Annotated in this window: 51 protein-coding genes and 1 tRNA gene (1 of these 52 cut by a window edge); 27 read left to right on the top strand and 25 right to left on the bottom strand. The window is 59.9% G+C overall.

The window, feature by feature from the left end; translation table 11 throughout:
• From AB5Y67_RS18865 to argS, 5 genes are all read right to left on the bottom strand, one after another.
• Positions 1-133, bottom strand: the 5' portion of a protein-coding gene (locus AB5Y67_RS18865; protein ID WP_058059575.1) for a hypothetical protein. Its footprint begins 212 nt before the window's first position; 133 of the gene's 345 nt are visible here — the first part of the coding sequence; the start codon lies at positions 131-133; the stop codon falls past the left edge of the window.
• Between the two features lie 142 nt (positions 134-275).
• Complete coding sequence (gene hslU, locus AB5Y67_RS18860; RefSeq protein ID WP_100644792.1) at positions 276-1,604, bottom strand: HslU--HslV peptidase ATPase subunit; 1,329 nt, start codon at positions 1,602-1,604, stop codon at positions 276-278.
• A gap of 66 nt (positions 1,605-1,670) precedes the next feature.
• A complete protein-coding gene (gene hslV / locus AB5Y67_RS18855; RefSeq protein WP_005342555.1) occupies positions 1,671-2,204 on the bottom strand; it encodes an ATP-dependent protease subunit HslV in 534 nt (177 codons plus the stop codon).
• Positions 2,205-2,406: 202 nt separating this feature from the next.
• Positions 2,407-3,252, bottom strand: coding sequence for an SPOR domain-containing protein (locus tag AB5Y67_RS18850; protein ID WP_005340771.1), 846 nt, complete (start codon positions 3,250-3,252; stop codon positions 2,407-2,409).
• 3 nt (positions 3,253-3,255) lie between these two features.
• Positions 3,256-5,001, bottom strand: coding sequence for an arginine--tRNA ligase (argS, locus tag AB5Y67_RS18845; protein ID WP_005355547.1), 1,746 nt, complete (start codon positions 4,999-5,001; stop codon positions 3,256-3,258).
• A gap of 310 nt (positions 5,002-5,311) precedes the next feature.
• Between argS and AB5Y67_RS18840 the strand changes: the two genes are divergently transcribed.
• The 3 genes from AB5Y67_RS18840 (at position 5,312) to AB5Y67_RS18830 (ending at position 7,276) form a co-directional block, all read left to right on the top strand.
• Positions 5,312-5,878: an LON peptidase substrate-binding domain-containing protein gene (locus AB5Y67_RS18840; RefSeq protein WP_005356978.1), complete on the top strand. Its 567-nt coding sequence runs from the start codon at positions 5,312-5,314 to the stop codon at positions 5,876-5,878.
• A gap of 140 nt (positions 5,879-6,018) precedes the next feature.
• The gene (locus tag AB5Y67_RS18835; RefSeq protein ID WP_005355542.1) at positions 6,019-6,588 is read left to right on the top strand and encodes a sigma-70 family RNA polymerase sigma factor; all 570 of its coding nucleotides are present in this window, start codon (positions 6,019-6,021) and stop codon (positions 6,586-6,588) included.
• The gene (locus AB5Y67_RS18830; RefSeq protein ID WP_100652271.1) at positions 6,581-7,276 is read left to right on the top strand and encodes a ChrR family anti-sigma-E factor; all 696 of its coding nucleotides are present in this window, start codon (positions 6,581-6,583) and stop codon (positions 7,274-7,276) included. Before AB5Y67_RS18835 ends, AB5Y67_RS18830 begins: the two co-directional genes overlap by 8 nt.
• A 62-nt stretch (positions 7,277-7,338) precedes the next feature.
• Here AB5Y67_RS18830 and bacA read toward each other — a convergent pair whose 3' ends face one another.
• The 5 genes from bacA to galE all read right to left on the bottom strand — a co-directional run bounded on the left by bacA (position 7,339) and on the right by galE (position 12,533).
• On the bottom strand, positions 7,339-8,154 hold the full coding sequence (gene bacA, locus AB5Y67_RS18825; RefSeq protein WP_021230740.1) for an undecaprenyl-diphosphate phosphatase: 816 nt from the start codon (positions 8,152-8,154) through the stop codon (positions 7,339-7,341).
• Between the two features lie 115 nt (positions 8,155-8,269).
• Entirely contained in the window at positions 8,270-9,259 is a 990-nt protein-coding gene (galM, locus tag AB5Y67_RS18820) for a galactose-1-epimerase (protein WP_199427786.1), read from the bottom strand.
• Entirely contained in the window at positions 9,256-10,404 is a 1,149-nt protein-coding gene (galK, locus tag AB5Y67_RS18815) for a galactokinase (RefSeq protein ID WP_199427785.1), read from the bottom strand. The genes galM and galK overlap by 4 nt, the downstream gene beginning before the upstream one ends.
• Positions 10,401-11,459, bottom strand: a complete 1,059-nt coding sequence (locus AB5Y67_RS18810; RefSeq protein ID WP_150390576.1) for a UDP-glucose--hexose-1-phosphate uridylyltransferase — start codon at positions 11,457-11,459, stop codon at positions 10,401-10,403. The genes galK and AB5Y67_RS18810 overlap by 4 nt, the downstream gene beginning before the upstream one ends.
• Positions 11,460-11,519: 60 nt before the next feature.
• Complete coding sequence (gene galE / locus AB5Y67_RS18805; RefSeq protein WP_150389969.1) at positions 11,520-12,533, bottom strand: UDP-glucose 4-epimerase GalE; 1,014 nt, start codon at positions 12,531-12,533, stop codon at positions 11,520-11,522.
• A 201-nt stretch (positions 12,534-12,734) separates the two neighbouring features.
• Here galE and AB5Y67_RS18800 point away from each other — a divergent pair, with 201 nt between their 5' ends.
• From AB5Y67_RS18800 to AB5Y67_RS18775, 6 genes are all read left to right on the top strand, one after another.
• Positions 12,735-13,742, top strand: a complete 1,008-nt coding sequence (locus AB5Y67_RS18800) for a substrate-binding domain-containing protein (RefSeq protein ID WP_041915397.1) — start codon at positions 12,735-12,737, stop codon at positions 13,740-13,742.
• Between the two features lie 189 nt (positions 13,743-13,931).
• Complete coding sequence (locus tag AB5Y67_RS18795; RefSeq protein WP_199427784.1) at positions 13,932-16,991, top strand: beta-galactosidase; 3,060 nt, start codon at positions 13,932-13,934, stop codon at positions 16,989-16,991.
• A 276-nt stretch (positions 16,992-17,267) separates the two neighbouring features.
• Positions 17,268-18,254, top strand: coding sequence for a galactose/glucose ABC transporter substrate-binding protein MglB (gene mglB, locus AB5Y67_RS18790; protein ID WP_005340747.1), 987 nt, complete (start codon positions 17,268-17,270; stop codon positions 18,252-18,254).
• Positions 18,255-18,307: 53 nt separating this feature from the next.
• Entirely contained in the window at positions 18,308-19,828 is a 1,521-nt protein-coding gene (mglA, locus tag AB5Y67_RS18785) for a galactose/methyl galactoside ABC transporter ATP-binding protein MglA (RefSeq protein WP_033136359.1), read from the top strand.
• Between the two features lie 16 nt (positions 19,829-19,844).
• Entirely contained in the window at positions 19,845-20,855 is a 1,011-nt protein-coding gene (gene mglC, locus AB5Y67_RS18780) for a galactose/methyl galactoside ABC transporter permease MglC (RefSeq protein ID WP_005342585.1), read from the top strand.
• Between the two features lie 51 nt (positions 20,856-20,906).
• On the top strand, positions 20,907-22,640 hold the full coding sequence (locus tag AB5Y67_RS18775; RefSeq protein WP_325794110.1) for a methyl-accepting chemotaxis protein: 1,734 nt from the start codon (positions 20,907-20,909) through the stop codon (positions 22,638-22,640).
• A gap of 74 nt (positions 22,641-22,714) precedes the next feature.
• Here AB5Y67_RS18775 and trmA read toward each other — a convergent pair whose 3' ends face one another.
• Positions 22,715-23,848, bottom strand: coding sequence for a tRNA (uridine(54)-C5)-methyltransferase TrmA (trmA, locus tag AB5Y67_RS18770; protein WP_042081769.1), 1,134 nt, complete (start codon positions 23,846-23,848; stop codon positions 22,715-22,717).
• 170 nt (positions 23,849-24,018) lie between these two features.
• On the opposite strand from trmA, the gene AB5Y67_RS18765 reads away from it, so the two are divergent.
• Together AB5Y67_RS18765 and AB5Y67_RS18760 are read left to right on the top strand one after the other, a co-directional pair.
• The gene (locus tag AB5Y67_RS18765) at positions 24,019-25,167 is read left to right on the top strand and encodes a DUF5610 domain-containing protein (protein WP_123172143.1); all 1,149 of its coding nucleotides are present in this window, start codon (positions 24,019-24,021) and stop codon (positions 25,165-25,167) included.
• Between the two features lie 94 nt (positions 25,168-25,261).
• Positions 25,262-25,795, top strand: coding sequence for an ATP--cob(I)alamin adenosyltransferase (locus AB5Y67_RS18760; RefSeq protein ID WP_075116198.1), 534 nt, complete (start codon positions 25,262-25,264; stop codon positions 25,793-25,795).
• Between the two features lie 99 nt (positions 25,796-25,894).
• Here the strand turns inward: AB5Y67_RS18760 and malZ are convergent, their stop codons facing one another.
• The 9 genes from malZ to AB5Y67_RS18715 form a co-directional block, all read right to left on the bottom strand.
• Positions 25,895-27,724 carry a maltodextrin glucosidase gene (gene malZ / locus AB5Y67_RS18755; RefSeq protein ID WP_123172144.1) on the bottom strand — a complete coding sequence of 610 codons (1,830 nt, stop codon included), beginning with the start codon at positions 27,722-27,724 and terminating at the stop codon, positions 25,895-25,897.
• 5 nt (positions 27,725-27,729) lie between these two features.
• Entirely contained in the window at positions 27,730-28,578 is an 849-nt protein-coding gene (locus tag AB5Y67_RS18750; RefSeq protein ID WP_123172145.1) for an HDOD domain-containing protein, read from the bottom strand.
• Positions 28,579-28,648: 70 nt separating this feature from the next.
• Positions 28,649-29,065 carry an META domain-containing protein gene (locus AB5Y67_RS18745; RefSeq protein WP_064339147.1) on the bottom strand — a complete coding sequence of 139 codons (417 nt, stop codon included), beginning with the start codon at positions 29,063-29,065 and terminating at the stop codon, positions 28,649-28,651.
• Positions 29,066-29,230: 165 nt separating this feature from the next.
• Entirely contained in the window at positions 29,231-30,592 is a 1,362-nt protein-coding gene (gene yegD / locus AB5Y67_RS18740) for a molecular chaperone (RefSeq protein WP_123172146.1), read from the bottom strand.
• A gap of 92 nt (positions 30,593-30,684) precedes the next feature.
• Complete coding sequence (locus AB5Y67_RS18735) at positions 30,685-31,674, bottom strand: 2-hydroxyacid dehydrogenase (protein ID WP_005340720.1); 990 nt, start codon at positions 31,672-31,674, stop codon at positions 30,685-30,687.
• Between the two features lie 74 nt (positions 31,675-31,748).
• On the bottom strand, positions 31,749-32,243 hold the full coding sequence (locus tag AB5Y67_RS18730) for a CreA family protein (RefSeq protein WP_005355485.1): 495 nt from the start codon (positions 32,241-32,243) through the stop codon (positions 31,749-31,751).
• 26 nt (positions 32,244-32,269) lie between these two features.
• Positions 32,270-32,716, bottom strand: coding sequence for a DUF962 domain-containing protein (locus tag AB5Y67_RS18725; RefSeq protein WP_123172147.1), 447 nt, complete (start codon positions 32,714-32,716; stop codon positions 32,270-32,272).
• Positions 32,717-32,778: 62 nt separating this feature from the next.
• Entirely contained in the window at positions 32,779-33,636 is an 858-nt protein-coding gene (locus AB5Y67_RS18720; protein WP_069555513.1) for a hypothetical protein, read from the bottom strand.
• A 147-nt stretch (positions 33,637-33,783) separates the two neighbouring features.
• A complete protein-coding gene (locus tag AB5Y67_RS18715; protein ID WP_005356952.1) occupies positions 33,784-34,170 on the bottom strand; it encodes a TraR/DksA C4-type zinc finger protein in 387 nt (128 codons plus the stop codon).
• Positions 34,171-34,650: 480 nt separating this feature from the next.
• Here AB5Y67_RS18715 and AB5Y67_RS18710 point away from each other — a divergent pair, with 480 nt between their 5' ends.
• The 10 genes from AB5Y67_RS18710 to AB5Y67_RS18665 all read left to right on the top strand — a co-directional run bounded on the left by AB5Y67_RS18710 (position 34,651) and on the right by AB5Y67_RS18665 (position 46,352).
• On the top strand, positions 34,651-35,982 hold the full coding sequence (locus AB5Y67_RS18710; protein WP_013723370.1) for a glutamine synthetase family protein: 1,332 nt from the start codon (positions 34,651-34,653) through the stop codon (positions 35,980-35,982).
• 277 nt (positions 35,983-36,259) lie between these two features.
• Positions 36,260-37,621, top strand: a complete 1,362-nt coding sequence (locus tag AB5Y67_RS18705; protein WP_199427783.1) for an aspartate aminotransferase family protein — start codon at positions 36,260-36,262, stop codon at positions 37,619-37,621.
• 53 nt (positions 37,622-37,674) lie between these two features.
• Positions 37,675-38,772 (top strand): extracellular solute-binding protein, encoded by a 1,098-nt coding sequence (locus tag AB5Y67_RS18700; RefSeq protein WP_080771396.1) that lies wholly within the window; start codon positions 37,675-37,677, stop codon positions 38,770-38,772.
• Between the two features lie 119 nt (positions 38,773-38,891).
• The gene (locus AB5Y67_RS18695) at positions 38,892-39,977 is read left to right on the top strand and encodes a polyamine ABC transporter substrate-binding protein (RefSeq protein WP_159162692.1); all 1,086 of its coding nucleotides are present in this window, start codon (positions 38,892-38,894) and stop codon (positions 39,975-39,977) included.
• 78 nt (positions 39,978-40,055) lie between these two features.
• Positions 40,056-41,210, top strand: coding sequence for a polyamine ABC transporter ATP-binding protein (gene potA, locus AB5Y67_RS18690; RefSeq protein ID WP_005340704.1), 1,155 nt, complete (start codon positions 40,056-40,058; stop codon positions 41,208-41,210).
• Positions 41,207-42,112: an ABC transporter permease subunit gene (locus AB5Y67_RS18685; protein WP_005340703.1), complete on the top strand. Its 906-nt coding sequence runs from the start codon at positions 41,207-41,209 to the stop codon at positions 42,110-42,112. Before potA ends, AB5Y67_RS18685 begins: the two co-directional genes overlap by 4 nt.
• The gene (locus AB5Y67_RS18680; protein ID WP_120416386.1) at positions 42,112-42,954 is read left to right on the top strand and encodes an ABC transporter permease subunit; all 843 of its coding nucleotides are present in this window, start codon (positions 42,112-42,114) and stop codon (positions 42,952-42,954) included. The genes AB5Y67_RS18685 and AB5Y67_RS18680 overlap by 1 nt, the downstream gene beginning before the upstream one ends.
• Before the next feature lie 45 nt (positions 42,955-42,999).
• The gene (locus AB5Y67_RS18675) at positions 43,000-43,704 is read left to right on the top strand and encodes an MOSC domain-containing protein (protein WP_199427782.1); all 705 of its coding nucleotides are present in this window, start codon (positions 43,000-43,002) and stop codon (positions 43,702-43,704) included.
• 155 nt (positions 43,705-43,859) lie between these two features.
• A tRNA-Pro gene (locus AB5Y67_RS18670) sits at positions 43,860-43,936 on the top strand.
• Positions 43,937-44,198: 262 nt separating this feature from the next.
• A complete protein-coding gene (locus tag AB5Y67_RS18665; protein ID WP_199415569.1) occupies positions 44,199-46,352 on the top strand; it encodes a nuclease-related domain-containing protein in 2,154 nt (717 codons plus the stop codon).
• Positions 46,353-46,562: 210 nt separating this feature from the next.
• Here the strand turns inward: AB5Y67_RS18665 and AB5Y67_RS18660 are convergent, their stop codons facing one another.
• Both AB5Y67_RS18660 and AB5Y67_RS18655 read right to left on the bottom strand, forming a co-directional pair.
• A complete protein-coding gene (locus AB5Y67_RS18660) occupies positions 46,563-47,090 on the bottom strand; it encodes a hypothetical protein (protein WP_005356927.1) in 528 nt (175 codons plus the stop codon).
• Positions 47,091-47,214: 124 nt separating this feature from the next.
• Entirely contained in the window at positions 47,215-47,679 is a 465-nt protein-coding gene (locus AB5Y67_RS18655; RefSeq protein WP_236368143.1) for a thioesterase family protein, read from the bottom strand.
• Between the two features lie 133 nt (positions 47,680-47,812).
• On the opposite strand from AB5Y67_RS18655, the gene recQ reads away from it, so the two are divergent.
• Positions 47,813-49,648, top strand: a complete 1,836-nt coding sequence (gene recQ, locus AB5Y67_RS18650; protein WP_005340692.1) for an ATP-dependent DNA helicase RecQ — start codon at positions 47,813-47,815, stop codon at positions 49,646-49,648.
• A gap of 66 nt (positions 49,649-49,714) precedes the next feature.
• Here the strand turns inward: recQ and AB5Y67_RS18645 are convergent, their stop codons facing one another.
• Positions 49,715-50,017 (bottom strand): cytochrome c, encoded by a 303-nt coding sequence (locus AB5Y67_RS18645; RefSeq protein ID WP_005340687.1) that lies wholly within the window; start codon positions 50,015-50,017, stop codon positions 49,715-49,717.
• Positions 50,018-50,122: 105 nt separating this feature from the next.
• On the opposite strand from AB5Y67_RS18645, the gene AB5Y67_RS18640 reads away from it, so the two are divergent.
• From AB5Y67_RS18640 to AB5Y67_RS18630, 3 genes are all read left to right on the top strand, one after another.
• Positions 50,123-51,550 (top strand): YdiU family protein, encoded by a 1,428-nt coding sequence (locus AB5Y67_RS18640; RefSeq protein WP_005340684.1) that lies wholly within the window; start codon positions 50,123-50,125, stop codon positions 51,548-51,550.
• A gap of 10 nt (positions 51,551-51,560) precedes the next feature.
• Positions 51,561-51,848, top strand: a complete 288-nt coding sequence (locus tag AB5Y67_RS18635; protein ID WP_005340682.1) for a DUF3630 family protein — start codon at positions 51,561-51,563, stop codon at positions 51,846-51,848.
• 159 nt (positions 51,849-52,007) lie between these two features.
• Entirely contained in the window at positions 52,008-52,682 is a 675-nt protein-coding gene (locus AB5Y67_RS18630; protein ID WP_005340680.1) for a 7-cyano-7-deazaguanine/7-aminomethyl-7-deazaguanine transporter, read from the top strand.
• 270 nt (positions 52,683-52,952) lie between these two features.
• On the opposite strand, the gene rraA is transcribed toward AB5Y67_RS18630, so the two are convergent.
• Positions 52,953-53,438, bottom strand: coding sequence for a ribonuclease E activity regulator RraA (rraA, locus tag AB5Y67_RS18625; RefSeq protein ID WP_005340678.1), 486 nt, complete (start codon positions 53,436-53,438; stop codon positions 52,953-52,955).
• Positions 53,439-53,584: 146 nt separating this feature from the next.
• On the opposite strand from rraA, the gene AB5Y67_RS18620 reads away from it, so the two are divergent.
• Together AB5Y67_RS18620 and AB5Y67_RS18615 are read left to right on the top strand one after the other, a co-directional pair.
• Entirely contained in the window at positions 53,585-55,438 is a 1,854-nt protein-coding gene (locus AB5Y67_RS18620) for a methyl-accepting chemotaxis protein (RefSeq protein ID WP_150389945.1), read from the top strand.
• A 122-nt stretch (positions 55,439-55,560) separates the two neighbouring features.
• The gene (locus AB5Y67_RS18615) at positions 55,561-56,211 is read left to right on the top strand and encodes a chromophore lyase CpcT/CpeT (RefSeq protein ID WP_021230765.1); all 651 of its coding nucleotides are present in this window, start codon (positions 55,561-55,563) and stop codon (positions 56,209-56,211) included.
• A gap of 110 nt (positions 56,212-56,321) precedes the next feature.
• Here the strand turns inward: AB5Y67_RS18615 and rpmE are convergent, their stop codons facing one another.
• Complete coding sequence (gene rpmE / locus AB5Y67_RS18610; RefSeq protein WP_005340673.1) at positions 56,322-56,537, bottom strand: 50S ribosomal protein L31; 216 nt, start codon at positions 56,535-56,537, stop codon at positions 56,322-56,324.
• Between the last annotated feature and the right edge of the window lie 99 nt (positions 56,538-56,636).

Here is a 56,636-nt window from a genome sequence, read left to right as displayed (position 1 = left end):
CTCCGAGTTGGATTACTCCGCCACCCTGTGATCTGCTCAAAATAAGTGGCACAAGGGGGCCGTCCTCATGGATCTCAATGAAATCAATCTGACGACCATTCACTGTCACAATATCCGGTTCACGTTCAGTCATTGGCATGCTCCATTAGATAGGAAGACCAATAATATCAGTGCTTTAGTTGGCAGTCTCGTCAATGGCTGGAGAGGGTGGTTAGGGGCTTAAAATGCAAAACGCCCCCATTTCTGGAGGCGTTTTTTTACAAACAGAACTGCGCTTACAGAATAAAGCGGCTCAGATCCTCATCCTCGACAAGCGCACCGAGATGGGCGTTGACGTAGTCGGTGTCGATGACAAAGGTCTCGCCGGACTTCTCGGAGGCGTCATAGGAGATATCTTCCATCAGGCGCTCCATCACGGTGTGCAGACGGCGGGCACCGATGTTCTCGGTACGCTCGTTGACCTGCCACGCCGCTTCGGCCAGACGGCGGATGCCATCCTTGGTGAACTCGATGTTGACCCCTTCGGTGGCCATCAGCGCCTTGTACTGATCGGTCAGGGAGGCGTTCGGTTCGGTCAGGATACGCTCGAAGTCATCTGTGGTCAGGGCGGTCAGCTCGACGCGGATCGGCAGACGACCCTGCAGCTCGGGGATGAGGTCGGACGGCTTGGCAATCTGGAAGGCGCCGGAGGCGACAAACAGGATATGGTCGGTCTTGACCATGCCGTGCTTGGTGTTGACGGTGCAGCCCTCGACCAGCGGCAGCAGGTCGCGTTGTACCCCTTCACGGGAGACATCGGGGCCTGAGCTCTCGCCACGCTTGCAGATCTTGTCGATCTCGTCGAGGAAGACGATGCCGTTGTTCTCGACGGCGGCGATCGCTTTCTGCTTCAGCTCTTCCGGATTGACCAGACGGGCCGCTTCCTCTTCGATCAGCGCTTTCATGGCCTCTTTGACCTTGATCTTGCGCTTCTTCTTCTGGTTCTGGCCCAGGTTCTGGAACAGCCCCTGCAGCTGGTTGGCCATCTCTTCCATGCCCGGCGGGGTCATGATTTCGACGCCCATCGGGGAGGCGGAGAGCTCCAGCTCGATCTCCTTGTCATCCAGCTGACCTTCACGCAGTTTCTTGCGGAAGATCTGGCGGGTGTTGGAGTTGTCGGCTTTCTCTTCCTCACCCCAGGTGTTGCGCGGGTTGGGCAGCAGGGCGTCGAGGATGCGCTCTTCGGCGGCCTCCTCGGCGCGATATTTCATCTTCTCCATCTCGGTTTCGCGCACCAGCTTGATGGCGGCATCGGTCAGATCGCGGATGATGCTGTCCACTTCCTTGCCGACATAGCCCACTTCGGTGAACTTGGTCGCTTCCACCTTGATGAAGGGGGCGTTGGCCAGCTTGGCCAGACGACGGGCGATCTCGGTCTTGCCGACACCGGTCGGGCCTATCATCAGGATGTTTTTCGGGGTTACTTCATGGCGCATCTCTTCATCGAGTTGCATCCGGCGCCAGCGGTTGCGCAGGGCAACGGCAACGGCACGCTTGGCATCGGCCTGACCAATGATGTGTCTGTCCAGCTCGTGGACGATTTCTCTCGGGGTCATCTCGGACATGATGGTGTTCCTGTATCCGGGGCGGGCAGTGCCCGCCCCTTGGGAAATTGGGTTTGGCTGGCGGCCTTATTTGGCAGCGTAGTCCAGCACTTCGATGGTGTGGTTGCCGTTGGTGAAGACGCAGATGTCGCCCGCAATCTTGAGGGACTTCTCGACAATGGTCCTGGCATCCAGCTCGGTGTTTTCCAGCAGCGCGATGGCGGCGGACTGGGCGAAGTTGCCGCCGCTGCCGATGGCGATGAGATCGTGCTCCGGCTGTACCACGTCACCGTTGCCGGTGATGATGAAGGATTTGTGTTCGTCGGCCACGGCCAGCAGCGCTTCGAGGCGGCGCAGGGCGCGATCGGTGCGCCAATCTTTGGCCAGCGCCACGGCGGCGCGCTCCAGATTACCCTGATGGGCCTGCAGTTTTGCTTCGAAACGTTCGAGCAGGGTGAAGGCGTCGGCGGTACCGCCAGCGAAACCGGCCAGCACCTTGCCGTTATAGAGGCGATGAACCTTGCGGGCGTTGCCCTTCATGACGGTGTTGCCAAGAGAGACCTGGCCATCGCCACCGATGACGACCTGACCGTTGCGGCGAACTGAAACTATGGTAGTCACTTTACTTACCTCGCTTGAGCCGAATGACGGCCTGACTGTGCATGGCAAGAAAGATGGGGATGGCAAACGGGCTTTTCAACCCTGCCCTTGGTCGGGATAAACGGGGTAGTAAAGAGCGTGGGTGCGAGTGACACCAAAAGAAGTGACACCAAAAGAACAGGGCCGGGTGTTGCCACCCGGCCCTGCGTCATCGGTAAGCGGATTACCCTTTCTTGGGAATGCAGCCGCTGATGCCGGAGCTCTGCAGCTTGCTGTTGGCCGCGTCGGCGGCCGCCTTGCCGTTGAAGGGGCCCACCATCACCTTGTAGACGGTGCCGTTGGCGCCATTGATCACCTGCAGGCTGGAAGAGAGGCCAGCGGTGAAGGCGATACGCGCCTTGAGCGACTCTGCGGAATCCTGCGAGCGCAGGGCGGCGCACTGCATCATATAGCGACCGCTGTCGGCGGCTGCGGTCTGGGCTGGCGGAGTGGCCGCTTTGGCCTTGGCCGCTTCGGCCCGCTCCCGTTCCAGCTCGGCACGGATCTCTCGCTCCATCCGTTCCCGTTCTGCCTTGCGGTCGATCACCTGCTCTTGCGCGCTGGCAACCGGTGCACCCGAGGTGGAAGGGGTGGTCGCCGGATTGGGCTGATAGGGCTTGGGCTGGCCGATGGGCGTTCCCGGTTGGGGAATGTCGGTCGGCACCGGTTGCGGCAGTTTTTCCGGTTGCAGGGTCATGGTATCTGCCGGTGGTGGCGGCAGCACACCCGGCTGGGTCGGCGGTTCTATGATATCGACCTGCTTGTTCTCAAGCCGTTCGATGTAGCTCCACTTCTCCTGAGGCAGCCCGTTATTCTGCGCTTTTGGCTTGTTGGCCTTTACCTGCTCCTCAATGGTGGGGGCGTCGTTACCCTTGCCATTGATCATGTAAAGGAAGCCACCAAAGCCTGCCAGCAGTGCCACGACCAGCAGCACTGGAATAACAGGAAAGCGGCGAGGGGCCGCTTTCTTGGTATTGCGGCCACCCGCCCGACGTCGCGGGCGGCTGCCGACATAATCCCGGGTTGCCATCTATTACATGCGCTCCAGGGTATGGATGCCCAGTACGCCGAGGCCCAGTTTCAGTACCTTGGCGGTGGCGGCGCACAGCAGCAGACGGCTCTGACGGGTTGCCTCGTCCACGCCATCCTTGTTGATCGGGCAGGCTTCATAGAAGGTCATGAAGTTGCCGGACAACTCGTACAGGTAGGTACAGAGCAGGTGCGGCATGCCTTTGTCGGCCACACCGTTGACCGCGTCGGAGAACTGGATCAGTTTCTGGGCCAGCACCTCTTCGGCCTCTTCGTTCAGGGTCACGTTGCCGGTCAGCGTTTCGGCATCGATGTTGGCCTTGCGGAAGATGGACTGGATACGTGTGTAGGCGTACTGCAGGTAAGGGGCAGTGTTGCCTTCAAACGACAGCATCAGATCCCAGTCGAAGATGTAGTCGGTAGTACGGTTCTTGGAGAGATCCGCATACTTGACCGCGCCCATGGCGATGGCGTTGACCACGTTGGCCTTCTCTTCGGCAGAGAGGTCGCTGTTGCGGCTCTCCAGCAGGGCAGCGGCGCGCTCTTCCGCTTCGTTCAGCAGGTCAACCAGCTTGACGGTACCACCGGAACGGGTCTTGTAGGGACGACCATCCTTGCCCAGCATCATGCCGAAGGCGTGGTGCTCGAGGGGGACGGATTCCGGTACATAACCCGCCTTGCGGGTGATGGTCCAGGCCTGCATCAGGTGCTGGTGCTGACGGGAGTCGATGAAGTACATGACACGGTCGGCGCCCAGGGTTTCATAACGGTATTTGGCACAGGCGATGTCGGTGGTGGTGTAGAGGAAACCGCCATCGCTCTTCTGGATGATGACGCCCATGGCCTCGCCATCCTTGTTCTTGAACTCGTCCAGGAAGACAACGGTAGCGCCTTCGCTCTCGACCGCCAGCCCCTTGGCTTTCAGGTCTGCAACGATCTCCGGCAGCATGTCGTTGTACATGGACTCGCCCATGATGTCCTTGTTGGTCAGGGAGACATTCAGGCGGTCGTAGTTGATCTGGTTCTGTTCCATGGTCATGTCGACCAGCTTCTTCCACATGGTACGGCAGTACTCATCGCCGCCCTGCAGCTTGACCACGTAATTACGGGCGCGCTCGGCGAAGGCTTCGTCTTCGTCGTAGCAACGCTTGGCCTGGGTGTAGAAGGCTTCCAGATCCTTGAGTGCCATGTCGCTGGCGTGCTCGTTGGACATCTTCTCCAGATAGGCGATCAGCATGCCGAACTGGGTGCCCCAGTCACCGATGTGGTTGGCACGGATCACTTTGTGGCCGAGGAATTCCAGCGCGCGCGCAGCTACGTCACCGAGTACGGTGGAGCGGATGTGGTGCACCGCCATCTCTTTGGCCACGTTGGGGGCGGAGTAGTCCACCACCACGGTTTGTGGCGCGGGCAACCGTACGTTGGCGTTGGCAGAGGTCACCATGGCCTCGACCTGACCGGCCAGCCAGCGCTGGTCGAAGAAGAAGTTGATAAAGCCGGGACCGGCGATCTCGACCTTGGCGATCAGGTCGGAGGCAGGCAGGTGCTCGATGATGGCAGCCGCCAGCTCACGGGGATTCTTGCGGGCCGGTTTGGCCAGCAGCATGGCCAGGTTGGTAGCCAGGTCGCCGTGAGCTTTTTCCTTGCATCGGTCTACTTGCACGCGGGCTTCCAGGTCCGCCGGCAGGACGCCTGCTGACTTGAGATTGGCTACCGTTTGTTCAAGTAGATGATGAATATGCTCTTTCATAACTGACCACCAAGGTTGCGCGTCGAAAAATGACTGATATATAAGGGCGTGAATTTTACCCGCATCGGCCCGAGAAAACTATAGGGATGACCCGCCGCTCGCTGTCGGGCGGATATTTCACTGCGTTTAGCGCCATATTCCAGAATATTGGGCGGAAATTACGGTGCTTATCCATTTCTACTGCATATCGAAGCGGCTTGTCCAGGCTATTTTCCCCTGATTGTTAAGGGTTTTTCCTTTCCGATGACGGGAATGATCTCCTCCCTCTGGCCCGGCGTATTAACAGAGGTTCCCAACCGAGGAGTTTGCGATGCGACTGGCGCTGTTTCCCCTATCTGCCCACCTGCTGCCCGGCGGCGTCATGCCGCTGCGGATCTTCGAACCGAGATACCAGCGGATGATCGCCGAGGCGGGGGAGTCCGGCTTTGCCCTCTGCATGGTGGACCCTCGCCAGCCCGACGCCCTGCGCAACATGCTGCCCATCGCCACCCGGGTCACCATCATCGATTTCGACCGGCTGCCGGACGGCATGCTGGGGATCACGGTGCAGGGGATGGAGCGGGTGCAGATAGAGGATCTGTGGCAGGAGCCCGATGGCCTGCGTATCGGCGAGGTGACGCCGCTGACGGCCTGGCCGCCCCGCCGGCTACATCCTGATCAGCAGCCGCTGGTCGAGGCGCTGCGGGAGGTGTTTGCCGACTATCCCGACTATGCCGCCCTCTATCCCGCCCCCCGCTGGGACGATGGCAACTGGGTGGCCCAGCGCTGGCTGGAGGTGTTGCCGATCCCCCCTGAACAGAAACAACTGCTGCTGGCCGCCGCCGACAATCAGCCCGCCATCGCCCTGCTCAAGGGGGTGCTGGTGGCCAGCCACTGATTTTTTCTGACCCGCTGATCCGCCACTGCCGCAGCGCCGTACAAGTCATCACCACAGCATGTTCGACAGCACACCAAAGGGATGGCGCAATGGCATATACTGGCCAACCACACTCGACCATACGCAGGACCTCGCCCGTGATGGATAACCCGGATGGCGACCTCAAATCTCTGCTGATCAGGGTGGCAGAGCAGGCCGACAAGGCTGCTTTTGCCCGCCTGTTCCAACACTTTGCGCCGCGCATTCGCAGCTACGGCCTGCGCCACCTCGGTAGCGAAGCCAACGCCATGGAGCTGGTGCAGGAGACCATGCTGCTGGTGTGGCAGAAGGCGCGCCTCTACCACCCCGAGAAGGGGGCGCCGACCACCTGGATCTATACCGTGATGCGTAACCAGTGCTTCGACATGCTGCGCCGTCGTCGCGCCAGCAAGGAGGATCTCTGTGCCGAGGAGCTGTGGCCGGTGCTGGAGTTTCAGGCCGAAGAGGAGCATCTGAGCGGCGGTGAGGATGCGGTGCTGACCCGTCAGATGGCCCACTATCTGGGCACCCTGCCGGAGCCGCAACAGCAGGTGGTGCGTGGCATCTATCTGCAGGAGTTCTCCCAGCAGGAGTTGGCGGAGCGACTCGGCGTGCCGCTCGGTACCATCAAGTCCCGCCTCCGGCTGGCGTTACAGAAACTGAAAGAGCAAGTGGAGCAAGGCCATGATTAAAGCCCATCCGACCGACCCTATGCTGCGTGCTTTTGCCGCCGACGAGCTCCCTCTGCCGCTGGCGGTAGGGCTCTCCGCCCACTGCGAACTCTGCCCCGATTGTGCTGCCCGACTGAAGACATTCGAAGATGAGCTGGCACAGCAATATCTTGCTTCGCCAGCAGAGCCCGAGCTGGACTCCCGCGATGAAGTGGGACTGGACGCCGGATTCGACGCCATGCTGGCGGATATTCTGGCCCAGCCGCTGGCAGAGCCCCTCTCCGAGCCAACACATGACCAGCCCCGAGCCCAGCCCGGCGAGCTGGAGGTAGCCGGTCAGGCCTACCGTTTGCCACGGGTGTTGGCCCGCTACCGTTCCCCCAAGTGGCGTCATATCGGGGCCATTCGTCAGCAGAGTCTGCCGCTGGACGAGATGGGGGCGCGCGCCAGCTTGCTCCATATCGAAGCGGGCGGCCGCATCCCCGAGCACACCCATCAGGGTTATGAGCTGACCCTGCTGCTGGCGGGCAATATTCAGGATGGCGATACCCTTTACAAGGCGGGAGATTTCATCTGGCGCGATGCCAGCCACTCCCACAGCCCGCATACCCCAGATGGTTGCCTCTGCTACACGGTACAGGATGCGCCAGTGCAGTTCACCAAGGGGCTGTCGCGACTGCTGAACGGCATCAGCCAGCACCTCTACTGAGCACCATGACGCCATAGAAAAAGGGACCAGATTGGTCCCTTTTGTCATTTCATGGCTGTCGCTCAGGCGACAAACACCAGATAGACGGCGAATGCCACGATAAAGCGGTAGATGGCGAACGGGATAAAGTCGATGCGGCGGATCAATGTCAGGAAGGTCTTGATCGCAAACATCGCTACCACGAAGGCGGTGATAAAGCCCACGGCAAACATCGGGAAGTCGGCCATCGAGAGGAAATCGCGGCTCTTGTAGAGATCAAGCCCGCTGGCGGCCACCATCATGGGCACCGCCATGATGAAGGAGAACTCGGCGGCGGCGTGACGGCTGATCCCCATCAGCATGCCACCACTGATGGTTGCGCCCGAGCGGGAGAAGCCGGGCCACAGGGCCAGACACTGGAACAGACCGATGCCAAACGCCTGCTTGTAGCTGATGTCATCCAGGGTTTCGGCTGTGACGGCCGGGCGGAACTTCTCGGCGATGATCAGCAGGATGCCCCCCGCGACCAGCGCGTACATGACGGTCTGCGGACCAAACAGGTTGGCCTTGATCCAGCTGTGGATGGCCAGACCGACCACGATGGCGGGCATCATGCCGAGGATGACGTGGATCAGCGACAGGGTGGCGTGATCCCGGGACGGCTTCTGGCCAAAGTGGATGCCAATCAGGCCAAACAGGCGGCGCCAGAAGACGGCGACTACGGCGAGGATGGAGCCAAGCTGGATCACCACTTCGAAAGTGGCTGCCTTGGGCCCTTCAAAGCCCAGCAGATGGCCGACGATAATCATGTGGCCGGTGGAGGAGACGGGGAGGAACTCGGTCAGCCCCTCGACGACGCCCAGAATAAAGGCGACCAGCAGGCTATAAGTGTCAGTCATCGAACAAACAATCCTTAACTTCGTTGATGTAAAAACGCCCCGAAAGGGTCTCGGGGCGGCATATCTTGCTCGATTGTGACTGCTGAGGCTATGTAAAAATCATGAATTCTTTAAGTTAGTCGCGGATAAAGCGGTAGCGGGTCTGGTGGTGATAACGCTCGCCAGGCAGCAGCCAGGGGTTGCCCAGCTCGGGGCGATTGGGGCTGTCCGGCAGCTGTTGCGCCTCAAGACAGAAGCCGTCGTGATCCCGGTGCGACAGGCCGCTGCGGTTCGGGGTATTGGCCAGCCAGTTGCCGGTGTAAAACTGTAGCGAGGGCTGGTTGGTATAGACCTCCATCGCCAACTGTCTGTCACCTGACACCACGCGAGCTGCCCACTTCTGCTCCGGTCCATTGAGCACAAAGGCGTGATCGTACCCCTTGGCCTGTTGCTGCTGAGGATGGTTCAGCCAATCCTGGCCAATCAGGCGCTCGCGGCGCAGATCGAATGGCCCCTCCACCGGAGTGATGGTGATCGGCAAACCGTTCGGGTCGGTCGGCAGGAAGTGGTCGGCATTGATACTGATGAGGTGGTCACGGATATCGCCGCCATCAGTTTGCCCATCGAGATTGAAGTAGGCGTGGCTGGTGAGGCTGACCGGCGTTGTGGCATCCGTGCTGGCGATGAAATCCACCACCAGATCGCTCTGCTCCAGCCGGTACTCCAGGGTGACCCGCAGATTGCCGGGAAAGCCCTGATCCCCCGCCCGGGAGAGCAACGCCAGCTTGACCCGATCCGCCTCCAGCTCCTTGATCTGCCAGCGCTGGCGATGAAAGCCAGCCTGCCCGCCGTGCAGACAGTTGGGTGCCTGATTGGCATTCAGCGGCCAGTGCTGTCCATCACGCACCAGCTCGGCACCGCCGATGCGGTTGGCAAAACGACCGGCCACCGCACCCAGCCACACCTGCTGGGTGGGATAGGCGTCGTCGGCACAGCCCAGCAGCACTTCACGCCGTTTGCCCGCCACCAGCAGGGTGAGGGAGGTGAGGGTGGCGCCGAAGTCGAGGCCGCGCAGCCGCAGCCCCTCTTCATTTTCCAGCTCGAACGGGGTCATGGCGCTGCTCATAGCTTGCCTGCACCGGCGCTGGCAGAGCAGACGTAGCAGTCGGCCTTGAGGCCCGAGATGGCCGGATACTCCGCCTCGACGGCGGCAATCACCTCGGCCACCTTCTCCGGGCGCAGCAGGGCGACCACGCAGCCGCCGAAGCCGCCGCCAGTCATCCGCACGCCACCATCTGTGCCGATCCTGGCCTTGATGATCTCCACCAGACCGTCGATGGCGGGCACTGTGATCTCGAAGTCATCGTGCATGGCGGCGTGCGACTGGGCCATCAGCTCGCCGAGACGGGTCAGATCGTGGCTCGCCAGCGCATCGGCGGCCGCCAGAGTGCGGGCATTTTCCCCAACGATGTGGCGGGCACGACGATAGCAAGCATCATCCAGCCCGGCCTTGCGCGCTTCCAGTCCGGCCAGATCAAGGTCGCGCAGCGCCTTGACTCCGTAGTGACGGGCGGCCGCTTCGCACTGCTGGCGGCGGGTGTTGTATTCGCTATCCACCAGACCGCGGCGCACATTGGAGTTGACGATCAGCACCGCCAGATCGGTGGGCATGGGGATGAGGCGGGTCTCCAGCGAGCGGCAGTCGAGCAGCAGGGCGTGGTCGGTTTTGCCGCTGGCGGAGATCATCTGATCCATGATGCCGCAGTTGCAGCCGACGAACTGGTTCTCCGCCTGCTGGCCATTGAGGGCGATCTCGGCCTGAGTGATGCCGAGCCCCAGCGCCTCTTTGAAGGCCTGACCAATGGCCACTTCCAGCGAGGCGGAGGAGGAGAGCCCCGCCCCCTGCGGCACGTTGCCGGAGACCACCAGATCGAGGCCGTGCAGGGCATAGCCACGCTCCTGCAGATACTTCACCACGCCGCGGATGTAGTCGCTCCAGCGTTGGCTGGGGTGGTGCTCGATGGGCTGGTCGAGGTCGAACTGGTCGCGCTGGTTGTCGTAGTCGGCGGCGATCACCTGCACTTGCCGGTCATCGCGCAGGCCGATGGCGACGCAGGTCTCGTAGTCGATGGCGCAGGGCAGCACGAAGCCGTCGTTGTAGTCTGTATGTTCACCGATGAGGTTGACGCGGCCGGGGGCGCGCACCAGCAGATCGGGCGCTTTGGCAAATTGCTCGGCAAAAACGGTGCTGACGCGTTGGCTGGGGGTCATAGGGCCTCCTCATTGGTGTGGCTGGTCTGGTTGTAGTGAACGGGGCTCAGGGCACGCAGCCGCTCGGCAGCCTGCTCGGGGGTAAGGTCACGCTGGGTTTCGGCCAGCATCTCGAAGCCGACCATAAATTTGCGCACGGTGGCGGAGCGCAGCAGCGGCGGATAGAAGTGGGCATGCAGTTGCCACGCCTCGGGGCAATCCGACTTGGGCGGTGCAAAGTGCCAGCCCATGGAGTAGGGGAAGCTGCACTCGAACAGGTTGTCGTAGCGGCTGGTGAGCTCCTTGAGCGCCACCGCCAGATCCTGTTGCTGGGCCTGGGTCATATTGAGCATGGAGGGGGCGTGCGCCTTGGGCAGCAGCAGGGTTTCGAACGGCCAGGCGGCCCAGAAGGGAACCACGGCGAGCCAGTGCTCGGTCTCCACCACGATGCGCGAGCGATCCGCCAGCTCCCGCTCTACATAATTCAGCAGCATGGGGCGGCCATGCTCGGCCAGCCAGTCGCGCTGGTGCTGCTCTTCGCGGGCGATCTCGTTGGGCAGGAAGTCGCTGCCCCAGATCTGGCCGTGAGGGTGAGGGTTGGAGCAGCCCATGACGGCCCCTTTGTTTTCAAAGACCTGCACCCACTCCCACTGGGCCGACAGCTCGGCGACCTGATCCATCCAGGTGGTGATCACCCCCTCGATGGCGGGCAGCGGCAGCTCGGGCAGGGTCTTGCCGTGGTCCGGCGAGAAGCAGATGACCCGGCTGGTGCCGCGGGCGACCTCAAGTTTCAGCAGGGGATCGCTGGCGCTATCGGCGGCTGGGGTATCCTGCATCAGGGCGGCGAAGTCGTTGGTAAAGACGAAGGTGCCCTGATAGTCGGGGTTGATGTCGCCGGTGACCCGGGTGTTGCCCGCGCAGAGGAAACAGTCGGGATCGTGGGCCTGTTTGGGGGCCTGACTCACCTTCTCCACCTGTCCCTGCCAGGGGCGTTTGGCCCGATGGGGGGAGACCAGCACATACTGGCCGGTCAGCGGGTTGAAGCGGCGATGGGGATGATCGACGGGGTTGAACATCATCTCTCCTGAATAAGGTATTGAAAAATATGGTCATCTATTAACAGGGAGCAGGCAGGCCTACTCCTCGTAACCGTTCGGATTGGCGGATTGCCAGTGCCAGCTATCGGCGCACATGGCGTCGATGTTGCGGGTCGCCCGCCAGCCCAGCTCGCGCTCGGCCTTGGCCGGATCGGCCCAGCAGGCGGCGATATCGCCCGAGCGACGCGGCTCGATGCGAAATGGCAACGGCTTGCCACAGGCAGCAGAGAAAGCGGCGACCAGCTGCAACACGCTCTGGCCCTCGCCGGTGCCCAGGTTGTAGGTGTGCACGCCACCCTTGCCGGCGCAGTGTTGCAGCGCCTTGACATGCCCTTCGGCGAGATCCATCACGTGGATGTAGTCGCGCACACCGGTGCCGTCCGGGGTGGGGTAATCGTTTCCAAAGACAGACAGGCAGTCGCGACGGCCGATGGCGACCTGGGTGATATAGGGCATCAGATTGTTGGGGATCCCCTGCGGGTCTTCACCCATGGTGCCCGATTCGTGGGCGCCGACCGGATTGAAGTAGCGCAGCAGGGTCATGCTCCAGTGGGGCTCGGCCAGCTGCAGATCCTCGAGGATCTCCTCGATGATCAGCTTGGAGCGACCGTAGGGGTTGGTAGCACTGCGGGGGAAATCCTCGCGGATCGGCAGGCTGGCGGGATCGCCGTAGACGGTCGCCGAAGAGCTGAACACCAGATTGTGCACCCCGGCCCGTTTCATCGCCTGCAGCAGGGTGAGGGTGCCGCCGAGGTTGTTCTCGTAGTAATCCAGTGGAATGCGAGTCGACTCACCGACCGCCTTGAGGGCGGCAAAGTGGATCACTGCATCGATTTGCTGTTCGGCAAAGATCCGGTCCAGCAGGGCTGCATCGCGAATATCCCCTTGATAGAACAGGGGTTGCTGGCCGCTGATGGCGGCGACTCGAGTCAACACGCTGTGCTTGCTGTTGCCGAGGTTATCGACCACCACGGGATTCATGCCTGCCGCTTGCAGGGCCAGACAGGTGTGGCTGCCGATATATCCGCAACCGCCGGTGACCAGAACGTTCATCTTGCTCTCCACTGAAAAGTGTCTGGAAGCAGTCTAGCCGAGGGTGTGGCGACCAAACTGTGAGCTTGCTTGCAAAACAGTGTAAACGATTACACTGTTTTTGTGATCATCCTGATGGCAGATATGCGTTTCACCCCTGTTTTCAAAGGGTTTGCTGGGTATAATGGCGCTCTATTGCACAGTGAAAGAAGTGAAAACAGCATGAGCACCATCAAGGATGTCGCCCGTTTGGCCAATGTGTCGGTGGCAACGGTTTCACGGGTGATGAACAACTCCCCCAAGGCCAGTGCCGCGTCTCGCGAAGTGGTGCAGAAGGCCATGGCCGAACTGGGCTACACCCCCAACGCCAACGCGCGGGCACTGGTCAGCCAGACCTGCGACACTATGGGGGTAGTGGTCGGTGACGTGGCGGATCCCTTCTTCGGTGCACTGGTGAAGGGGGTCTCCGGCATCGCCGTCGAGCAGAACCTTCACCTGCTGATGGGTAACGGTTTTCACAAGGCGCGTCAGGAGCGTGAGGCGATCGAGCTACTGATCGGCAAGCGTTGCGAGGCGCTGGTGGTGCACAGCAAGGCGCTGAGCGACGAGGAGCTGTACGATTACGCCATGCGGGTGCCCGGTATGGTGCTGATCAACCGCGATATTCCGGCCCTCAAGGGGCGCTGCATCGCCCTCAACAATCGGCTGGGTGCGGCTACGGCGACTCGCCACCTGATCGAACTGGGTCACCGCCATATCGCCTTTATCAGCTCGGATCACGCCATCGAGGATGCCACCTTGCGTTTGCAGGGTTATCAGGATGGGCTGATGGAGGCGGGTCTGGCAGCCGATCCCGAGCTTATCGAGAGCGGCACGCCGAACGAGGAGGGGGGGGAGCGTGCCATGCTCAACCTGCTGGCCAAGGGGCTCAAGGTGACCGCCGTGGTGGCCTATAACGATGCCATGGCGGCTGGCGCCATCTCTGTGCTAGCGGACAACGGCCTGCGAGTGCCGGAGGAGGTCTCGGTAGTGGGCTTCGATGACATCATCTATGCCAGATACTTGCGCCCCAAGCTTTCCACCATGCGCTATCCCATCGAGCTGATGGCGGCTCAGGCGGCCAAGCTGGCCATTCAGCTGGCGGCGGGGGAGAGTGACGCGACCCAGAGCCGGATCTATACCCCCACCCTGATCAATCGCCACTCGGTGGCACCGGTTCGGGCCGGATAGCCCCCTTTTGTGGCCCTGTTCGGGGCCGTTTCTTGCACAGTTATTGTTTTACCTATTTTTAATCATTTTTACTCCGCTTTACTTAACAAAATCAGTGTAATCGTTTACATCTGTGTGAGCGAGATCGCCGTTCCCTGCGTCATACTTCTCTAGACTGAATAGGTTTTCCAATCAGCAGGGAGAGAGTGAATGCTCAGGGAGATAGTGGCGCGTCAGGATTGGCAGACTCAGGCCATTACGTCGGTAAACCGGCTGGCAGCCCATACCCCCATGTTCAGCTGGCGCAGCGAAGCGGATGCCAGGGGTGATCTGGCCTCTTCCTCCCGTCTCTTGCTCGATGGCGAGTGGCGCTTCTCCTTCTTTGCCGCTCCCGAATTGGTGCCAGAGAGCTGGCTGGTGCAGGATCTGGCGGATACTTGCCCCATTACCGTGCCGGGCAACTGGCAGCTGGATGCCGCCTATCCAGCTGCGCGGCTGCTCACCGATGGCCCCATCTACACCAATATCAAGTACCCCTTTCCCTGCGATCCGCCCCGGGTGCCGGCAGAGAACCCCACCGGTTGCTACTCCCGCGAGTTCGAATTGCCCGCCGACTGGCTGTCAAGCGGCCAGAGCCGGATCATCTTCGACGGGGTGAGCAGTGCCTTCCACCTCTTCTGCAACGGCCGCTGGGTAGGTTACTCCCAGGACAGCCGGCTGCCCGCCGAATTCGATCTGACCCCATATCTGCAGAGCGGTCGCAACCGATTGGCGGTGCTGGTGCTGCGCTGGTCCGACGGCTCCTATCTGGAAGATCAGGATATGTGGTGGCTGTCGGGGATCTTCCGCTCCGTCAGCCTGCTGCACAAACCGTCCCGCCATCTGATGGATATGCGGGTGACCCCCGAGCTGGATGCCTGCTATCGGGATGGCCGTCTCAAGATTGCACTGCAGGTGGCTAATGGGGCTGGTTTGTCGGTGGAGGCCAATCTCTATGACGGTGGCGAGCGGGTTGCGACCCTGCGCCAGCCGATAGGCACCCAAGCCATTGATGAGAAAGGGGCGTATGACGATCGTGCCGAGCTGTGGCTCGACGTGGCTGCGCCGCGCAAGTGGAGCGCCGAGACGCCCCATCTCTATCGCCTGACCCTGACCCTGCTGGACGAGCAGGGCCAGGCCATCGAGAGCGAGGCGTGCGATGTGGGCTTTCGGGTGGTGGAGATCCGTGGTGGCCTGCTGCGGGTCAACGGTCAGCCGCTGCTTATTCGTGGTGCCAACCGTCATGAATACCATCCCGCCAAGGGTTATGCCATCGATCGCGCCACCATGGATCGGGATCTGCTGCTGATGAAGCGGCACAACTTCAATGCGGTGCGCTGTTCCCACTATCCCAACCACCCCGATTTCTATCGCCTCTGCGATCGGCTCGGCCTCTATGTAGTGGACGAGGCGAATCTGGAGACCCACGGCATGACCCCCATGGGGCGGCTGGCGCGGGATCCCGCCTGGAGCAACGCCTTTCTGGAGCGGGCGACCCGCATGGTGGCGCGGGATTTCAACCACCCCTCCATCATCATCTGGTCGCTGGGCAACGAGTCGGGTTACGGCCCTGCCCACGATGCCATGTATGGCTGGATCAAGCGCAGCGACCCGAGCCGTCCGGTGCAGTACGAGGGGGGCGGGGCCGATACCCCGGCCACTGATATCATCTGCCCCATGTATGCCAGAACCCATCAGGATCAGCCCTTCCCGGCGGTGCCCAAGTGGGCGCTGGCCAAGTGGATCGGCCTGCCCGGCGAACTCCGGCCGCTGATCCTCTGCGAATATGCTCACGCCATGGGCAACAGTCTGGGGGGCTACGCCCACTACTGGCAGGCGTTTCGCGATCATCCACGCCTGCAAGGCGGGTTTGTCTGGGATTGGGTCGATCAGGGGCTCGACAAATACACCGCCGATGGTCGCCACTACTGGGGCTATGGCGGCGACTTCGGTGATGTGCAAAACGATCGCCAGTTCTGCTGCAACGGCCTGCTGTTCCCTGATCGCACCCCCCATCCCGCCCTGTGCGAGGCGAAGCGCGCCCAACAGCCGTTCCGCTTCACTCTGCTTGAGCACACCCCGCTGCGGGTGCGGATCGAGAGCGAATACCTGTTTCGGGAAACCGACAACGAGCGGCTTTGCTGGCAGTTGTGTGAGAACGGCCATGTGCAGCAGCAGGGGGAGTTCTCCCTTGAGCTGGCGCCACAGGGGGTGGTCGAGTTGACCCTGAGCGAGACACTGCCCGCCTTTGCGGCAGGCTCACTGGCCTGGCTCGATCTGGCCATCGTTCAGCCGCAGGCTACCCCCTGGTCGCAGGCGGATCACAAGGTCGCCCGTCAGCAGTTCACCCTGCCGACTCCCCTTGCCCTGCCAGCGCCGGTCGCTGCCGCTACCCTGAGCGAGCAGCCGGATGGCTGGCGGATCACTGCCTCAAACAACCAGTGGTGGCTCGACAAGCAGAGCGGTCGCATCACCAGTTGGCAAAAATCGGGGCAGGAGCAGTTGCTGGCGCCGATCACGGATCATTTCTACCGGGCGCCGCTCGACAACGATATCGGCACCAGCGAAGCGGATCACGCCGACCCCAACTCCTGGATTGCCCGCTGGCAGGGCTGTGGTCTCGGTCAGTGGCTGCACCGCTGTTTGGGGATCGTGGTCGCCGGAGGGGATATCCGGGTCAGCCATGGCTACTTCCACCGCGATGAGCTGCTGCTGGTGAGTCACTGGCATCATCACTTTACCGACGATGGCGCCATGAGCCTCGAGATAGAGACCGAGCTGGCGCAGGCGCTGCCTTCGCTGCCGCGGATCGGCCTGCTGCTTCATCTGGCCGAGGTACCGGCGCGAGCCGAATGGCTGGGACGCGGCCCTCACGAGAACTATCCGGATCGCCTGCTGGGCGCCGATCTGGGGCGCTGGAGTTTGCCGCTGGAGGCGATGCACACCCCTTACATCTTCCCGAGTGACAACGGCTTGCGCTGCGATACTCGTCAGCTGCAGCTGGGCAGCACGACGGTGAGCGGCAGCTTCCATTTCAGTGCCAGCCGCTTCAGTCAGCAACAGCTGGCCGCTGCTCGTCACCAGAGCGATCTGGTGGCCGAAGAGGGATTGTGGGTCTGTCTCGATGGCGCCCACATGGGGGTGGGCGGGGATGACTCCTGGAGTCAGAGCGTGCGTCCCGAGTATCAACTGCTCGAGCGTCGTTACCGTTGGGGCTGCACTCTCCGCTAAGCCAGCTATTGAAGCGACTGTCGAGCCAGTGCGCCATTTTGACAACAGACCAGTAACGACTAGCCTCAATGCTGTGGGAAAGATTGAGTCTCAAATTTGATTTTTAGTTATATGTATTTGAAAAATAAATATAAAGTTTCAATGTAACAGAGTGTAAACGTTTTCATTTTGTCGTCATGATCACAGAAGAAATGACAACAAACTGATTACATTGATTGGCGCTTGCTCAATTGCTCGCCACCCTACAACACAGATAGACACATCGGAGCACACATAATGAAAAAACTGACCACAGTTGCCGCCCTGCTGATGGGCATGATGGCTGGAGCCAATGCCCAGGCTGACACCCGTATCGGGGTAACCGTCTACAAATACGACGACAACTTCATGGCGGTCGTGCGCAAGGCCATCGAGAAGGAGGCGGCAGCCACTCCGGGGGTGGAACTGCTGATGAACGACTCCCAGAACGACCAGTCCAAGCAGAACGACCAGATCGATGTGCTGCTGGCCAAAGGGGTGAAGGCGCTGGCCATCAACCTGGTTGACCCGGCTGCGGCCCCGGTGGTGATTGAGAAAGCCCGTGGCGAAGATATCCCGGTGGTCTTCTACAACAAGGAGCCGAGCGCTACCGATCTGGCCAGCTACGACAAGGCCTACTACGTGGGTACCGACTCCAAGGAGTCAGGGATCATCCAGGGTCAGCTGATTGCCAAACACTGGAAAGCCCATCCGGAGTGGGATCTGAACAAGGATGGCGTGATCCAGTTCGTACTGCTGAAAGGGGAGCCGGGCCACCCGGATGCCGAAGCGCGTACCTCCTACGTGGTCAAGACCCTGAACGATGGCGGCGTCAAGACCGAGCAACTGCACATGGATACCGGTATGTGGGATACCGCGATGGCGAAAGACAAGATGGATGCCTGGATCTCCGGCCCCAACGCCAACAAGATCGAAGTGGTCATCGCCAACAACGACGGCATGGCAATGGGTGCGGTCGAGTCGCTGAAAGCTCAGGGCAAGACTGCCATTCCGGTATTCGGCGTCGATGCGCTGCCGGAAGCGCTGGCCATGGTCAAGAGCGGTGCCATGGCAGGTACCGTGCTGAACGATGCGGCCAACCAGGCTAAAGCCACCTTCGAGCTGACCAAGAACCTGGCTGAAGGCAAACCGGCCGGTGAAGGCACCAAGTGGAATATCGTCGACAAGGTTGTGCGTGTTGCCTACGTCGGTGTGGATAAAGACAACCTGTCCCAATTCGAGTAATTCCCTCCTCCAGGGCAAGGGAGATCCCCTTGCCCTTTTTTCAACCAGATGTGATGGCTGATATGACAACACAGCAACAATCAGAATGGCTGTTGGAGATGATTGACGTCAGTAAGAGCTTTCCCGGCGTCAAGGCACTCGATAATGTCAATTTACGGGTCCGTCCTCATTCTGTGCATGCGTTGATGGGCGAGAACGGAGCGGGAAAATCCACACTGCTCAAGTGCCTGTTCGGCATTTACGAGAAGGATCAGGGCAAGATCTTCTTCAAGGGGCAGGAGATCAACTTCACCTCCTCCAAAGAGGCGCTGGAAAATGGCGTCTCCATGGTGCATCAGGAGCTCAACCTGGTGCTGCAGCGTACCGTGATGGACAACATGTGGCTCGGCCGCTACCCCACCAAGGGGTGGTTTATCGACCACGGCAAGATGTATGACGACACCAAGCGCATCTTCGATGAGCTGGATATCGACATCGACCCCAAGGTGAAGGTCGCGACCCTGTCGGTCTCCCAGATGCAGATGATCGAGATCGCCAAGGCGTTCTCCTACGATGCCAAGATCGTCATCATGGACGAACCCACCTCCTCGCTGACCGAGAAAGAGGTGAATCACCTCTTCAAGATCATCAACAAGTTGAAGGATAAGGGGTGCGGCATCGTCTACATCTCTCACAAGATGGAGGAGATCTTCCAGCTCTGTGACGAGATCACCATATTGCGGGATGGCCAGTGGGTGGCAACCCAGCCGCTCAAGGGCATGACCATGGATCAGATCATCGGCATGATGGTCGGCCGTGAACTGACCCAGCGCTTCCCTGAAAAAACCAACCAGCCGAAAGAGGTGATCCTCGAGATCGAACACCTGACGGCGAAGAACCAGCCCTCCATTCAGGATGTGACCTTCAACCTGCACAAGGGGGAGATCCTCGGCATTGCCGGATTGGTGGGGGCCAAGCGCACCGACATCGTCGAGACTCTGTTCGGCATTCGCGATCGCAGCCAGGGCAGCATCAAGCTGCACGGCAAAGAGGTGGCCAACCACAACGCCCACGAAGCGATCCGCAACGGCTTTGCGCTGGTGACGGAAGAGCGCCGCTCCACCGGCATCTACTCGCGGCTCGATATCGCCTTCAACTCCCTGATCGCCAACATGGACAGCTACAAAGGCTCCATGGGGCTGCTCAGCGACAACAAGATGAAGAGCGATACCCAGTGGGTGATCGACTCCATGCGGGTCAAGACGCCGACCCAGCAGACCCAGATAGGTTCCCTCTCCGGGGGCAACCAGCAGAAGGTGATTATCGGCCGCTGGCTGCTGACCCAGCCGGAGATCCTGATGCTCGACGAGCCTACCCGCGGCATCGACGTCGGGGCCAAGTTCGAGATCTACCAGCTCATCCTGGAGCTGGCGAAGAAGGACAAGGGGATCATCATCATCTCGTCAGAGATGCCGGAATTGCTGGGGATCACCGACCGGATCATGGTGATGAGTAATGGCCGGGTCGCCGGGATCGTCAATACCAAAGAAACTGACCAGAGCGAGATACTGCGCCTGGCATCTCTGTACCTCTAGAGACAGGAAGACATTTATGGAGTCGGCTAAAAATTTCAATCTGATGCAGGCGCTCAAGGAAAACGCCATCTATCTGGTGCTGCTGGTGCTGCTCATGGTCATCGTGATCCAGGAGCCCTCCTTCCTGAGCCTCACCAACTTCAGCAACATCCTGACCCAGTCCTCGGTGCGGGTCATCATAGCGCTGGGGGTGGCGGGCATCATCATCACTCAGGGGACGGATCTCTCGGCCGGTCGTCAGGTCGGTCTGGCGGCACTCATCGCGGCAACCATGTTGCAGGCGCTGACCAACGTCAACAAGGTGTTCCCGACGCTGGGGGAGGTGCCCATTCCTGCGGTGATCCTGCTGGTGTGTGTGGTGGGGGCGCTGATTGGTCTGGTCAACGGTCTCATTGTGGCCTACCTGAACGTCACCCCGTTCATTACCACCCTGGGCACCATGATCATCGTTTACGGTATCAACTCCCTCTACTTTGACTCGGTAGGGGCCTCGCCGGTGGCCGGGTTTGATCCCCGCTTCTCCAGTTTCGCGCAGGGCTTTATCCGGATAGGAGGATTCAAGCTCTCCTATCTCACCTTCTATGCGGCCATCGCCAGCGTGTTCGTCTGGGTGCTGTGGAACAAGACCCGTTTTGGCAAGAACATCTTCGCCATCGGCGGCAACCCCGAGGCGGCCAAGGTCTCCGGCGTCAACGTGGCGGTCAATCTGGTGATGATCTATGCGCTGGCGGGGGTCTTCTACGCCTTCGGCGGCATGCTGGAAGCGGGCCGGATCGGTAGCGCCACCAACAACCTCGGCTTCATGTACGAGCTGGATGCCATTGCGGCGTGCGTGGTGGGCGGCGTGTCGTTTGCTGGCGGGGTGGGAACGGTCGCGGGTGTGATCACCGGCGTACTTATCTTCACCCTGATCAACTATGGCTTGACCTATATCGGCGTCAGCCCTTACTGGCAGTTCATCATCAAGGGCGGCATCATCATTCTGGCGGTGGCCCTGGACTCCATGAAGTACGCCAAGAAGAAATAACGATTGGCAGGGAGGGTTGGCGTTGCCAGCCCTCTCTTCTGGAGGGAACCCATGCCATTCAAGGTCAAGATTTACCTCTTGCTGCTACTGGCCATTCTGGTCACCATCGGCACCGCCGGACTCAGCGTGAATCACTTCATCAGTGGCTACATTCGCACTCAGGCCACCCACAACATCACCGAGCAGATCACTCTGGTCAAAGAGAAGCTGGCCAGCGACATCAATCAGAAGATCCTGTTGGCCGCCAACCTCAACTTCGGGGTGACCAACGTCAAGAAGATCCTGCAAGAGACCGGCTTTCACAACATCGTCAAGGTGATCGGCGACATGGCCTTCGATGTGAACGGGGTCATCAACGACAGCGCCAAAGTCGATGCCCTGCGCAAGCTGATCCCCGCCGCCAACAACCAGATCACCGTCAGCCCGCTGCAACAGGTGGATGGCAAGCCGGTCATCACCATTCTGGTGCCGCGCGGTGCCGATTCCGCCTATCTCTACTACCTCGACATGAGCGAGTTCAAGAGCCTGCTGGAGAAGATGAGTGGCGATGGCCGCTACTTCACGCTGGCCGACAGTCAGGGCAACAGCCTCTATGACAGCAAGCCGCAGGGGGAGAGCGAATCGCGCCCCAACCAGCTGGATATTCGCGGCAGCAGCTGGACGCTGACCGGCTACATCGATCTTGACTACATCCGGGCCATGACCCGGGCCCTCAACGGCCAGATCATCATGGCGCTGTGCGGCGTGGCGATCGTGGTGATGGTGCTGGCGATGCTGGCGCTCAATGTGGCATATCGCCCCATCCTCTCGCTGCGGGATCTGGTGCTGGAGCTCTCTCGCGGCAGCGGCGATCTCACCCGCCGACTGGCGGTGACCAGCAAGGATGACCTGGGCCAGATCTCGGCCGGCATCAACCGCTTTATCGAGCGGTTGCAGGAGATGATGGGGGAGGTGCGGCAGGCGAGCGGCCAGCTCAACAGCGGCATCGAGGGGTTGGCCAGCCAGACCGGCGCCGCCCAGTCCCTGCTGGCGGATCATGTACGCGAGACCGAGCAGGTGGTGACCGCCATCAACGAGATGAGCCGCACCGCGGTCTCCGTCTCCGAGAGTGCGGCCAGCACCGCCCGGCTCACCGGCCAGAGCCAGCAACTGGCGAGCCAGTCCCGTCAGGTGGTGGATCAGGCCATGGCCAGCGTGATGGCGCTGGTGGACGAAGTGGAAGCCACTGCCCGCTCCATCGAGGCGATGCAGCAGGATGTGCAGCAGATTGGCTCTGTGCTGGGGGTGATCGGCAGCATTGCCGAACAGACCAACCTGCTGGCCCTCAACGCCGCCATCGAGGCGGCCCGCGCTGGTGAACAGGGGCGTGGCTTTGCGGTGGTGGCGGACGAGGTGCGTTCCCTCGCGGCCCGCACCCAGCAGAGCACAGCCGAGATCCAGACCATGCTGGCCAGCCTGCAGCGCGGCACCCGAACTGTGGTGGAGGCCATGGGCAACACCAAGCAGAGCTGTCAGGGGGCGGCCGAGAACACTACCAGGGTCAACGAGTCGCTGGATCTGATGGCCGGAGAAGTGGTGGAGATCAACGATCTCATCAGCCATATCGCCACGGCGGCGGAGCAGCAGAGCGCGGTGGCCGAAGAGATCAATCGCAACATGAGCGCCATCGCTGAAGTGATCCGCCAGCTGACCCACAATGGCGAAGCGACGGTCGCCAGCTCTGCGGCGATGCAGCAGACCTACGACCGGCTGCGGGAGATCGTGGGTCACTTCCGGCTGGAGTGAGGCCGGTGTTCAGTCAATAACAAAACAGGGCCATCCGGCCCTGTTGTTTGTTGTTGTTTTCCTGTCTGCCTGAATCAACCGGCTTTGCGGCGCAGATAGACCCCGGCTTCCATGTGATGGGTCCAGGGGAACTGGTCGAACAGGGCGAAACGGGCGATCTCGTGGGTCTCGCCCAGTACCGCCATGTTGGCCTGCAGGGTTTCTGGGTTGCAGGAGATGTAGAGGATGTTGTCGTACTCCTGCACCAGCTTGACGGTGGCATCGTCGAGACCGGCGCGGGGCGGGTCGACGAAGATTGTGTTGCACTGGTAGCTTTTGAGATCGACCCCCTTGAGGCGGTTGAACTCTCGCTCGCCACGCATCGCCATGGTGAACTCCTCGGCCGACATGCGCAGGATGATCAGGTTGTCGACGCCGTTGGCTGCGATGTTGAACTGGGCGGAGTCGACGCTCGGCTTGGCGATCTCGGTGGCCAGCACCTTGCGGAAGTTCTGCGCCAGCGCGATGGAGAAGTTGCCGTTGCCGCAATAGAGCTCCAGCAGGTCCCCTTCGCTCCCCTTGGTCACATCCAGCGCCCAGGCCAGCATCTGCTCGTTGATGGCGGCGTTGGGCTGGGTGAAGCTGTTCTCCACCTGCTTGTAGATGAGCTGGCGACCCGCCACGTTGAGCTGTTCGATGACGAAGTCATCCCCCAGACAGATCTTCTGCTTGTGGGCGCGGCCAATCAATTGCAGCTCGAACCCCTTGGCGCGCAGATCGGCCTGCAGCACTTCGGCGGCTTGTTGCCATTCGGCCTCCAGCTTGCGGTGATAGAGCAGGCTGACAATGATCTGGCCGGACTGGGTGGAGAGGTAGTCGATCTGGAACAGCTTGCGGCGCAGCACCGGGTGTGGGCGCAGCCCCTCCAGCAGCAGCGGCATCAACTGGTTGATGAGGCGGCTGGCGGTGGGGAAGTGGTCTATCTTGATGATCTCTTTGGTCGCCGGGGCATACATGCAGTGGAAGAGGTCATCCCCTTCGTGCCAGATGCGAAATTCGGCGCGCATCCGGTAGTACTCCGCCGGTGAGCTGTGCACTTCCAGCGCCGGGAGGGTGAAGCCGGCAAACAGCTCGGTGAGGCGAGCGCGCTTTTCGTCGAGTTGGGCCTGATAGTCGGCCGCGGTTCTAGGCGCCGGAGCGTTCGCGGAAGGCTGTTGGGATTGGGTCATAAATACCTCACATGCACACCGGCCGGGCCGGGTCGAAATCGGGGGAAGGCAACAGGCCACCCAAAGGGGCCCGATTTTAAAAGCCAGCCGCAGATTGTCCAGCATTTTGTGGTCAAGAAGTGTTCAGTCAGGCCGATAGCTGATCTACAGGCATGGTGGGAGGACACATTATGCAGATCGAAGGCGTGGGCGCAGCCCAACCCAAGGGAGTGGGTGTTTCTCCCAAATCGCCCCAACAGGCGGAGCAGAAACAGGTCAAGAGCGAGGAGGAGGTCTCCTTGCACAAGCCGCCCAAGTGGGCGCAGGTGCTGATCCAGCAGGCATTGCAGTTCTCGCTGGAGATCAACGGCCAGGGCTATCAGGCTCCTAAGGTGAAAGCACCTGAGGAGATCACCCCGGAGACCTTGTTCGACTTCCAGTCGGTGGCGGACAACGTGCTGCAGTTCGTGACCGGACGGCTCGGTGCCGCGCGGGCCGATGGCAAATCCGACGACGACCTGACCGGGATGATGGAGCAGGCCCGCAAGGGGGTCGACAAGGGTTTTGACGAGGCGAAGAAGCAGCTCGGCAAGTGGGCGACTGACAACGACGATATCAAAACCGGTATCGATCAGAGCTACAAGCTGATCCAGAAAGGGCTCGAGGAGTTCGAGAAGGAGTTCTTCGGCAAGGTTTCTCCGACCGACATGGGACAAGCCGAGATGGCCAGCCGCCAGCAGGGGTATCTGGAGATCCAGACCAAGGATGGCGACAAGGTGGTGCTGCGCTTCAACGATAGCTGGCAGACCAAGTCCCAGAGCAGCGAGAGCGGCAGCCAGTTCAGCCTCAAATCGAGCCAGAGCTTCAGCTTCTCGCTGGAGGGGGATCTCAGCAGCGACGAGATGGAGTCCATCGGCAAGCTGGTCAAGGGGATCGACGAGCTGGCGGGGAACTTCTTCTCCGGCAACTTCGAGGATCTGCTGGACAAGGCAAGCGAATTGAAACTGGATGACAGCCAGCTGGCTTCCTACTCCCTCAAGCTCAAACAGAGCGTCAAGCTGAGCCAGACCTATCAGGGGGCGCACTCCCTGCAGGATCTGATCAAGCCGTTTGCCGACTATCTGCCGAAGCTGGATCAGGTGCAGAAACAGGCGGATAGCCTGCTGCCACCATCCCAGCAACAGGCGCTGACCCCGGCCGTGCTGGCTGCGCGTGGTCAGACTGACCCGGCGCAGGTCAGCAGCTTCACCAGCTTCAACGAACGCATGCTGCAGGCATTGCGGATGCTGAGCCAGTTCCAGCCCGCGACAGACCCTGCCAGCAGCGGCAAGAGTGCCTGAGTGCTTGCCATCGGGATTGATTAACTCCTGACCGGCCGTTTGCCAGCCCTTCCCGGGGCTGGCAAACTGGCCTTTTCTCCAATCCGGTTGCCCCATGAACCCCAAGAAGCCAAGAGACAAGCGCGAGCTCTGCTACCCCTTTATCTTCGAAACCTCGCTCAAGTGTGATTTTGAAATCGCCACCGACGAGCTCTGTTGTCAGGTTGGGGCCGTGCTGTCACGCCTTGCGCCGGATGCCGATACCGAGCCCATGCTGGCGGATCTCGCGGCGTTGCAGCGACTTATCTACAACCTAAACGGCTCGGTACGCGGCAAGCTGGGGATCTTCGATGCAGATCTTGAGTGGCTCAAGGCCCGTTACGACCACTACAACGAGGCGAGTCGCGGCAGCGTCACCGGTTTCGTGCTGCCACAGGGGCCGCAGCCCATCCCCACCCTCCATCTGTGCCGTTGCGGCAGCAAGAAGGTGGTGCGGCTGCTGGTCCGGCTGGAAGAGAGCGGGGTGGCCTTCGATCCCATTCTCTATCGCTTCGCCAACCTGCTGGCCAACTTCTTCTTCGTGCTCACCGTCTACCTCAAGCAGCGCTGGCAGGTGCCGGAAGTGCCCTACGTCAGCATCAACTACTGATGGCGGCAGGCAAAGAGTCAAACGTCATGGTGGATTGAACGGAATAAAAAACCGGAGCCTTGGGCTCCGGTTTTGTTTTTCAGCGCGTCAGTTGCCCGCTCAGCTGGAGATCAGCACCCTCGCCGAGTTGGCGGGGATGGTGAGCTGTACCTCGCCCTGCACCACTTCAAACTTCTCACCGTTGAAGGCGTCGGTGAAGCGGCTGGCGGGGCTGGCGGTCTGCCACAGAGGCAGGCTGATGGTGCGCGGCTCGCTCGGATGGCGGTTGCAGGCCACTACCACCTGATCGCTTTGCAGGGTACGGGCGAACACATAGCTGTGGGGCCCGGCGTAGAGGGTCTGGATATCGCCACGGCGCAGGGAGGGGCGCTGGCGGCGGATCTGGATCAGCCGGCGATAGTGGTCGTGCAGCACATGATCCCAGTCTGTGGTATCCCACGGGAAGCAGCGGCGGCAGTCCGGGTCGTTGCCGCCGGAGAGCCCCACTTCATCGCCGTAGTAGATGGAGGGCACACCGATATAGGTGAGCAGCAGAGTGGCGGCCAGCTGCATCCGCTGTTTGTCCTCTCCCAGCAGGTGGAGGAAACGGGCGGTATCGTGGCTGTCCAGCAGGTTGAACTGGGCCAGCTGGTTCTTGAACGGGATATGGGCCCGCGCCAGCTTGAGCCAGCGATCCAGCTCTTCGGCGCTGATCTTGATGGGGTGGTAGGCGATGTCCTGCCCCGCCAGGAAGGCGCGGACCGGGTGGGCGAAGCCATAGTAGTTCATGGCGCCATCCTCCTGATCCCCTTGCAGCCACTGGCTCGCCTCGAAGAAGTGTTCGCCGAGCACATAGGCGTCCGGGTTCTCCTGCTTCACTGCCCCGCGAATGGCGCGCACGTGACTGCGATTGCCCTCGGCGGTGCCGCGCTCGCCCAGCATGTGGATGACGTCGAAGCGCCAGCCGTCGATCTGGTAGGGGGCACGCATCCAGTAGCGCAGGATGGCGTCATCGGCGCGATAGACGGCGTCCTGCACCTTCTCGCAGGAGAAGTCGAGCTTGGGCAGGCTGCGAATGCCCTTCCAGCTGACGTAATCCCCTTCTTGGTCAAAGGTGTAGAAGCTGCGCCACGGGGAGTCCGGGTTGCTCTGGGCTCCCAGTGGCGGGCAGAACCAGGGGTGCTCGGTAGAGGTGTGGTTTACCACCGCATCGAGGATGATCTTCATGCCGCGCTGGTGCAGGTTGCGGGTCAGCTCGGCGAACTGCTCGTTGCTGCCGAGGTGGGCGTCCACCTTGAAGTAGTCCTGGGTGTCGTACTTGTGGTTGCTCGGCGAATCGAAGATGGGGTTGAGGTAGAGCGCCGTCACTCCGAGAGATTGCAGATAGTGCAGCTTGGCATCGATGCCCGCCAGATCGCCGCCGTAAAATTCGCAGGCGCCATGGCCCTCTTCATGACGACTGACCGGCTCGCCCCACGCTTTGCTGATCACCGCCTTGCCACGGTACTCGTACTCGTGATGCTTGACGCTCAGCGATGGATCGCCGTTGCAGAAGCGGTCGGGGAAGATCTGATAGAACACCTGATCCTGCACCCAGGCCGGTGGCTGGTGCAGGCTGTTGAAGCGAAAATGTTGCTCCCGTGGCGGCATGGACGCGCTGACGCCCGCCCCGTGCAGCCACCACTGCTCTTCGTCGGTGAGGCACTTGAAGCTGTAGAGGTGGATATCCTGTCCCTTGATGAGCGGCAGGGTCGTCTGCCACACCTGCAGCCGATCGCGGGTGGAGACCGCCGTCATCGGGATCAGGTACTCCTCGTTATCCGGCTCGTGGCGCAGCCACACCTCGCGGATCGGCGCATCCAGCTCGCTAAAAAGAGTCAATTGCAGTGCGTCGGCGCTCTCTTTGAACCAGGGCGCCACCTGGGGATGAAACAGAAACGGATGGGTCATGATGCTTATTGAGTCAGAAGATCGGCGAGGGCATTACCCTGTTCGTGCAATGTTTCGAGCTGGCCTGCCAGCGACTTGGGATCCAGTCCCAGCTGATCGGCAAGCGGTTTGGGGAAGCGGGCGATGATGGCCTGGGCAGGCACGCCCGCGTTCCAGGCGAAGGAGATAAACACGGCGAGGCGGATTAGCACCGCCTCCTTGCTGACCGGATCGTGGGAGAGCGGGTCAAGCTGTTGGGAGATGGCATCGACGAAGGCCTCGGAGAGGTTCCAGCGTCGCGCCAGCTCGGCACCGAGCTGGGCATAGTCGTAGCCCAGCATCTCCCGCTGGGCCTCGACCCGGCTGCTGCCGTTCTGGAGCGCCATGTTGATGAGCTCGGCCTCTTCCGGCAAGGTGCTTTGAATAAGCAGCTCGCCGATGTTGTGGATCAGGGCGCAGGTGAAGGCGGTCTCGGGATCCATCACCTTGGCCTCCTGGGCCAGGGTTTTGGCGATGGTGGCGACCTGGAAGGTCTCGGTCCAGAACTTGTTCTTGTCGAAGCTGGGCGGGGCCTTGAAGGTGCCGATGATGCCGGAGGCGACCACCACGGAACGCAGCCGGTTGAAGCCGAGCCGGATCACCGCCTGTTCGATGGAGGTCACTTCGTTGCCCCGGCGCAGGGCGGCCGAGTTGGCCATCCGCAGCACTTTGACGCTGATCACCTGATCCATGGCGATCTTGGCCGCAATCTCGTCGATGCGGGCATTCTCGTCGTTGAAGCTCTGCATCAACTCATGCAGCAGCTTGGGAATAGTGGGGAGTTGTTTGATCTTGTCAAACAGGCGATCCATCGACATGGCTGAGGCAGCCTCCATTGCGAACTCTGCCTCATATTGTGCCACAGCCGGACAACATGTTCCTGTTTGTGATGCGGCTTTGTGAGCGCTAGAACACCCAGTCGCGCAAGGTGTATTCCAAACGGTGCTGTTTGCCCTGCAGGATCAGGTTCTGACTGGTGCCGCTCAGGGTCGCCCCCTCGGTAAGGGTGGTCAGTACAGCCTGTTCGATAGTGTCGAGCGGTGGCATGCAGGCCATTTCGGTGCTGCCCAGACTGGTGACCCACAGTTTGTCATCTTCCAGATGGCCCTGACCGAAGTAGCGGTTGCAACCGGCGATGCCGTTGACGGTGAAGTGCTCGCCGATCTCGAAATCGGGGGGATTGTCGCGGGGGGCCTCGATCGGTTGGCCATCCAGTTTGCTCAGTACCCAGTGGTGGTGTTGCAGATCTTGCTGAACAAAGGCGGTCGAGCTGCAGCCAGCGAGCAGTAACAGGGGGATCAGCAAAAAGGGCAATCTGGGCATGAGGGGGCTCCGGTTGGGGGAGCGTCAAGAATACCCTTTTTGGGCAGTCGGGAGCAGGGCGGGAGAGGGGACGACCGACCGCTTTTGTCGCCCCTTGCCCCGCACGACTGTCGCTTAATGGCAACACACGGGTGATGTTGCCATCAATTTACGCTATCTCAGGGATCAGTTGGCGAACAGCCGATCGGCATAACGGGCAAGACCCGCGGCCACCGAGCCGAAGTCATCCCCCCCCTCAAGCGGGATGGACGGGAGCTTCTGGCGGATAAAGCTGGCGATCAGCGGCGAGCGGGCGCTACCGCCGGTGACGAAGATGCGATCCGGCTGCACACCGGCGGCGGCAATCGCTTCGTCCATCAGCTCGCCAATCTTCTCCAGCAGCAGGGCCGAGGCGTTGGCCAGCTGTTCGCGGGTCAGTTCCGCTTCCAGCCCTTTTTCCAGCTCGGCCAGCGACTGGCGATTGAGTTCCTGCTCCGAGAGGGCGATCTTGCCCTGCTCGGCACGCCACACCAGCTGGTGGCTCAGCTTGTGGGCCCGCAGGCTGGCCAGACGCCCCAGCTTGCTGCCGGGCTGGCTGTCGAGCTGCAGATCCTGCAGCTGGCGGGCGGTGTCGAGGCTGTAGAAGCGGCTCTGGGCGCTGACGTCGTTGATGGCGGCCGCATCCCAGAACAGCGGGTGGGGCAGCGGCTTGCCGGTCTTGAGGGTCTCGTGCATGCCGAGCAGCGGCATCATCCCCTCCACCGTCAGGCGGATGTCGAAGTCGTTGCCGCCGATCCTCTGGCCGCTGTGGCCGAGCAGATCGCCGCTGCGATCCAGCTGATCTCGGTAGCCGGGGCCCATCCGCAGCATGGAGCAGTCGGTGGTACCGCCACCGATATCCACCACCAGCACCACGGCGTCTTCGGTGAGGCGCGCCTCGAATTCAAACCCGGCGGCCACCGGCTCATAGAGGAACTCCACCTGCTCGAAACCGGCCAGACGGGCCGCCTCGGTCAGGATGGCGATAGCTTGCTGGTTACTCTCTTCCCCCGCCAGACCCTGGAAGTTGACCGGACGGCCGATCACCGCCTGGCGGATCGGGGCGCCGAGCTGCTGCTCCGCCTGCTGGCGGACATGGAGCATCATGGCGCAGACGATGTCTTCAAACAGGGCGATCTGGGGAGCCTTGAGGCCATAGGCGCCGAGGAAGGATTTCGGCGATTTGATGTAGTAGCCATCGTCTGGCTCTTCCAGATAGCGCTCCAGCGCGGCACCGCCGAAGCTCAGCTCGTCGATCAGTCCCTCTTCGCGCATCTGGCGACGAACCGTCTGGGCGCGGGTGACCACGGGGCCACGCAGCTTGAGGTACTCCGCCTGCTGGGCGGGGGCCAGCCCTTCGGCCAACAGACCGGCGATGGCATCCCGGTGGGGGGCATGCAGGGTGGAGGGGAGATAGCGGGATGCGCCAAGATTCAGCAGCCTGGGGCTACCTTGTTCCATCACGGCCACGGCACAGTTGGAGGTGCCGTAATCAAATCCGATAAACATGGGCGCCAGACTCCTGAATAAAAAAGGGGGGCTAGCCTACCCGAAGGCGCCGGGTCTCACAACCCGGCGCGTGACGAAGAGAGGGCGAGCCCTTATTCCACTTCGTTGTCGCAGCGGCCCTGGCTCTCGATGGCGCGGATATTGCCGAGGGTGGTATCGGCGATGGCGTGCAGCGCCTCGCGGGTCAGGAACGCCTGATGGCCGGTGAACAGCACGTTGTGGCAGGCAGACAGGCGGCGGAACACGTCATCAGTGATCACTTCGTTGGACTTGTCGGAGAAGAAGAGATCCTCTTCCTCTTCGTAGACGTCCAGCCCCAGCGCGCCAATGCGGGAAGTCTTGAGCGCCTCGATGGCGGCATTGGAGTCGAGCAGGCCGCCACGGCTGGTGTTGATGATCATCACCCCGTCCTTCATCTTGGCGAACGCCTCCTTGTTCAACAGGTGGTAGTTCTCTTTGAACAGCGGGCAGTGCAGGCTGATGATGTCGGACTGGCGGAACAAGGTATCGAGATCAACGTACTCGGCACCCAGCTCGATGGCTGCCGGATTCTGGTAAGGATCGTTGACCAGCAGGCGAACCCCGAAGCCCTTGAGGATGCGCAGGGCGGCCAGACCGATCTTGCCGGTGCCGATGACGCCAACGGTCTTGCCATGCATGTTGAAGCCGACCAGCCCTTCCAGCGAGAAGTTGGCGTCGCGGGTGCGCTGATAAGCCTTATGGATGCGGCGGTTGAGGCACATCATCATGCCGACAGCATGCTCGGCGGTCGCCTCGGGGGAGTAGGCGGGCACTCGTACCACTTTCAGCCCCAGCTCTTTGGCAGCGGCCAGATCCACGTTGTTGTAACCGGCGCAGCGCAGGGCGATCACCTGGGTGCCGTTGGCAGCCAGTTCGGTCAATACCTCGCGGTCAGCATCGTCATTGACGAACAGACACACCACCGGGAAGCCGTGAGCCAGTCGGGCCGTTTTGGCCTCCAGCCGCACATCGAAAAACTCCAGGTCGAAGCCGTACTGGCTGTTGGCCTGGTTGAAATGCTCTTTGTCATAGCTCTTGGTACTGAATACGGCGACTTTCATGGTATGTGCTCCGCAGCGTGTGTGTCGTCAAATTACAACAAAATGGGTCAGCTATCACCGGACAAACTGGCTGGTTATTGTCCCCACGGCATAATGGGAACGGCGCTGACTGCACTCTTGTACGAACCATCCACCAGTTTGGTGCTGTAGGTCAGGTAAACCAGTGCATTGCGTTTTTTGTCGTAAAAACGCACCACTTTCTGCTCCTTGAACACCAGCGAGGTGCTGACATCGAACACCTCTTCCCCCGCCTTCAGCTTTTCGGGCAGGGTGATGGGGCCGATCTGGTGGCACGACAGGGAGGCGTGGGAGGGATCTTCCGCCAGGCCCAGCCCGCCTTTGACGCCACCTGTCTTGGGGCGCGCCAGATAGCAGGCGACGCCGTCGATGCGCGGGTCGTCGAACGCCTCCACCAGGATCTTGTGGTTGGGGCCAAACAGCTTGAAGGCAGTGCTCACTTCACCGACCGGGTCGGCCTTGTCGGCCAGCGCCGGGCCGGCAAACAGGGCCCCCAGCAGCAGGGGCAGGGCGCGGCGCAGGGCATTATGTCGCGTGTGGTTATGTGTCATGGTCTCTCCTGTTGGCCTGGCACTCCTCAATAGGGAATGCCCAGGCGACGATAGAGGCTGGCAAGCACCCAGGCGGGGCCTATCAGCAGAAATTGCAGGTCAGCGAGGAAGGAGGGGCGTTTGCCCTCGATCTTGTGGCCGACAAACTGGGCTATCCAGAGCAGCACGAACGCTGCCACGGCCGGCCACAACAGCGGCCCCTGCCATTGGTGGCAGATCCACAGTCCCAGTGCGGTCAGCCCGGCCATCCCCGCGAACAGCGAAAACGACAGCTGCAGATAGAACAGCAGCACCGGAATGGCTGCCACTGCCGCCCAGTTGAGTGGCTCTGGCAAGGGCCCGTGTGGCAGACACCAGAGCAGCGCCAGCGAGCAGAGATAGATGCCCGGCACCGCCAGCTTGTGGATGGCGACGTTGACCGGATGGCGATGACTCTGGCCATACTCCGCAAACCACTCCTGGATTCCCTTCATGGCACCTCCCTGGCGCACTGTGTTCTCGCAGCCTGACCTTCGTGGTCAGGCGCTCGGGATGCTTATCCCTGCGGTGGATACTCCCAATATTGGGCTGGAATGGATTTTAGCAACGGGGTCATATCCGGATTGGGCAGGGCGATGGTGACCCGCTGATCGAGGTTGGCGCTGGCGAGCGCTTCGCGGATCTTGGGGTTGTCATTGAAGAACTTCATAAAACTGCCATCGGCATAGGCCCGCTCCAGCCCGGTCTGAATCGCCTTGGCCAGCTTGGGGTATTCGGGGCTGACGAAGAAGAACTGGGCGAAGGGGTAGCGGATCAGCAGATGCTGCTCGATAGCGAGGTTGGGATACTGCGCCACCAGCTCGCTGCGCTCGGCGAAGATCTCCACCAGGGCGCGCGGGAAGAAGTCGATCTTGTCGCCATCGTTGATAAGGCGAAACAGGCTGCTGTATCGGCCGGAGAAGGTCGGGATGCCCGCATTTTCCAGAATTTTGTTATCGGCCCAACCGACCCCTTGCGCCGCCTTCAGCTGTTTGAGGTCGGCCAGGGTATTGATCTGGTTGAACTTCTCTTGGGCATCCGCGTGGATGAAGGACAGCCGCAATCCTTCCAGCCCGCGAAACAGCGGAATGGGGACGGCAATCAGGGAGGATTCGAGCTCGCTGGAGGTGCCCATCCAGAAGACGTTGATGGTCTTGCCCTTGCTCAGCTGCTGCTGGAGGGTGAACTGGTTGAGGTCGAGTTCGACAGGCTGGATGCGAAAGGGTTGCCCGGAGCGGGTCAGGGCCAGTTCCAGCAGCTTGTACTGGTACTCCTGGTCAAGATTGTTGACGGGACGGCTGGGGACCTTGACCGTCAGAACCTGTGCTTGTGCCAGCAGTGGCAGGCACAAACACAGCTTGATGAGCCATTTCACTCTCTGTTCTCCTGTAGATTCCGGAAGGTGTCCGGAGTCTAACAGAACTTGTCACCATCTTGCTGCGAGGCGTTGTGCAAGGTTTGAGCGCAGGGCCCTGCCTTGCTGGCGTCTGTTGCACCAGAATGGTGACGGTTCTTCGAAGAATCAGGCGACGCGACGGAACACGTGGGTATCGTTAAATTCCTTGGTGCTCTGGCATTCGACGCAGAAACGGGATTCCGGACGGGCATGCAGCCGCTTGAGGGAGATCTCGTCACCGCAAGATTCGCAGTAACCAAAATCCCCTTCGCTGATGCGCTTCAATGCGCCCCGCAGCTTGCGCAGGTGCAGCTTGTCGTGCTCGATGCGGTTCAGCTCCAGACGGCGGGCTTCCTCGATACTGGCACGGTCAATTTCATCAGCCATCTCGTTGGTGTCGGTGGCGATGGCCTGGCTGGCCTGGGAGTTCAGGCGCTCTTCGAGCTCGACGATCTGTCGCTCGATCTGCCCCTTGTAAAAGGCCAGTTGGTCTTCAGTCATGAAATCACACATACGATTAACTACCAGTCAGTTTACTAACCCAATTATCCCTGTTTATGGGGGCTGTCTGCCTACAGACCAAGCCCTTGTATCCCGATTTGCACCTGTTTCATGCAAGAGAGTGCAAATCAGGGCGGGCCTTGTACCAAAAAAATGCAGCCAAGCAAAGCAAATAGGATAAGGATTGTGCGCCCTTGCAAAAAAATGGTCCGTTCCTGCGGGGGATTGGTCGGGATCTGGCGCCTGCTTCACCCTCTGTTGGCATCGCCTTTGCAACGATGAGAAGGGTGGGTTTCGTACGGATTTAAGTGTTTAGTATTTGGTGCCGCCTTGGTCATTATATGCGCCGTTATTTATAGTTTTTTAAACACGCCCGCTTGACATTGCCCTTAATGGCGGGCTTTTATGGTGATGTTGATTACAATTTTATAACAAGGGTGTTCCATATATTAGACACCCTTGCCAATGGCAACCGTAAAGTCGGGGTTTAACATGGACAGTATCAAAGGCTGGATGGAGAGCAATCGCATCACGGAGGTGGAGTGCCTGTTCCCGGATTTCACCGGCAACGCCCGGGGCAAGATCATCCCAGCCAACAAGTTTTTGCGTGAAGGGGGCATGCGTCTGCCCGAGGTGATTTTCACCCAGACGGTGACCGGCGAATATCCGGATGACGACAGCATGATCGACCCGCTGGAGCGGGACATGCAGCTCTATCCCGACCCCAACACCATCCGTTTTGTCCCCTGGGCGCTGGAGCCCACTGCACAGGTGATCCACGACTGTTTCGACGTCAACGGCAAGCTGATCGACATCGCGCCGCGCTCCGTGCTGCGTCGGGTTCTGTCATTTTATGAGAAGCAGGGCTGGAAGCCGGTGGTGGCGCCCGAGCTGGAATTCTATCTGGTCACCCGCAACGAAGACCCCGACTATCCGTTGGTGCCGCCGGTCGGTCGCAACGGCCGCCCTGAGACCGCCCGCCAATCGTTCAGTATCGATGCGGTCAACGAGTTCGACCCCATTTTTGAAGACATGTATGACTACTGCGAGGCGCAGGAGCTGGAGGTGGATACCCTGATCCACGAGTCGGGCGCCGCCCAGATGGAGATCAACTTCCTGCATGGTGATGCCATCGATCTGGCGGATCAGGTGTTCCTGTTCAAGCGCACAATGCGTGAGGCCGCTCACCGCCACGGCATCTATGCCACCTTTATGGCCAAGCCGATGAGCGACGAACCGGGGTCGGCCATGCACATCCACCAGAGTCTGGAAGATGTGAACGGCCACAACCTGTTCGGTACCCCGAATGGCGGCAACAGCGAACAGTTCATGCACTTCATTGCCGGTTTGCAGAAATACACCCCGGCGGTGACCGCCCTGCTGGCCCCCAACGTCAACTCCTACCGCCGCCTCACCTTTGGCGAGAGCGCGCCGCGCAACGTCCAGTGGGGCGTAGAGAACCGCACCTGCGGCCTGCGGGTGCCCTTCTCCGACCCGAGCGCACGGCGGGTGGAGAACCGCTTCGCCGGTGCCGATGCCAACCCCTATCTGGCGCTGGCCGCCACTCTGGCCTGTGGCTATCTCGGCATGATGGAGAAGCTGGAGCCGCTGCCGGAGATGAAGTCGAGCGCCTATGACCTGCCCTACAGCCTGCCCCGCTCGCTGGAGGAGGCACTCAGCCATCTCGAACAGTGCGAGCCCATCAAGGAGATGCTGGGTGAGCGCTTCACCCGCGCCTTCGTCGCGGTCAAACGCAAAGAGTACGAGACCTACTTCGGGGTGATCAGTCGCTGGGAGCGGGAGTTCCTGCTGCTGAACGTCTGATCCCCCTGTAACGGGGAGGTCGGAGTCGGCCTCCCCGATCCCTGTATCGAAGAGACCTGAACGCAAGTCAGGTGGCGGCATGCCACCTGTGAGTGGTTGTGGCCGAAAGAGCGCTGCGACCTGGATTGATTAACGATTGAATCTTGCCAAATCGAAGGCGCAGGGGAGTAACGAATGCAGCAGACACGCCGTGAGTGACTGTGGCTGCAAACGTGCCAACGCACCTGACTATTTGACGACTGAATATTGCTAAATCGAAGGAACCGAGGAGCAACAAATGCAGCAGACAACCCGTGAGTGGCAACAACTGGATGCCAGCCACCACCTGCACCCCTTTACCGACTTTCAGGCCCTGAACAAGAAGGGCTCGCGCATCATTACCAAAGCCAGCGGTGTCTATCTGGAAGACTCCGAGGGCAAACGCATTCTCGACGGCATGGCGGGCCTGTGGTGCGTCAATATGGGCTATGGCCGCCAGGAGCTGGTGGATGCCGCTACCCGCCAGATGCAGCAGTTGCCCTACTACAACCTCTTCTTCCAGACCGCTCACCCGCCGGTGATCGAGCTGGCGACCCTGCTGGCCGAGGTGACGCCAGCCCATCTCAACCACGTCTTCTTCACCGGCTCCGGCTCCGAGTGCAACGATACCGTGCTGCGGATGGTGCGCCACTACTGGGCCAGCAAGGGTCTGCCTGACAAACAGGTGATCATCAGTCGCCATAACGCCTATCACGGCTCCACCGTGGCGGGGGCGAGTCTGGGCGGCATGAAGGGGATGCATGCCCAGGGCGGACTGCCCATTCCCGGCATAGTGCACATCGATCAGCCCTACCACTTCGGTGAGGGGCAGGGGATGAGTGCCCACGAGTTCGGGCTGGAGCGGGCTCGCCAGCTGGAGCAGAAGATTCTGGAGCTGGGGGTGGACAAGGTGGCTGCCTTTATCGGCGAGCCGATCCAGGGGGCGGGCGGCGTCATCATTCCGCCCGACAGCTACTGGCCAGAGATCCAGCGCATCTGCGATCACTACGGCATCCTGCTGATCGCCGACGAGGTGATCTGCGGCTTTGGCCGCACCGGCCACTGGTTTGCCAGCGAAGGGTTTGGCATCAAGCCGGACCTGATGTGTCTGGCCAAGGGGATCACCTCCGGTTATCTGCCGCTCGGCGCAGTGATGGTGAGCGACCGGGTTGCCAAGGGGCTGGTGGAGGAGGGGGGCGAGTTCAACCACGGCTTCACCTACTCGGGTCATCCGGTCTCTTGCGCCGTGGCGGTGGCCAATATCCAGCTTATGCAGAATGAGAGCATAGTTAAGCGAGTGCATGATACTATCGGCCCCTATTTGCAGCGCCGCTGGGCGGAGCTGGCCGATCATCCGCTGGTGGGAGAAACCCGAGGCAAAGGATTGGTCGCCGCGCTGGAAATCGTTGAGGACAAGCAGACCAACCGGCGTTTTCCGGCTCAGGCAAATGCGGGGATGACTTGCCGGGAGTTCTGCTTTAACAATGGCTTGGTGATGAGGGCGGTAGGCGATACCATGATCATATCGCCCCCCTTGGTCATCACCGAGGAACAGGTTGATGAATTGGTCGATCTGGCCAGGCGCAGTCTGGATCTGACAGCCGCAAAGCTGAAGGGTTGAGGTGGGTCGGGCAGGTTGGCATGCGCATACAATTTGCTTAGGAGACAAGGATGATGTCTTTCAAAACAGGAGTGATCGCTGCCTCTGTGGCTCTGGTCATGGCAAGTGCCGGAGCAATGGCTGAAGAGAAGGTGCTGCACGTCTACAACTGGAGCGACTACATAGCGCCGGATACCCTGGATAACTTCCAGAAGGAGACGGGGATCAAGGTGGTCTATGACGTGTTCGACAGTAACGAGGTACTGGAAGCCAAGTTGCTGGCGGGTAGCTCGGGCTACGACATCGTGGTGCCATCCAACCCCTTCCTGGCCAAGCAGATTAAGGCGGGCGTGTTCCAGAAACTGGACAAGTCCAAGCTCTCCAACTGGCAAAACATGGATGTCGACCTGCTCAAGGCGCTCGAGCCGAGCGATCCGGGCAACCAGTACTCCATCCCCTATCTGTGGGGCACCATCGGATATGCCTACAACGCCGAGAAGGTGAAAGCCGTGCTGGGGGCCGATGCCCCGGTCAACTCCTGGGATCTGGTGTTCAAGCCGGAGAACATGGCCAAGTTGAAAGAGTGTGGCGTCTCCTTCCTCGATTCCCCGACCGAAATGCTGCCGGCTGCCCTGCAATATCTGGGCTTCAAACCGGATAGCCAGAAACCGGCCGAGCTGAAGAAGGCTGAGGAGCTGTTCCTCTCCATCCGTCCCTATACCGCCTATTTCCACTCCTCCAAGTACATCTCGGATCTGGCCAACGGCAACCTCTGCGTCGCAGTCGGTTACTCCGGTGACTTGCAGCAGTCCAAGGCGCGGGCAGCCGAGGCCAAGAATGGCATCGCGCTCACCTACACCATTCCGAAAGAGGGGGCAGGCAGCTTCTTTGACATGATCGCCATTCCGGCGGATGCCAAGAACGTCGAGGCGGCCCACACCTTCATCAACTACCTGATGAAGCCGGAGGTGATCGCCAATATCACCAACGTGGTGCAGTTCCCGAACGGCAACAAGGCGGCGACCCCGCTGGTGGATGAGGCGATCCGCACCGATCCGGGTATCTACCCCGATGCGGCGACCCTGCAGAAGATCTACACCTTCCCGGATCTGCCGGCCAAGGTGCAGCGTCTGATGACCCGCAGCTGGACCAAGATCAAGTCCGGCAAGTAAGTAACGAATGCCCCTCCCGGTCCGCAGTTCGGCCGGGAGGGTAGTGATGCCATCCATCCGGATGGGCCGCGCGAATGGATGCGCAGACGGTCAACCACTGAAACAGGAGAACTGACACCGTGAATACAACCAGATTGCTAACCATAGCGCTGACCATGGGATTGGCGAATGTGGCCCAGGCTGCCCCTGTGCTGCACTTCTACAACTGGTCTGACTATATCGGTGAGACCACCCTCAGCGATTTCCAGCAGGCGACCGGGATCAAGACCGTCTATGACGTGTTTGACTCCAACGAGACCCTGGAAGGCAAGTTGCTGACGGGGCGGACCGGTTACGATCTGGTGGTGCCCTCCAATAATTTCCTGGCCAAGCAGATCAAGGCGGGAGCCTTCCAGAAACTGGATAAATCCCTGCTGCCCAATCTGGCCAACCTGGATCCCGTGCTGCTCAAGCAGCTCGACAAGGTGGATCCGGGTCATCAGTTCGCGGTGCCCTATCTGTGGGGGACCAACGGCATCGGCTACAACGTCGACAAAATCAAGGCGGTGCTGGGAGTCGACAAGATTGACTCCTGGGCCACCATCTTCGAACCGGAAAACATGGCGAAACTCTCTCGCTGCGGCGTCGCCTTCCTCGACTCTGCCGATGAGATGATCCCTGCAGCCCTCAACTACCTCGGGCTCGATCCCAACAGTCATGCGACGGGGGATATCAAGAAAGCCGAGGCGCTGCTACTCAAGGTGCGGCCCTATGTGGCCTACTTCCACTCCTCCAAATACATCGGCGATCTCGCCAATGGCGACATCTGCGTGGCGGCCGGTTTTTCCGGCGACATCCTGCAAGCCGCTGCCCGCGCCGATGAAGCTGGCAAGGGGGTGAAAATTGCCTACAGCATTCCGAAAGAGGGGGGCAATCTCTGGTTCGACATGATGGCGATCCCGTCCGATGCCACCAATGTCAAAGAGGCGCACGCCCTCATCAACTACGTCCTGCAGCCCGAAGTGATCGCCAAGGTCAGCGACTATGTGGGCTACGCGAATCCCAACTCAAGGGCGGGCGAGTTTATGGATGAGGCGGTGCGCAACAATGAGGAGGTTTATCCCCCTCAGGCCGTGCTGGAGCGACTCTATGTGCAGGAAGCACATCCCCGCTCGGTACAGCGTCTAATCACCCGGAGTTGGACCAAGATCAAGTCCGGTACCTAACCTTGGTGCCCGTTCGGGGGCGCCAAATCGCTTTTATGGATCGGCCGCAAGGCCGGTATCACGTTGGGGAGTTTGGTAATGGCGATAGCCTCCAGTGCCTACAAGAAAGCCCTCGAGGGCAGTCAGCAGCGCAAAGAAGTGCTGGTGAAAATTGATCGGGTAAGCAAGCAGTTCGACGAAACGCTGGCGGTCGATAACGTATCTCTCAATATTCACAAGGGGGAGATTTTCGCCCTGCTCGGCGGGTCCGGTTCCGGCAAATCGACCCTGCTGCGGATGCTGGCCGGTTTCGAACGCCCGACCGAGGGGCGACTGTTCCTCGACGGGGTCGACATCACCGACATGCCCCCCTATGAACGCCCCATCAACATGATGTTCCAGTCCTACGCCCTGTTCCCCCATATGACGGTGGCCCAGAACATCGCCTTTGGCCTCAAGCAGGATGGCCTGCCCAAGGCCGAGATCGATGCCCGGGTGGAGGAGATGCTCAAGCTGGTGCAGATGACCCAGTATGCCCGCCGCAAACCGCATCAGCTCTCCGGTGGCCAGCGTCAGCGGGTGGCGTTGGCTCGTTCCCTGGCCAAGCGTCCCAAGTTGCTGCTGCTGGATGAACCCATGGGGGCGCTCGACAAGAAGCTGCGTTCCAAGATGCAGCTGGAGCTGGTAGAGATCATTGAGCGGGTCGGGGTGACCTGTGTCATGGTGACCCACGATCAGGAAGAGGCGATGACCATGGCGGAGCGGATCGCCATCATGCACCTCGGCTGCATAGAGCAGATCGGCAGTCCGATGGATATCTACGAGACTCCGGCCAGTCGGCTGGTGTGCGAGTTCATCGGCAACGTCAACCTGTTTGACGGCCTGCTGGTGGAGGATGAGCAGGACCACGCCACCATCGCCTGCGCCGATCTGGAGCAGCCCATTTATGTGGGCCACGGCATCAGCTCCCGCGCCGAAAACAAGAAGGTGACCTACGCCCTGCGGCCGGAAAAACTGCTGATGAGTCTGCAAAAGCCGGAGGAGATCGAGCACCCGGACTTCAACTGGACCAAGGGTGAGGTCTATGACATCGCTTATCTGGGCGGTCACTCGGTTTATCACATCCAGCTGCCCTCGGGCAAAATCGTTCAGGCTTTCATCGCCAATGCCGAACGCCACGGCAAGCGGCCAACCTGGGATGACCAGGTGTTCCTCTACTGGGAAGATGACAGCGGCGTGGTGCTGCAATCATGAAGTTCTTGCAACGACTGAAGCGGGTCGGGGGGCGCCGACTGGTGATCGGCATCCCCTTCTTCTGGCTGTTCCTCTTCTTCCTGCTGCCCTTCGTCATCGTGGTGAAGATCAGTTTTGCGGAAGCGGATGTGGCGATCCCGCCCTACACCGATGTGGTGAGCTGGGCTGACAATCAGCTCACCATCCTGCTCAATATGGGCAACTACCTGCTGCTGCAGGAGGATGAGCTCTATATCGCGGCCTATCTGGGCTCCCTCAAGATGGCCTTCGTCAGCACTTTGCTCTGCCTGCTGATTGGCTATCCGATGGCCTACTCCATCGCCCGGGCCAACAAGGAGACCCAGACCGTTCTGCTGCTGCTGATCATGATGCCGACCTGGACCGCCATTCTGATCCGGGTCTATGCGTGGATGGGGATTCTCAGTAACAACGGCCTGCTCAACAGCGTCTTGCTGGGGATCGGGGTGATTGACGAACCGCTGCAGATCCTCAATACCAACCTGGCGGTCTATATCGGCATTGTTTACTCCTACCTGCCCTTCATGGTGCTGCCGCTCTACGCCAATCTGGTCAAACATGACCAGAGCCTGCTGGAGGCTGCTTCCGACCTGGGGGCCCGCAACCTGACTCGTTTCTGGCAGATCACTGTGCCGCTCTCCAAGAACGGCATTATCGCCGGCTGCATGCTGGTGTTCATTCCGGTGGTGGGGGAGTTCGTTATTCCGGAAATGCTGGGCGGCCCGGAGACCCTGATGATCGGCAAGGTGCTGTGGCAGGAGTTCTTCAACAACCGCGACTGGCCGGTCGCCTCTGCGCTGGCGGTGGTGATGCTGGCGGTGCTGATCATTCCGATCATCCTCTTCAACCGTAACCAGGCCAAAGAGCTGGAGGGCAAGGCATGATGAGACGTTTCGGTTTTGCCAAACTGATGCTCTGGCTGGGGCTGCTGTTTATCTACCTGCCCATGATCATCATGGTGATCTACTCCTTCAACGCCTCCAAGCTGGTGACGGTGTGGGGCGGGTGGTCGCTCAAGTGGTACTTCGGCCTGCTCGATAACAAGCAGCTGATCGGGTCTGTGTTCCGCTCGCTGGAGATCGCCTTCTACACCGCGATCGCCGCGGTGGCGCTGGGGACGGTGGCAGCCTTCGTGCTGACCCGAATTCCCCACTTCCGTGGGCGCACCCTGTTCGGCGGCATGGTGACGGCGCCGCTGGTGATGCCCGAGGTGATCACCGGTCTGTCGCTGTTGCTGCTGTTCGTGGCGATGGCCCAGCTGGTGGGCTGGCCCGCCGAGCGGGGCATGCTGACCATCTGGATCGCCCACACCACCTTCTGTACCGCCTACGTGGCGATCGTGGTGTCGGCGCGCTTGCGGGAACTGGATCTCTCCATTGAGGAGGCGGCGATGGATCTTGGCGCCAAGCCGTGGAAGGTGTTCTTCCTGATCACTATCCCGATGATCGCCCCCTCGCTGGCGGCAGGCGGCATGATGTCGTTCGCCCTGTCGCTGGATGATCTGGTGCTGGCGAGTTTCGTCTCCGGCCCGGGCTCGACCACCTTGCCGATGGAGGTCTTCTCGGCGGTGCGGCTAGGGGTGAAACCCGAGATCAACGCGGTGGCCAGCCTGATCCTGTTGTCGGTATCGCTCTTTACCTTCGGCAGCTGGTATCTGATGGCCAAGGCGGAGAAGCGCCGTCGTGCCGAGATCGCCATGACCACCCAGATGCAGGCCGTCGTCTGACGCCATGATAAGGTCCGCCTACTCTCGTCAACCTGGAGGATGAGTATGCGGATCTCCCTTTTTAGCGGTCGTGGCACCGAGCTGGTGCCCAGCCTCACCAGCGCCATTCACAAGCAACCGATCTCTGCACCAGTTCGCTGTACCTTTGCCGGTCTGGAAGGGGATGAGCAGTGTGACCTGCGCCACCACGGTGGCCCAGATCGGGCGCTCCACTACTATCCTGCCGATCACTATCTCTGGTGGCAGACCTGGCAAACCGCGCTGGGCTTGCCTGCGCCACGTACACCCTGGCAACCTGCCGCCTTTGGCGAGAACCTCTCCGGTATCGGGCTGACCGAGGTGCAAGCCTGCATTGGCGATGTCTATCGACTCGGCGAGGCGCTGATCCAGATCAGCCAGCCGAGATCCCCCTGCTTCAAGCTCAACCAGCGCTTTGGCTATGGCCAGATGTCCCAGGTGATGCAGCTGAATGGCCGTTGTGGCTGGCTGCTGCGGGTGCTGGAGGAGGGGATGATCGCGCCTGATACGGCCATGGAGCTGGTAGACAGACCCTATCCCGAACTGACGGTGAAGCGCACGGCGGATATCCTGTTCAATCAGGTGCGCAATGAAGCGGATCTGCTGATGCTGCTGGAGAATCCGGCTCTCTCGCCCAACTGGCGCCAGCATGCAGCCGACTGGCTGGAGCATGGCACTGTGGCTGACTGGCAGCGCCGTCTGCTGGGGCCAGCATCCCTGCGCCTGGCCTGACGGCCGGTTGCCGGAATGTCACCAGCTGGCTGCAGTCCGGTAAACGGGTGAAAAGAGTGCTGAATAGTTGAGCGAACGGCGTTTTTTTTCCTGTTAAATGCAAAAAAGGCTTGTGTCGGGTCTGGGCTTTCGGTAAATTCCCGTCCCGCAGACATCGGTGTGTAGCGCAGCTTGGTAGCGCACTTCGTTCGGGACGAAGGGGTCGGAGGTTCGAATCCTCTCACACCGACCAAATTCAATAAGGGCTTAGCTTCGGCTAGGCCCTTGTGCATTTCCGGCCCTCCAGTTCTGTGGGGCATTTTGATTTTCTGTCCTGTTTACCACATCTGCAATCGATACCTATTGACTCCTAATCCGTTGTTTCCCCCTTCTTGGATACGTGTTAACTATTTCCTTCCATACAGATTGTCCGACTCGTTGCGGGCCTCAAATGAGCGGCTGATTTCAATCTCTTTGAATATCAAGGTTCGACGGCAGGAAAAGGATGACCAGATATGCAAGGCCAGGAACGGCAATGCCAGGAGTTTTACCAGACTCGTTTTGCTGGATATGCACAGCAGCTTGCCCCATTCGCCGCACTTGATGAGTGCCTTCACGACTTTCTGGATCAACGTCCGAGCGGCAAATACACAACTCGCAATCGTGCTGCCGGACTGGCTGCCGCATCCTTTTGGTGGGAGCCAGTCAATCTTGAAAGTGCTCAACTGGCAAGCTTGGCACTGGGACGTATTTTGCATTTTGAGGATGCTATTAGCACTGCGCTGCTGGATCATCTGTCCGCTCGTCATCCAGATGTATTGCGTTGGGCGATTCGTTACTCGAAGCTGTTTACACGCAGCGATTCACCGCTCTGGCAGCATCTTCGGGACAATCTCGTCAGCAAGGATTGGTGCGTATTTTTCGGCGTCTGTGATCGCTTGCTTGAGCAACTCGAACCATTCGATAAAGCCATCGCACTGGCTGAGTCCCACCTGAAGTCGCTTACGCTATTAGAGCTACTTTCCTATTTGAGCGTGACAGCTTATGGGCAACTTGGTGCCGCTAAGGATAGAGACAGCAGGGCGGAAGATTGGGATGTCTATGATCGGATTATCGCGCGCAAACTGTTGAATTGTTCCGAGCGTGATTTTCAACTGACAGAGGAGGTTCTCGGCCGATCTCTCAAGCGTCATTTGTCGCCACTCCTTTTTCCACAGTCAGGTGTGGGGCGAGAGTGTGTTGCCTACCTCGAATCGGTTGCCCTGCTTATTGCCGCTATGCGCGAGCGAATCGATTACGAGAATTCCATCAATTGGTTCTGTTTTGACAGCGATTGCGGTTACCAGCTCAAGCCGGGACAACCGGTCATCTTCAATAAAACTGATTTGGGCTCACAGCGCTGGCAGCGTACTGAGAGAAAAAGCAGGTTGCTTTGGTACTACTGGATGTACCGCGCGATTGAGCAATTCGCAGCGTCCGATATGGCTGGCGCAATCATAGGGAGGCCGGAAAACCACGAAGCGAATCAGCTTGCTTACATAAAAGCCATTCGCAGTCAGCTCTACCTGCAGACCATTTTCGGGTTGGGTGAGCGGGTCAGACTGAACGATGGAGCTGAGGTAGCCCTGCACCACGCGATATTAGCCAGTGAGCTGACAACCGTGTTCTTCGAGCAGGCATTTCTCCAGCCTTTTCTGCGCTATATGGATGACTCAGGTGTAGCAGTGAAGGCTCTGGGTCAATTGGCTTTTGAAGGACTTGTGCATGGTGAGAACCGCTTTCCCATCACCTGGTCGGAACCGAAAGATAAGATCCGTCGTATTTGTGGTTGGACCGTCAGCCCTGAGCATCCCAAGGGCGACCCCGAGGCGGCCGAAGCCATCCTGAAGTTCTGGACCAGTGATCTGCAGGCTCTATCCGCGCAGATAAGGCAAGCGCCAAGCATACCGTCACCACGACTGTACGAGCGGCCGTTCTACAAGATTGGCCGCTACAGTTTTCAGTTCCCCTGGGTTGCCGGTCAACAGAACAATCTGACCGCTGCGGTGAATAACCTGCGTCGTGTTGAACAACGCAGGCCAGCTTTGCGCAGCGAAACGGAGCGTATTGAACATACCCTTGCCGAAGCGCTAAGGCAGAGGGGATTCCACGTCGTGGTGGGCTACCAACCGCCACTGAGTGATGAGCGCGATGCTGGCGAAGTGGACCTGATCTGTCACTTGGATGGGGTTGCGTTGCTGCTGGAGGTCAAGTCTGGCTTCATTCGTTCAACTCGCCATGAAGTCTGGCTGCATCGAACCAATACCCTGCGCAAGGCGGCGAGGCAGTTAAAGCGCAAGCAACCGGTTGTGCTTCAAGCACTGCAAAATGACCAAGGGTTGCGGTCAGCTCTATTGCTGAGTGATGTTAATCCTCTGCCAGCCCTGCATGCCTGGGTTGTGGATACGTCGATTGAATTTGATGGTGAGGTTGTCGATGGGTTCCACGTCGTCTCCCGCGAGATCATGGAGATCGCTTTGCGCGATGAACCGCATTATCTGCGGGAGTTTGAAGAGATGGATGAGGCTGAGGCTGGGAATGAGGTAGAGACTCTGTATGCCGACGGATTCAGTGCGCAAGCTCTTGTTAGGTTGATCGAGTCCGATGGGGTCTGGAGTGATGTGCTGTAGAACGTGACAAGTAGGTTTGCGGGATTCATGAGGTGTGGGGCGCCACATTTTGGCTATCTGCTTGGCAATAAAGCAGTAGCCGTGTGCATTAAAAGGGCCACCGCTCGGTGGCCCATCGGTGGAGTCTGATCCTGACTCCGGCACTCTAGATTGTGGCAATCTCGCTATGGGTCTTGTCTATGGTGCCCTCCTTGCGCGCCAGGCGCTTACTCAGATATGCCAGTGCTGATGCCGCAAAGCCTTGAAACTGTGTTGAGGCAGCAAGGCCGCGTGCTTGGGGTACTCACTAATGAAATGTTCTATTCCCTCCATCAGTTGTGCACGTAATGAAATCACGGGCTCATGCCAAGCTTGCAGGCATAAATGGCCGGGGATCAACTGCTCCTGATAATCTTCCAGCAGCTGTTCTGGCCAGGGTTCAATACCGGAATTGCGTTGCAGCAAATAGTGGGCGGCGGGTTCACGGGCATAAATGAACTGAATTTGGGCCAGATCGCGTTGGCATAGCGTTTGACTGTTGATGTGACAGGTCAAATATTTTCCCGTTTTCAGATCCAGAAAGTGACCGCGTTGCCGACAGGGAACGATGCGATACCAAGGCAGGGGTGAGGAGAGAGAATACCCCTCAAGCTCCTGTTCCAACCAGTGGCGACACTCGGGTGTCTGCACCTCGTCGAGCATGGACTCGAGCTGTGTCAACAAGGCTCTGGATGGTTTGATGGCCAGTTTCGCACTCATCGCCTGCAATCCTCCCTCTGCACACAATCCCGACTATCAGTATGGACCTTGTTCGGCCTGAGGGGGTAAGGAATCTAATGATTAAAAGTGGATTAGCCGCGTGGTTTTTATGCACTAACTTGGTTCAACCCACCAGATAGGTACCAGTGCCGAAGGCGATGTGGGTGCCCTCTTCGTTGTGCAGCTCCATCCGGGCGACGGCCACCTTGCTGCCAGCCCGGATGATGTGGGCGGTGGCGATAAACTCGTTGCCGCGTCCCGGGCGCAGGTAATCCACCCGCAGATCTATGGTACCGAGGCGGGCGAAGCGCTCCTTGATATAGCTGGGGGAGAACTCCTCCAGCTCGTCGATGCAGGAGGCCGCGACTATCATGCCGCCCGCTACATCCAGCAGCGTGGCGGTGACGCCGCCATGCAGGATGTTGTGGAAAGGGTTGCCGATCAGCTTCTCATCCATCTTGATGCGCAGCTCCACCTTGTCGAAGTCGTAGTGGGTCACCTGCATGCCGATCAGCTTGTTGAACGGCATCTTCTCGGCAAACAGGTTGGCAATGCCACTGAGCGCCATCTTCTTGAGCATCTGTTTCATTCTCTGATCCCGATCCTTGTCATCAAAGCCGAGTAAAAACTCCAGCCAGTCTGCAACAGTTCCTTAACAGTCGCAATGGCAGGTTTATTGTGGGCGGCGGCTGCTTTAGAATGGCGACCCCAAAGGAGAGCCCATGACCGCGATTGCCGAAACCCTGCCAGATCCTCAGCCAGAGAGTCCGCTTGCCCTGCTGCAGGCAGTCTTCGGCTATCAGCAGTTTCGGCCGGGTCAGCTCGAGATCATCGAGCAGATCGTCGCGGGGCGCGATGCGCTGGTGCTCAAGCCCACCGGTGGCGGCAAGTCGCTCTGCTACCAGATCCCGGCACTGCTGCGGCCCGGGCTCGGTGTGGTGGTCTCTCCCCTTATTTCGCTGATGAAGGATCAGGTCGACAGCCTGCGCGCCAACGGCGTAGCGGCGGTCTACATCAACTCGGCCCTCAGTCGGGAGGAGATGATCCAGAACTTCGCCGCCATGCGCCGCGGCGAGATCAAGTTGGTCTATGTCTCCCCCGAGCGCTTGCTGCAGCACGAGTTTATGGATCGGCTGGCCGAGCTGCCGCTCGGGCTGTTCGCCATCGACGAGGCGCACTGTGTCTCCCAGTGGGGCCACGATTTCCGGCCTGAGTATGCGGCACTGGGGCGACTAAAACAGTGGTTCCCGCAGGTGCCGGTGGTGGCTCTGACCGCCACCGCCGACGAGGCAACCCGCAGCGACATGCTGCACCGGTTGGAACTCAATGATCCCTTTATTCACACCGCCAGCTTCGATCGTCCCAATATCCGCTACAGCCTGGTGGAGAAGTTCAAGGCGGCCGAGCAGCTGCTGCGCTACGTGCAGAGCCAGAAGGGCAACTGCGGCATCGTCTACTGCTCCAGTCGCAACCGGGTGGAGGAGGTGGCCGAGCGGCTATCCCGCCACGGCTGCAAGGCCGCGCCCTATCATGCGGGGCTGCCGCTCGAGCAGCGTCAGCAGACCCAGGATGCCTTCCTCAAGGATGATATCGAGATAGTGGTGGCAACGGTGGCGTTCGGTATGGGCATCGACAAGCCCAACGTGCGCTTCGTGGTGCACTACGACATTCCGAAGAACATCGAATCCTACTATCAGGAGACCGGCCGCGCCGGTCGCGATGGCACCCCCGCCGAGGCGCTGCTGCTCTACGATCCCGCCGATATCGGCCGGGTACGCCGCCTGCTCGACAACATCGAGAACCCGCAGCAGCTGCAGGTGGAGCAGTACAAGCTCAATGTGATGGCCGCGTTTGCCGAGGCGCAGACCTGCCGCCGTCAGGTGCTGCTCAACTACTTTGGCGAGTACAACGACAAGCCGTGCGGCAACTGCGATATCTGTCTCGATCCGCCCAAGAGCTATGACGGCACTGAAGATGCCCAGAAGGCGCTCTCCTGCGTCTGGCGGGTGGGGCAGAATTTCGGGGTGGGCTATGTGGTGGAGGTGCTGCGTGGTTCCCTCAACCAGCGCATCAAGGATCACGGCCACGACAAGCTGTCGACCTATGGCATCGGCAAGGATCAGAGCCACGAATACTGGATGAGCGTGATCCGCCAGCTGATCCACAAGGGGCTGCTGACCCAGAACATTACTCGCAATCTGGTGCTGCAGCTGACCGAAGCGGCCCGTCCGGTACTGCGTGGCAAGGTGAAGCTGGAGCTGGCGGTGCCCCGCTTGCAGCCTATCTCCAGCCGCAAGGAGAAGCGCAATGGCCTGCTCGACAACGCCAACTACGACAAACGGCTGTTCAAGGAGTTGCGCGGCCTGCGCAAGCAGATTGCCGAGGACGAAGAGGTGCCGCCCTACGTGGTGTTCAACGATGCGACCCTGGTGGAGATGGCTCAGCTGATGCCGATGACCGAAGACGAGATGCTGGCCATCAACGGCGTCGGTCACCGCAAGTTGGAGCGCTTCGGCGAAGCCTTTATGGATCTGATCATCGACTACTGCCGGCGGTAGGGTCGATTAGGCAGCCTAATCGACCACGGTAAGCGCGGCTCGGAAGAACTTGAGTCAGACGCGAGGTTATTTCAGGCTGGCGTAGAAGGCGGCCAGATTGTCGATATCCGCATCGGTCAGCGGCGCCATGAAGGGGTCCATCAAGGGCTCTTTGCGAGTGCCATCCTTGAACGCTTTCAACTGTTTCACCAGATAGGCGGCATTCTGACCCGCCAGATGGGGATAGTTGGGGATCATTGCCTTGCCTTCCACCCCGTGACAGGCGGCACAGACCGCCGCCTTGGCCTTGCCTGCCTCGATATCTGCAGCCTTGGCCTGATGACCCCACGCCAGTGCCAGCAATGGTAGGGCATATACCCATTTTTGCATCTTCTTCTCCTTGAATTGAAAAATGATGGTCGCCAGTTAGCGCAAGCATGGCTGACGGCAGTATAAAGAGTGACACGAGCATACGCAGGGACGAATGGCACAACCATGAAGTTGATCAACACTTTTGCGACCGAGTTGCCCTGGGCCTGTGAACCCGTGGCCCCCCAGCCGTTGCAGCAGCCCCGGTTGCTTCATCTCAACCGGGCTTTGCTGGATGAGTTGGGGCTGGGAGGCGTCAGCGAGGCTGACTGGATCGCCTGTTGTGGCGAGGGAAAGGTGCTGCCCGGTATGCAGCCGGTAGCGCAGGTCTATGCCGGCCATCAGTTCGGGGGTTATAGCCCCCGGCTTGGAGATGGTCGCGCGCTGCTGCTGGGTGAGCAGCTGGCGCCGGATGGCCAGCGCTGGGATCTCCACCTGAAGGGGGCGGGTAAAACTCCGTTCTCCCGTTTTGGTGACGGCCGCGCCGTGCTGCGCTCGAGCATTCGCGAATATCTCGCCTCCGAGGCGCTCCATGCCCTCGGCATCCCGACCACGCGGGCGCTGGTATTGGTGGGGAGTCAGGAGCCCGTTTATCGCGAGCGGGTTGAGACCGGGGCGACCGTGCTGCGCACCACCCCCAGCCATCTGCGCTTCGGCCATATCGAGTATTTCGCCTGGAGCGGGCAGGGGGAGAAGATTCCGCCACTCATCGACTATCTGCTGCGCTACCACTTCCCCGAGCTGGAGAGTGGCGCCGAACTGTTTGCCGAAGTGGTGCGCCGCACCGCTCGGTTGATTGCCAAATGGCAGGCGGCGGGCTTCTGTCACGGGGTGATGAATACCGACAACATGTCGCTGCTCGGCCTGACGCTGGATTACGGCCCCTACGGCTTTATCGATGCCTACGTGCCCGATTTTGTCTGCAACCACTCGGACCCGGCGGGCCGCTACGCGCTGGATCAGCAGCCCGCGGTCGGTTACTGGAATCTGCAAAAACTGGCGCAGGCGCTGGCTGGCCATGTAGACGGTGATGCACTGACTGCGGCGTTGGCCCAGTACGAGCAACAGCTGATGTTGCACTACTCCGAGTTGATGCGGGCCAAACTCGGGCTGGCGGTGTGGGAGGAGGATGACCCGGCGCTGTTCCGCGAGCTGTTCCGGTTGCTGGCGGCCCACAAGGTGGATTACCACCTGTTCCTTCGCCGTCTCGGTGAGGTGACGCAAGAGGGGGCGTGGCCTGCATCTCTGCTGGCCCTGTTGCCTGAACCACTGGGTTGGCAGGCGTGGCTGGAGCGCTATCGGGCGCGGCTGATGCGCGAAGGCAGCGAGGATGCCGTGCGTAAGGCGCAGATGGATGCCATCAACCCCAAGTATGTGCTGCGCAATGCGCTGGCCCAGCAGGTGATCGACGCCGCCGACGCAGGGGATATGCAGCCGTTCGAGCGGCTGTTCGCCGCCTTGCAGCACCCCTATGATGAACAACCCGAATATGAGGATCTCGCCACCCCGACTCCGGCATGGTATTGCGGTGGTGAGCTCTCCTGCAGTAGCTGAGAGACAGGGAATGAGTTGGCAAATCAAACAGGTAGATAGCGAAGCTGGCGTGGTGACGCTGGATTGTCCGGCACTCGACTGGGACACGTTTCCGCTGTTGGCGCAGGTCTTGCTGCGAGAGTGGGAGCTGCAGCCGCTCGAGCAGGATGCGGGGGCCGATCGCCATAGCTGGTTGCTGGAGTTTGAAGGGAGCCAGTTTCGGCTGGAGTACGAACACTACAGCGGCTGCTGGCTGGAGGCTGTGCGCCCGGCGGATCGGGAGGCGCTGCTCTGGCTCGCCAGACAGCACAAGGTGTGACTATCGCCTGCAAGGCCTGCTCTGCCGCAGGCCAACCTGGATGAGCCCAATCGCATAAAGATTGAACTATCGGTTTGGGGGCGTATAATCTCGCCCCTCGATTATCGCCAATGGTGGCGATATGGGTTCCCTAACCCCATTAACCAAAAAGGTCACAAGATGAATCTGACCCCTGCGCAGTACCAAACGGCGCTAGTTCGCCTGTCGTTGTTCCACATTCTGATCATTGCCAGCAGCAACTATCTGGTGCAGCTGCCGATCACCGTGTTTGGCTTCCATACCACCTGGGGTGCGTTCAGCTTCCCGTTTATCTTCCTGGCGACCGACCTGACAGTGCGGATCTTCGGTGCCGGTCTGGCACGCAAGATTATCCAGACCGTGATGCTGCCAGCACTGGCGGTTTCCTATGCGCTCTCTGTGCTCTTCTTCGAAGGGAGTTTCCAAGGCGTTGGTCATCTGGCCGAATTCAACCTGTTCGTGGCGCGTATCGCGCTGGCCAGCTTTATGGCCTATCTGGTAGGGCAGTTCATGGATGTGGTGGTGTTCAACCGGCTGCGTCTGCTCAAGCAGTGGTGGATTGCACCTGCTGCCTCCACCCTGTTCGGTAATCTGGTCGATACCATCGCTTTCTTCAGTGTGGCCTTCTGGCGCACCACAGATCCTTTCATGGCAGAGCACTGGGTCGAGATCGCAACCGTCGATTACGTATTCAAGTTGCTGATAAGCCTTGGTTTGTTCGTGCCGCTCTACGGTGTCTTGCTGCGCTACCTCAGCCGCAAGCTGGTGGGCGAGGCCGGATTATCCAGCCTGCAAACGGCCACCCGGCAAGCCTGACCAGATTGACCACCCTTCGCGGTGGTCAATTTTTTTGCACTTTCTGCAAATAGCGCTTGCCTAGTTAAATGAGAATGATTATTGTTAACTTGTTTTCCGGGAAAGACTTCATTCGTTCCAACGTGATGGACTTCTTGTGAAGGCACGACATTGCTCACATTGCTTCCAGTTAAGGGCCAGTTTATCTGGCCCTCTTTTTTTGTCATTTTTCAGCAAGTTGCAGGCATAAAAAACGGGAGCCAAGGCTCCCGTCGTCACGCTGTTTGTAGTTTACTCGATATCGAGTGCCTCGGGGGAGAGGATCACCCCTGTGGTATCGGCGTAGAGGTGGTCGTCAGGCAGGAAGGTCACGCCACCGAAGTTGACCGGCAGATCGGTCTCCCCTACATCCTTGCTGTCGGCACCGACCGGAATGGCTGCCAGTGCCTGAATGCCGATATCCAGATCTTCCAGAATATCGACTTCGCGGACGCAGCCGTAGCAGACAATCCCTTCCCAATCGTTCTCTGCTGCTGTGGTGGCGATGTCGCTGTCGATCAGAGCGCGGCGCATGGAGCCACCGCCATCGATCAGCAAGACGCGTCCCAGTCCGTTCTCTTTGACGAGTTCACGGATAAGACCATTCGATTCGAAGCATTTGACGGTGGTGATGACGCCGCCGAAAGAGGCGCGGCCGCCGAAGGAGCAGAGCATGGGTTCAAGCACATCCACCATGTCCTGATAGATGTCGCACAGTTCAGAAGTATTGTATTCCATAGTGTCAAATCCACGGCTGGAAACAGGTGCAACCAGTATAAGGAGTGGGTGTGGCATTTCAATGAATATTCCTTGCACAGATCACCTGTCGCCGCTTTTCTGCATAAGCTCAATGCAGTTCACTGCCAGTTTGCGAGAGGTCCATCGTGCTTATCCGTCATAAGTTGATCCTGAATACCGTGCTGGTTGCCGTTGCCATGCTGGTACTGAGCGGCCTGTTTATCTACTCCAGCCAGGTGCACCGTCATCTGACCGAAGCCCAGCGTAATATCGACCAGCTGGAGATCGCCATGCTCAACTTGCGGCGGGCCGAGAAGGATTTTCTGATCCGCAAGGATATGACCTTCGTCGAGCGCTTCAATCAGGGGCTGTCTGACTTTCACCAGCACAACCGGGAGCTGGTGACCGATGACAATCTGGCGGCCGTTGAGGGGGAGCTGACCAGACTGGATCAGCAGATCAGCGGTTATGGCAAAGCCTTCAACGATCTGGTGGCCCAGCAGCAGAAGATTGGTCTGGGGCCGGAGGAGGGGCTCTATGGCAAGTTGAGGGCGGCGGTACATGAGGTGGAGAATGGGCTCAAGCAGCTGGATCAGCAGGGGCTGCTCATCACCATGCTACAACTGAGGCGGGCGGAGAAGGACTTCATGCTGCGCTCCGATATCCAGTATCTGGAGCGTTTCGAGACCTTGCACAAGAGTTTTCAGGATAGCCTTGCCACCTTGCCGGAGGGGGATCGTGGCAAGCTGGAGCAGGCCAGCAAGCAGTACCGGCAGGACTTTGTGGCGCTGGTGCAGGGGATGCAGGTACTGGGGCTGAAAGAGGATGAAGGGCTGCGTAACCAGATGCGGGATCTGGTGCATCAGACCGAACAGGGGTTTGCCGCCGTCGATCAGCACATTATCGCTGAGCTTGAGCGGCAGAGCGCTCGCCTCAACAGCCTGATGCTGGTCTGTGGCGGGGTGATTGTGGTGCTGATCGGCATCATGAGCGTGTTGCTGGGGCGCAGTATCGACCGTCCCATTACTCAGGTGAATGACACCGTCAACCGCATTCGTCAGGATAATGACCTGCGTCTGAAGATAGAGTTGCGCGGGGCAGATGAAATGGCCCAGCTGGCAGGCAATCTTGACGTGATGCTGGGCGGGTTTCGCAACCTGATTGGCGATGTGAAGCAGAGCGTGCACACCCTTACCGAAGCGGCGGATCACCTCTCGGCCAACGTCAAGCGCACCAGTGAAGGGGCGGCGCGCCAGCTGCAAGAGACCGACATGGTGGCGACCGCGTCCACCGAGATGGGCTCCACCATCGAAGAGATCGCCCGCAACACCGAGCAGGCGGCCAACAATGCGCAGGCGACCAACAACAAGGCGATGGAGGGGCGGGCTGCGGTCGAGAATACTGTCGAGCAGATCCGCTCGCTCGCGGGCAATCTGGAGAGCTCATCCCGCGAGGTGAGCCAGCTGCAAAAAGAGAGCGAGACCATCGGCTCCGTGCTTGACGTGATCCGTGGCATTGCCGAGCAGACCAACCTGCTGGCCCTCAACGCAGCCATCGAAGCAGCCAGGGCAGGGGATCAGGGGCGCGGCTTTGCGGTGGTGGCCGATGAGGTGCGTAATCTGGCCATCCGTACCCAGAAATCGACCCAGGAGATTGCCGGCATCATCAGCTCGCTGCAGAAACAGACCGGCAGCATCGTCGAGGTGATGGCAACCTGCCGCGAGCAGGGCAACCGCAGCTCGGATCAGGCCAGTACCGCAGGGGAGTTGCTGGGGCAGATCACTCAGGATGTTACCCACATCATGGATATGAGCACCCAGATTGCGGCAGCCATCGAACAGCAGAGTCTGGTGGCCAACGAGGTGAACCGCAACGTCAACAACATCCGCGACATCGCCCAGGAGTCGAGCATCATGGCGGAGGAAAATGCGAGATCCAGCGAGGGCCTCAACGAGCAGGCCCAGCTGCTCAACAAGGCGGTGGCAAAATATCGGGTTTAGTGAGCGGACTGGCATCCTTATGAGGTTTTTGCACCAGAGTGGCAATGATTTGATCGTAATGGCTGTTATTGGGGACATTCGCTCATATAATCGCCGCCACTATGATGATTCGGAAGGATTCGATGGCAAAGTTGCTGGTGGCCGTATTCGGGCTGCTCTGTTCCTGTCTGGTGTTGGCAGGATCGGCGCCTCAGGCTACCCCACTCAAGCCCGGTATGGAGCCGCTACTCAGCTGGTTCAACGGGGCCTTTACGAGCCGGGAGCAGGCCAGTTACGACAGCCGCTTTACCAGTGCCGAGCTGCGCCTGATGGAGATTTGGCCCGGCTATCAGGGCTATCGCTGGGTCTATGCCGAGCAGTATCTGAGCATGCGCTCCGTCCGTCCTTTCCGCCAGCGCATCTATCGCTTCTCACCTGCCCCTGACGGGCGGATCCTGATGGCAGAGCTGACCATGCCCCGAGCCACCGATTTTGCCGGTGCCTGGCATGATCCCGCCCTGCTCGACAGTCTGACCCCGCAGCAGCTCTCCTTGCGTCACGGATGCGAGATCTGGCTGACACGCACTCCCTCCGGCGAATATGCCGGTCATACCCGGGTGGGCCATTGCTCTACCGATTTTGGTGGTGCCACGACGCTGGTGCAGCATATCTGGATTGGCCCCGATAGCGTCAGATTGCTGGATCGCGCCTATGACAACGCAGGGAGCCCGCGCTGGGGTAGCCCGGGTGAGGGGTATGTCTATTTGCGTCGTTCCAAAGGGTTTGGCCAGTAGGGGAGAGTGCGTCTGGCTGAGGGAAAGGGATAAACCATATTCAGGACGGGACAAAGACAATGAAAAAAGCGCCCATTGGGCGCCTTTTTCAGAATTCTTCAGAAGTAAAATTACTTCTTGGTGGTCATCGCACCGAAACGCTTGTTGAACTTGTCTACGCGGCCGCCGCTAGAAACTTCTTTCTGCTTGCCGGTGTAGAACGGGTGGCACTCGGAGCACACGTCCAGGTTCAGATCTTTACCGATGGTAGAGAAAGTGTTGATGACGTTACCGCAAGAGCACTTGGCGGTGATGGCTACGTAGTCAGGATGGATACCAGCTTTCATGGACAACCTCAATTAATAGGCCGTGTCGCCATCCGATCTCTTGTCGGACACCACACGATTGTTGAACACAGTTTCAAAGGCTGCGAATAATATAGGAAA

It is taken from the genome of Aeromonas sp. s12, assembly GCF_040907925.1.
Taxonomy (GTDB): Bacteria; Pseudomonadota; Gammaproteobacteria; order Enterobacterales; family Aeromonadaceae; genus Aeromonas; species Aeromonas veronii.
Note: the sequence above shows the minus strand (reverse complement) of the source record. Positions and strands in the feature narration are given on the sequence as shown.

Excerpts from the sequence above, each read along its gene's own strand:
- hslU (WP_100644792.1), bottom strand. The coding sequence starts at position 1,604 with ATGTCCGAGATGACCCCGAGAGAAATCGTCCACGAGCTGGACAGACAC.
- AB5Y67_RS18850 (WP_005340771.1), bottom strand. The coding sequence starts at position 3,252 with ATGGCAACCCGGGATTATGTCGGCAGCCGCCCGCGACGTCGGGCGGGT.
- argS (WP_005355547.1), bottom strand. The coding sequence starts at position 5,001 with ATGAAAGAGCATATTCATCATCTACTTGAACAAACGGTAGCCAATCTC.
- AB5Y67_RS18840 (WP_005356978.1), top strand. The coding sequence starts at position 5,312 with ATGCGACTGGCGCTGTTTCCCCTATCTGCCCACCTGCTGCCCGGCGGC.
- AB5Y67_RS18835 (WP_005355542.1), top strand. The coding sequence starts at position 6,019 with ATGGATAACCCGGATGGCGACCTCAAATCTCTGCTGATCAGGGTGGCA.
- AB5Y67_RS18830 (WP_100652271.1), top strand. The coding sequence starts at position 6,581 with ATGATTAAAGCCCATCCGACCGACCCTATGCTGCGTGCTTTTGCCGCC.
- bacA (WP_021230740.1), bottom strand. The coding sequence starts at position 8,154 with ATGACTGACACTTATAGCCTGCTGGTCGCCTTTATTCTGGGCGTCGTC.
- galM (WP_199427786.1), bottom strand. The coding sequence starts at position 9,259 with ATGAGCAGCGCCATGACCCCGTTCGAGCTGGAAAATGAAGAGGGGCTG.
- galK (WP_199427785.1), bottom strand. The coding sequence starts at position 10,404 with ATGACCCCCAGCCAACGCGTCAGCACCGTTTTTGCCGAGCAATTTGCC.
- AB5Y67_RS18810 (WP_150390576.1), bottom strand. The coding sequence starts at position 11,459 with ATGTTCAACCCCGTCGATCATCCCCATCGCCGCTTCAACCCGCTGACC.
- galE (WP_150389969.1), bottom strand. The coding sequence starts at position 12,533 with ATGAACGTTCTGGTCACCGGCGGTTGCGGATATATCGGCAGCCACACC.
- AB5Y67_RS18800 (WP_041915397.1), top strand. The coding sequence starts at position 12,735 with ATGAGCACCATCAAGGATGTCGCCCGTTTGGCCAATGTGTCGGTGGCA.
- AB5Y67_RS18795 (WP_199427784.1), top strand. The coding sequence starts at position 13,932 with ATGCTCAGGGAGATAGTGGCGCGTCAGGATTGGCAGACTCAGGCCATT.
- mglB (WP_005340747.1), top strand. The coding sequence starts at position 17,268 with ATGAAAAAACTGACCACAGTTGCCGCCCTGCTGATGGGCATGATGGCT.
- mglA (WP_033136359.1), top strand. The coding sequence starts at position 18,308 with ATGGCTGATATGACAACACAGCAACAATCAGAATGGCTGTTGGAGATG.
- mglC (WP_005342585.1), top strand. The coding sequence starts at position 19,845 with ATGGAGTCGGCTAAAAATTTCAATCTGATGCAGGCGCTCAAGGAAAAC.
- AB5Y67_RS18775 (WP_325794110.1), top strand. The coding sequence starts at position 20,907 with ATGCCATTCAAGGTCAAGATTTACCTCTTGCTGCTACTGGCCATTCTG.
- trmA (WP_042081769.1), bottom strand. The coding sequence starts at position 23,848 with ATGACCCAATCCCAACAGCCTTCCGCGAACGCTCCGGCGCCTAGAACC.
- AB5Y67_RS18765 (WP_123172143.1), top strand. The coding sequence starts at position 24,019 with ATGCAGATCGAAGGCGTGGGCGCAGCCCAACCCAAGGGAGTGGGTGTT.
- AB5Y67_RS18760 (WP_075116198.1), top strand. The coding sequence starts at position 25,262 with ATGAACCCCAAGAAGCCAAGAGACAAGCGCGAGCTCTGCTACCCCTTT.
- malZ (WP_123172144.1), bottom strand. The coding sequence starts at position 27,724 with ATGACCCATCCGTTTCTGTTTCATCCCCAGGTGGCGCCCTGGTTCAAA.
- AB5Y67_RS18750 (WP_123172145.1), bottom strand. The coding sequence starts at position 28,578 with ATGGAGGCTGCCTCAGCCATGTCGATGGATCGCCTGTTTGACAAGATC.
- AB5Y67_RS18745 (WP_064339147.1), bottom strand. The coding sequence starts at position 29,065 with ATGCCCAGATTGCCCTTTTTGCTGATCCCCCTGTTACTGCTCGCTGGC.
- yegD (WP_123172146.1), bottom strand. The coding sequence starts at position 30,592 with ATGTTTATCGGATTTGATTACGGCACCTCCAACTGTGCCGTGGCCGTG.
- AB5Y67_RS18735 (WP_005340720.1), bottom strand. The coding sequence starts at position 31,674 with ATGAAAGTCGCCGTATTCAGTACCAAGAGCTATGACAAAGAGCATTTC.
- AB5Y67_RS18730 (WP_005355485.1), bottom strand. The coding sequence starts at position 32,243 with ATGACACATAACCACACGCGACATAATGCCCTGCGCCGCGCCCTGCCC.
- AB5Y67_RS18725 (WP_123172147.1), bottom strand. The coding sequence starts at position 32,716 with ATGAAGGGAATCCAGGAGTGGTTTGCGGAGTATGGCCAGAGTCATCGC.
- AB5Y67_RS18715 (WP_005356952.1), bottom strand. The coding sequence starts at position 34,170 with ATGTGTGATTTCATGACTGAAGACCAACTGGCCTTTTACAAGGGGCAG.
- AB5Y67_RS18710 (WP_013723370.1), top strand. The coding sequence starts at position 34,651 with ATGGACAGTATCAAAGGCTGGATGGAGAGCAATCGCATCACGGAGGTG.
- AB5Y67_RS18705 (WP_199427783.1), top strand. The coding sequence starts at position 36,260 with ATGCAGCAGACAACCCGTGAGTGGCAACAACTGGATGCCAGCCACCAC.
- AB5Y67_RS18700 (WP_080771396.1), top strand. The coding sequence starts at position 37,675 with ATGTCTTTCAAAACAGGAGTGATCGCTGCCTCTGTGGCTCTGGTCATG.
- potA (WP_005340704.1), top strand. The coding sequence starts at position 40,056 with ATGGCGATAGCCTCCAGTGCCTACAAGAAAGCCCTCGAGGGCAGTCAG.
- AB5Y67_RS18685 (WP_005340703.1), top strand. The coding sequence starts at position 41,207 with ATGAAGTTCTTGCAACGACTGAAGCGGGTCGGGGGGCGCCGACTGGTG.
- AB5Y67_RS18680 (WP_120416386.1), top strand. The coding sequence starts at position 42,112 with ATGAGACGTTTCGGTTTTGCCAAACTGATGCTCTGGCTGGGGCTGCTG.
- AB5Y67_RS18675 (WP_199427782.1), top strand. The coding sequence starts at position 43,000 with ATGCGGATCTCCCTTTTTAGCGGTCGTGGCACCGAGCTGGTGCCCAGC.
- AB5Y67_RS18665 (WP_199415569.1), top strand. The coding sequence starts at position 44,199 with ATGCAAGGCCAGGAACGGCAATGCCAGGAGTTTTACCAGACTCGTTTT.
- AB5Y67_RS18660 (WP_005356927.1), bottom strand. The coding sequence starts at position 47,090 with ATGAGTGCGAAACTGGCCATCAAACCATCCAGAGCCTTGTTGACACAG.
- AB5Y67_RS18655 (WP_236368143.1), bottom strand. The coding sequence starts at position 47,679 with ATGAAACAGATGCTCAAGAAGATGGCGCTCAGTGGCATTGCCAACCTG.
- recQ (WP_005340692.1), top strand. The coding sequence starts at position 47,813 with ATGACCGCGATTGCCGAAACCCTGCCAGATCCTCAGCCAGAGAGTCCG.
- AB5Y67_RS18645 (WP_005340687.1), bottom strand. The coding sequence starts at position 50,017 with ATGCAAAAATGGGTATATGCCCTACCATTGCTGGCACTGGCGTGGGGT.
- AB5Y67_RS18640 (WP_005340684.1), top strand. The coding sequence starts at position 50,123 with ATGAAGTTGATCAACACTTTTGCGACCGAGTTGCCCTGGGCCTGTGAA.
- AB5Y67_RS18635 (WP_005340682.1), top strand. The coding sequence starts at position 51,561 with ATGAGTTGGCAAATCAAACAGGTAGATAGCGAAGCTGGCGTGGTGACG.
- AB5Y67_RS18630 (WP_005340680.1), top strand. The coding sequence starts at position 52,008 with ATGAATCTGACCCCTGCGCAGTACCAAACGGCGCTAGTTCGCCTGTCG.
- rraA (WP_005340678.1), bottom strand. The coding sequence starts at position 53,438 with ATGGAATACAATACTTCTGAACTGTGCGACATCTATCAGGACATGGTG.
- AB5Y67_RS18615 (WP_021230765.1), top strand. The coding sequence starts at position 55,561 with ATGGCAAAGTTGCTGGTGGCCGTATTCGGGCTGCTCTGTTCCTGTCTG.
- rpmE (WP_005340673.1), bottom strand. The coding sequence starts at position 56,537 with ATGAAAGCTGGTATCCATCCTGACTACGTAGCCATCACCGCCAAGTGC.